This window comes from Actinoplanes utahensis (assembly GCF_016862455.1).
GTDB classification, from domain to species: domain Bacteria; phylum Actinomycetota; class Actinomycetes; order Mycobacteriales; family Micromonosporaceae; genus Actinoplanes; species Actinoplanes utahensis.
The window spans coordinates 1-57,671 of the sequence record NZ_BOMZ01000075.1; the positions used below are offsets into that span (position 1 = coordinate 1).

At 70.9% G+C, this 57,671-nt stretch carries 47 protein-coding genes; 24 read left to right on the forward strand and 23 right to left on the reverse strand.

Annotated elements, in window-relative coordinates; all coding sequences use genetic code 11:
• Positions 1 to 487: 487 nt before the first annotated feature.
• The 5 genes from Aut01nite_RS25400 to Aut01nite_RS25420 are packed head-to-tail and all read right to left on the reverse strand — an operon-like array spanning position 488 to position 4,667.
• Positions 488 to 1,327 (reverse strand): alpha/beta fold hydrolase, encoded by an 840-nt coding sequence (locus Aut01nite_RS25400; protein WP_043522462.1) that lies wholly within the window; start codon positions 1,325 to 1,327, stop codon positions 488 to 490.
• Positions 1,324 to 2,202 carry an SDR family NAD(P)-dependent oxidoreductase gene (locus Aut01nite_RS25405; RefSeq protein ID WP_043522463.1) on the reverse strand — a complete coding sequence of 293 codons (879 nt, stop codon included), beginning with the start codon at positions 2,200 to 2,202 and terminating at the stop codon, positions 1,324 to 1,326. The genes Aut01nite_RS25400 and Aut01nite_RS25405 overlap by 4 nt, the downstream gene beginning before the upstream one ends.
• Positions 2,199 to 3,665, reverse strand: a complete 1,467-nt coding sequence (locus Aut01nite_RS25410; protein ID WP_043522465.1) for a flavin-containing monooxygenase — start codon at positions 3,663 to 3,665, stop codon at positions 2,199 to 2,201. Before Aut01nite_RS25410 ends, Aut01nite_RS25405 begins: the two co-directional genes overlap by 4 nt.
• Entirely contained in the window at positions 3,655 to 3,975 is a 321-nt protein-coding gene (locus Aut01nite_RS25415; protein ID WP_043522467.1) for a DUF4873 domain-containing protein, read from the reverse strand. Before Aut01nite_RS25415 ends, Aut01nite_RS25410 begins: the two co-directional genes overlap by 11 nt.
• Complete coding sequence (locus Aut01nite_RS25420; RefSeq protein ID WP_043522468.1) at positions 3,972 to 4,667, reverse strand: TetR family transcriptional regulator; 696 nt, start codon at positions 4,665 to 4,667, stop codon at positions 3,972 to 3,974. Before Aut01nite_RS25420 ends, Aut01nite_RS25415 begins: the two co-directional genes overlap by 4 nt.
• 65 nt (positions 4,668 to 4,732) lie before the next feature.
• Between Aut01nite_RS25420 and Aut01nite_RS25425 the strand changes: the two genes are divergently transcribed.
• On the forward strand, positions 4,733 to 5,644 hold the full coding sequence (locus Aut01nite_RS25425; protein WP_043522469.1) for an AurF N-oxygenase family protein: 912 nt from the start codon (positions 4,733 to 4,735) through the stop codon (positions 5,642 to 5,644).
• A 147-nt stretch (positions 5,645 to 5,791) separates the two neighbouring features.
• Positions 5,792 to 6,853 carry a PIN domain-containing protein gene (locus Aut01nite_RS25430; protein ID WP_043522471.1) on the forward strand — a complete coding sequence of 354 codons (1,062 nt, stop codon included), beginning with the start codon at positions 5,792 to 5,794 and terminating at the stop codon, positions 6,851 to 6,853.
• Here Aut01nite_RS25430 and Aut01nite_RS25435 read toward each other — a convergent pair.
• Both Aut01nite_RS25435 and Aut01nite_RS25440 read right to left on the reverse strand, forming a co-directional pair.
• Complete coding sequence (locus Aut01nite_RS25435) at positions 6,850 to 8,226, reverse strand: DUF2079 domain-containing protein (RefSeq protein WP_083998483.1); 1,377 nt, start codon at positions 8,224 to 8,226, stop codon at positions 6,850 to 6,852. The two genes, Aut01nite_RS25430 and Aut01nite_RS25435, sit on opposite strands and share 4 nt — an antisense overlap.
• Positions 8,227 to 8,274: 48 nt before the next feature.
• The gene (locus Aut01nite_RS25440) at positions 8,275 to 9,114 is read right to left on the reverse strand and encodes a DUF4253 domain-containing protein (protein WP_043522472.1); all 840 of its coding nucleotides are present in this window, start codon (positions 9,112 to 9,114) and stop codon (positions 8,275 to 8,277) included.
• A 248-nt stretch (positions 9,115 to 9,362) separates the two neighbouring features.
• On the opposite strand from Aut01nite_RS25440, the gene Aut01nite_RS25445 reads away from it, so the two are divergent.
• The 9 genes from Aut01nite_RS25445 to Aut01nite_RS25485 all read left to right on the forward strand — a co-directional run bounded on the left by Aut01nite_RS25445 (position 9,363) and on the right by Aut01nite_RS25485 (position 19,685).
• Positions 9,363 to 9,581 (forward strand): hypothetical protein, encoded by a 219-nt coding sequence (locus Aut01nite_RS25445; protein ID WP_043522474.1) that lies wholly within the window; start codon positions 9,363 to 9,365, stop codon positions 9,579 to 9,581.
• A gap of 132 nt (positions 9,582 to 9,713) precedes the next feature.
• Complete coding sequence (locus tag Aut01nite_RS25450; protein WP_201775426.1) at positions 9,714 to 10,811, forward strand: uroporphyrinogen-III synthase; 1,098 nt, start codon at positions 9,714 to 9,716, stop codon at positions 10,809 to 10,811.
• A gap of 279 nt (positions 10,812 to 11,090) precedes the next feature.
• Positions 11,091 to 11,759 carry a sirohydrochlorin chelatase gene (locus tag Aut01nite_RS25455; protein ID WP_043522476.1) on the forward strand — a complete coding sequence of 223 codons (669 nt, stop codon included), beginning with the start codon at positions 11,091 to 11,093 and terminating at the stop codon, positions 11,757 to 11,759.
• 216 nt (positions 11,760 to 11,975) lie between these two features.
• Positions 11,976 to 14,111, forward strand: a complete 2,136-nt coding sequence (locus Aut01nite_RS25460; protein WP_043522478.1) for a molybdopterin oxidoreductase family protein — start codon at positions 11,976 to 11,978, stop codon at positions 14,109 to 14,111.
• The gene (gene nirB / locus Aut01nite_RS25465; protein WP_043522479.1) at positions 14,111 to 16,573 is read left to right on the forward strand and encodes a nitrite reductase large subunit NirB; all 2,463 of its coding nucleotides are present in this window, start codon (positions 14,111 to 14,113) and stop codon (positions 16,571 to 16,573) included. Before Aut01nite_RS25460 ends, nirB begins: the two co-directional genes overlap by 1 nt.
• Positions 16,570 to 16,884 carry a Rieske (2Fe-2S) protein gene (locus Aut01nite_RS25470; RefSeq protein ID WP_043522481.1) on the forward strand — a complete coding sequence of 105 codons (315 nt, stop codon included), beginning with the start codon at positions 16,570 to 16,572 and terminating at the stop codon, positions 16,882 to 16,884. The genes nirB and Aut01nite_RS25470 overlap by 4 nt, the downstream gene beginning before the upstream one ends.
• 2 nt (positions 16,885 to 16,886) lie before the next feature.
• Positions 16,887 to 18,242: a nitrate/nitrite transporter gene (locus Aut01nite_RS25475; RefSeq protein WP_043522482.1), complete on the forward strand. Its 1,356-nt coding sequence runs from the start codon at positions 16,887 to 16,889 to the stop codon at positions 18,240 to 18,242.
• 176 nt (positions 18,243 to 18,418) lie between these two features.
• Positions 18,419 to 18,877 carry a hypothetical protein gene (locus Aut01nite_RS25480; RefSeq protein WP_043522484.1) on the forward strand — a complete coding sequence of 153 codons (459 nt, stop codon included), beginning with the start codon at positions 18,419 to 18,421 and terminating at the stop codon, positions 18,875 to 18,877.
• A 316-nt stretch (positions 18,878 to 19,193) separates the two neighbouring features.
• Positions 19,194 to 19,685, forward strand: a complete 492-nt coding sequence (locus tag Aut01nite_RS25485; protein WP_043522486.1) for a hypothetical protein — start codon at positions 19,194 to 19,196, stop codon at positions 19,683 to 19,685.
• Between the two features lie 44 nt (positions 19,686 to 19,729).
• On the opposite strand, the gene Aut01nite_RS25490 is transcribed toward Aut01nite_RS25485, so the two are convergent.
• A complete protein-coding gene (locus Aut01nite_RS25490) occupies positions 19,730 to 21,589 on the reverse strand; it encodes a hypothetical protein (protein ID WP_043522487.1) in 1,860 nt (619 codons plus the stop codon).
• A complete protein-coding gene (locus tag Aut01nite_RS25495; RefSeq protein ID WP_043522488.1) occupies positions 21,586 to 22,344 on the reverse strand; it encodes an ABC transporter ATP-binding protein in 759 nt (252 codons plus the stop codon). The genes Aut01nite_RS25490 and Aut01nite_RS25495 overlap by 4 nt, the downstream gene beginning before the upstream one ends.
• A 96-nt stretch (positions 22,345 to 22,440) precedes the next feature.
• On the opposite strand from Aut01nite_RS25495, the gene Aut01nite_RS25500 reads away from it, so the two are divergent.
• Positions 22,441 to 24,321: a zinc metalloprotease gene (locus Aut01nite_RS25500; RefSeq protein WP_052163197.1), complete on the forward strand. Its 1,881-nt coding sequence runs from the start codon at positions 22,441 to 22,443 to the stop codon at positions 24,319 to 24,321.
• 37 nt (positions 24,322 to 24,358) lie between these two features.
• Here Aut01nite_RS25500 and Aut01nite_RS25505 read toward each other — a convergent pair whose 3' ends face one another.
• Positions 24,359 to 24,727 (reverse strand): MerR family DNA-binding transcriptional regulator, encoded by a 369-nt coding sequence (locus Aut01nite_RS25505; RefSeq protein ID WP_043522489.1) that lies wholly within the window; start codon positions 24,725 to 24,727, stop codon positions 24,359 to 24,361.
• Positions 24,728 to 24,789: 62 nt separating this feature from the next.
• Between Aut01nite_RS25505 and Aut01nite_RS25510 the strand changes: the two genes are divergently transcribed.
• Together Aut01nite_RS25510 and Aut01nite_RS25515 are read left to right on the forward strand one after the other, a co-directional pair.
• The gene (locus Aut01nite_RS25510; RefSeq protein ID WP_083998484.1) at positions 24,790 to 25,413 is read left to right on the forward strand and encodes an NADPH-dependent FMN reductase; all 624 of its coding nucleotides are present in this window, start codon (positions 24,790 to 24,792) and stop codon (positions 25,411 to 25,413) included.
• Complete coding sequence (locus Aut01nite_RS25515) at positions 25,362 to 26,948, forward strand: MFS transporter (RefSeq protein ID WP_152628481.1); 1,587 nt, start codon at positions 25,362 to 25,364, stop codon at positions 26,946 to 26,948. Before Aut01nite_RS25510 ends, Aut01nite_RS25515 begins: the two co-directional genes overlap by 52 nt.
• A 52-nt stretch (positions 26,949 to 27,000) precedes the next feature.
• Here Aut01nite_RS25515 and Aut01nite_RS25520 read toward each other — a convergent pair whose 3' ends face one another.
• The 4 genes from Aut01nite_RS25520 to Aut01nite_RS25535 all read right to left on the reverse strand — a co-directional run bounded on the left by Aut01nite_RS25520 (position 27,001) and on the right by Aut01nite_RS25535 (position 32,128).
• Complete coding sequence (locus Aut01nite_RS25520; protein ID WP_043522490.1) at positions 27,001 to 27,915, reverse strand: carbohydrate ABC transporter permease; 915 nt, start codon at positions 27,913 to 27,915, stop codon at positions 27,001 to 27,003.
• Complete coding sequence (locus tag Aut01nite_RS25525; RefSeq protein WP_052163210.1) at positions 27,915 to 28,850, reverse strand: carbohydrate ABC transporter permease; 936 nt, start codon at positions 28,848 to 28,850, stop codon at positions 27,915 to 27,917. Before Aut01nite_RS25525 ends, Aut01nite_RS25520 begins: the two co-directional genes overlap by 1 nt.
• A 156-nt stretch (positions 28,851 to 29,006) precedes the next feature.
• Complete coding sequence (locus Aut01nite_RS25530) at positions 29,007 to 30,374, reverse strand: ABC transporter substrate-binding protein (RefSeq protein ID WP_043522492.1); 1,368 nt, start codon at positions 30,372 to 30,374, stop codon at positions 29,007 to 29,009.
• A gap of 389 nt (positions 30,375 to 30,763) precedes the next feature.
• Positions 30,764 to 32,128: a UDP-glucose dehydrogenase family protein gene (locus Aut01nite_RS25535; protein WP_043522493.1), complete on the reverse strand. Its 1,365-nt coding sequence runs from the start codon at positions 32,126 to 32,128 to the stop codon at positions 30,764 to 30,766.
• A 338-nt stretch (positions 32,129 to 32,466) separates the two neighbouring features.
• Between Aut01nite_RS25535 and Aut01nite_RS25540 the strand changes: the two genes are divergently transcribed.
• From Aut01nite_RS25540 to Aut01nite_RS25560, 5 genes are all read left to right on the forward strand, one after another.
• Positions 32,467 to 35,115 carry a cellulose binding domain-containing protein gene (locus Aut01nite_RS25540; RefSeq protein WP_083998486.1) on the forward strand — a complete coding sequence of 883 codons (2,649 nt, stop codon included), beginning with the start codon at positions 32,467 to 32,469 and terminating at the stop codon, positions 35,113 to 35,115.
• A 69-nt stretch (positions 35,116 to 35,184) separates the two neighbouring features.
• A complete protein-coding gene (locus tag Aut01nite_RS25545; RefSeq protein WP_236642513.1) occupies positions 35,185 to 38,103 on the forward strand; it encodes a glycoside hydrolase family 48 protein in 2,919 nt (972 codons plus the stop codon).
• A gap of 22 nt (positions 38,104 to 38,125) precedes the next feature.
• On the forward strand, positions 38,126 to 39,181 hold the full coding sequence (locus Aut01nite_RS25550) for a lytic polysaccharide monooxygenase auxiliary activity family 9 protein (RefSeq protein WP_043522496.1): 1,056 nt from the start codon (positions 38,126 to 38,128) through the stop codon (positions 39,179 to 39,181).
• A gap of 140 nt (positions 39,182 to 39,321) precedes the next feature.
• Positions 39,322 to 40,641, forward strand: coding sequence for an SGNH/GDSL hydrolase family protein (locus Aut01nite_RS25555; RefSeq protein ID WP_152628482.1), 1,320 nt, complete (start codon positions 39,322 to 39,324; stop codon positions 40,639 to 40,641).
• Positions 40,642 to 40,836: 195 nt separating this feature from the next.
• Complete coding sequence (locus tag Aut01nite_RS25560; RefSeq protein ID WP_204037678.1) at positions 40,837 to 43,593, forward strand: AfsR/SARP family transcriptional regulator; 2,757 nt, start codon at positions 40,837 to 40,839, stop codon at positions 43,591 to 43,593.
• Here the strand turns inward: Aut01nite_RS25560 and Aut01nite_RS25565 are convergent.
• From Aut01nite_RS25565 to Aut01nite_RS25580, 4 genes are all read right to left on the reverse strand, one after another.
• Entirely contained in the window at positions 43,574 to 44,206 is a 633-nt protein-coding gene (locus Aut01nite_RS25565) for an L-threonylcarbamoyladenylate synthase (protein WP_043522497.1), read from the reverse strand. The two genes, Aut01nite_RS25560 and Aut01nite_RS25565, sit on opposite strands and share 20 nt — an antisense overlap.
• A gap of 59 nt (positions 44,207 to 44,265) precedes the next feature.
• Positions 44,266 to 44,703, reverse strand: a complete 438-nt coding sequence (locus tag Aut01nite_RS25570) for a chemotaxis protein CheW (protein ID WP_043522498.1) — start codon at positions 44,701 to 44,703, stop codon at positions 44,266 to 44,268.
• 82 nt (positions 44,704 to 44,785) lie between these two features.
• On the reverse strand, positions 44,786 to 46,243 hold the full coding sequence (locus Aut01nite_RS25575; RefSeq protein WP_043522500.1) for an alpha-amylase family glycosyl hydrolase: 1,458 nt from the start codon (positions 46,241 to 46,243) through the stop codon (positions 44,786 to 44,788).
• Positions 46,244 to 46,254: 11 nt separating this feature from the next.
• Positions 46,255 to 46,419, reverse strand: coding sequence for a hypothetical protein (locus Aut01nite_RS25580; protein WP_173476635.1), 165 nt, complete (start codon positions 46,417 to 46,419; stop codon positions 46,255 to 46,257).
• A 79-nt stretch (positions 46,420 to 46,498) separates the two neighbouring features.
• On the opposite strand from Aut01nite_RS25580, the gene Aut01nite_RS25585 reads away from it, so the two are divergent.
• The 5 genes from Aut01nite_RS25585 (at position 46,499) to Aut01nite_RS25605 (ending at position 52,498) form a co-directional block, all read left to right on the forward strand.
• A complete protein-coding gene (locus tag Aut01nite_RS25585; RefSeq protein ID WP_043522502.1) occupies positions 46,499 to 47,926 on the forward strand; it encodes an NAD-dependent succinate-semialdehyde dehydrogenase in 1,428 nt (475 codons plus the stop codon).
• 75 nt (positions 47,927 to 48,001) lie between these two features.
• Complete coding sequence (locus Aut01nite_RS25590) at positions 48,002 to 49,366, forward strand: ABC transporter substrate-binding protein (protein WP_043522503.1); 1,365 nt, start codon at positions 48,002 to 48,004, stop codon at positions 49,364 to 49,366.
• A 3-nt stretch (positions 49,367 to 49,369) separates the two neighbouring features.
• Entirely contained in the window at positions 49,370 to 50,323 is a 954-nt protein-coding gene (locus Aut01nite_RS25595) for a carbohydrate ABC transporter permease (RefSeq protein ID WP_043522505.1), read from the forward strand.
• Positions 50,323 to 51,192, forward strand: a complete 870-nt coding sequence (locus Aut01nite_RS25600; protein ID WP_043522506.1) for a carbohydrate ABC transporter permease — start codon at positions 50,323 to 50,325, stop codon at positions 51,190 to 51,192. Before Aut01nite_RS25595 ends, Aut01nite_RS25600 begins: the two co-directional genes overlap by 1 nt.
• 178 nt (positions 51,193 to 51,370) lie before the next feature.
• Positions 51,371 to 52,498, forward strand: coding sequence for a sugar ABC transporter substrate-binding protein (locus tag Aut01nite_RS25605; protein WP_043522508.1), 1,128 nt, complete (start codon positions 51,371 to 51,373; stop codon positions 52,496 to 52,498).
• A 46-nt stretch (positions 52,499 to 52,544) separates the two neighbouring features.
• Here the strand turns inward: Aut01nite_RS25605 and helR are convergent, their stop codons facing one another.
• The 5 genes from helR to Aut01nite_RS25630 form a co-directional block, all read right to left on the reverse strand.
• Complete coding sequence (helR, locus tag Aut01nite_RS25610; RefSeq protein ID WP_043522510.1) at positions 52,545 to 54,659, reverse strand: RNA polymerase recycling motor ATPase HelR; 2,115 nt, start codon at positions 54,657 to 54,659, stop codon at positions 52,545 to 52,547.
• A gap of 119 nt (positions 54,660 to 54,778) precedes the next feature.
• Complete coding sequence (locus Aut01nite_RS25615; protein ID WP_043522511.1) at positions 54,779 to 55,786, reverse strand: LLM class flavin-dependent oxidoreductase; 1,008 nt, start codon at positions 55,784 to 55,786, stop codon at positions 54,779 to 54,781.
• Between the two features lie 9 nt (positions 55,787 to 55,795).
• A complete protein-coding gene (smpB, locus tag Aut01nite_RS25620) occupies positions 55,796 to 56,284 on the reverse strand; it encodes an SsrA-binding protein SmpB (RefSeq protein WP_043522513.1) in 489 nt (162 codons plus the stop codon).
• A complete protein-coding gene (locus tag Aut01nite_RS25625) occupies positions 56,277 to 56,585 on the reverse strand; it encodes a hypothetical protein (protein WP_052163200.1) in 309 nt (102 codons plus the stop codon). The genes smpB and Aut01nite_RS25625 overlap by 8 nt, the downstream gene beginning before the upstream one ends.
• A gap of 345 nt (positions 56,586 to 56,930) precedes the next feature.
• The gene (locus Aut01nite_RS25630; protein WP_043522514.1) at positions 56,931 to 57,362 is read right to left on the reverse strand and encodes a DUF1801 domain-containing protein; all 432 of its coding nucleotides are present in this window, start codon (positions 57,360 to 57,362) and stop codon (positions 56,931 to 56,933) included.
• Positions 57,363 to 57,671: the final 309 nt, after the last annotated feature.

The following is a 57,671-nucleotide window of genomic DNA, read 5'->3' on the forward strand; positions in this document are numbered from 1 at the left end:
GGAACGCGGCGGCTGGAACGCGGTGGCCGGAAGACCGCGGCCGGAAGACGGTGGCTGGAACGCGGTGGCCGGAAGGCGGTGGTCGGAGGACCGCGGCCGGAAGACGGTGGCTGGAAGGCGGTGGCCGGAAGGCGGCGTGCGGAAGGCGATGGGATGCCGGCCGGGTGGGATCGGGGCGGTCCGGGCGGCAGCCCCTTGACGCCGCCCGGACCGTGCCCCCGCATCCACACGCTGGTTGTCACTGCCGGCCGATTCGCCGCCCGCGCTTGTCGATCGTGGAGATCGCGCTGTCCGCGCCACCACGCGCTCACCGGATCCGACCCAGCGGACCAAAGCCCGCCCGCCCGCGACGGATTCACCCCTTCCGCGCGAGATCTAGTGAGTTTCGGGCGAACCGATTCATCACAACCTCACAAGATCGACGACCGGCGGGCACGCAATCGGCCGGCAGGGTCAGCAGTGACAGCCAGCATGTGAAACGCGGTCCCTAGACGGACACCGTGGCGAGCATCGGGCGGACCAGGCCCGCGAACTCCTCCGGCCGTTCGATCTGCGGCATGTGGCCGGTGTGGGCGAACAGGTGCGACTGCGCGTGCGGGAACGCGGCCCGGGCCGCCGCCAGATGCTTGCTGGGCAGGATCAGGTCCCGGTCACCCCAGACCAGCATCGTCGGTTTCTCGTGGGCCCGGAGGCGGCCGAGCAGCTCGGTGCGCCAGGCGGCGGCCACCCCACGGAGACCGCCGAGCGCCTTCGCGACCTCCAGATAGACCGCCGCGAAGTCGGGCTGCCGCGCGATCCTGATGGCCATCTCGATCCGCTCGGGGGTGACGTGCGCACGGTCGGCGAACACCATGCGCTCCATCCGGGGCGCGGTCAGCCGGTCGACGCGGCGCAGCATCTGCCGGCCGAGCACGGGAACGGCCAGCAGGCGCAGCGCGACGGTCACCTCCTTACCGAACCCGGCACTGTTGACGAGCGTCAGCGTCGACACCCGCTCCGGGGTGCCGGCCAGCATCGTCATCGCCACGGCGCCGCCCAGCGAGTTGCCCATCAGGTGTACGGGCCGGGTCTCGCCGAGCGTGTCGAGGGTCGCCCACACCCCGTCGGCGAGCCCGGCGAGCGTGGTCGGCGCGGCCAGCCGCTGTGACAGCCCGAAGCCGGGCATGTCGATGCTGATCACCCGGTAGTCGCCGTCGAGCAGCGGATGCTGCAGCGACCAGTCCTCCAGGCTGCGCCCGATACCGTGCAGCAGCACCACCGGCGGGGCGGCCGGATCACCGGTCTCGTGGACCCGGACGCGCGTACCCCGTACGTCGAGGAATCTCATCTGCGCACCACCGAACCCGCCGGGCGCGCGCCGCGGGACGCCGTGGCGACGGTGAACGCGCGCACGATCCGGGCGTGCCCGACCGGCAGGAGCCGGGCGAGGAGGTCCGGCGCCTTGGCGCTGGCCGCGATGAGCAGCCGGGCCTTCCGCTTCGCGACGGCCCGCAGGATCTGCTCCGCGGCCTTGTCCGGGGGATAGCTGAGCAGCGCGGCGAAGAGTTTCTTGTTGGGTTCGACCTCCTCCTCCGGTACGAGTGACCCGACCAGTGCCGACTCCGCGATCCGTGTCGCGATCCCGCCCGGATGCACGGTCGTCACCCCGACACCGTTGTCGATCAGCTCGCTGCGCAGTGACTCGCTGAGCCCGCGCAGCGCGAACTTGCTCGCCGCGTACGCGCTCTGTCCCGGCGGCGCGATCAGCCCGAACAGGCTGGACAGGTTGACGAGATGCCCGCCCGGTGTGGCGGTGAGCGCCGGCAGCAGCGCATGGGTGAGCAGCATCGGCGCCCGGAAGTTGACGTTCATGACCTGCTCGAACTGCTCCACCGACACCTGGTCGAAGCGGCCGCCCAGCGCGATCCCGGCATTGTTGATCAGCAGCCCGATCGCCGGATGCTCGTCGAGGATCCGGGTGGCGAGCGCCTCGACCGCGGCCCGGTCGGCCAGATCGACGGTGGCCGTCTGCACGGTGACGGCCGGGTGGGCGGCCCGGATCCGGTCGGCGACCGTCTTGAGCCGGCCCTCGTCGATGTCGGCGAGGACCAGGTCGCTGCCGCGGAACGCCAGGCCGTAGGCGAGATGCTCGCCGATGCCACTGGCCGCGCCGGTCAGCACTGCGGTACGCCCGGCGAACCGGTACTCGGGAAGTCGCGTCATCGAACCACCTCTGTCGAACGGACGGGAGCGGGCTTGCGGCTGAACCGCATGTCACGGGTGACGTCGGCGCGGGGCGTGGTGACGACGTCGCGCAGGTAGTTCTGCCGGACCAGCCAGGGATCGTGCCGGCCCTGGCGGGGGAACTTGTCGAGGGCGCGCTGCACGTACCCGGAGGAGAGGTCGAGCAGTGGCCGCCCGGTGCTGGCGGGAGTGGCCGGGGTGGCCGCCGCGTACCCGTGCCGCTCCATGTGGTCGAGCAGTTTCAGCAGGTAGCGGTGGGACAGATCGGCGCGCAGCGTCCAGGACGCGTTGACGTAGCCGATGCAGTAGGCGAAGTTCGGCACCCCGCTGAGCATCAGCCCGCGGTAGGCGGCGGTCTTCCCGACGTCGACCGGTTCGCCGTCGACGAACAGGCGGATCCCGCCGATCGGCAGCAGCGACAGGCCGGTCGCCGAGACCACCACGTCGGCGTCGAGCACCGCGCCGGACTTCAGCCGGATGCCCTCGGGGACGAACGTGTCGATGTGGTCGGTGACGACCGAGGCCCGGCCGTCGGCGATCGACCTGTAGAGATCGCCGGACGGGATCACGCAGAGCCGCTGATCCCAGGGGTCGTAGCGGGGCTTGAAGTGCTCGTCCACGTACCCCGGATCCTGCAGGAAGTGGATGGCGACCCGCCGCAGCGCGCCGCGCACCAGTGCGGGCCGGCTGCGGGCGAGGTGGTAGAAGCCCTGCGTGAGCAGGAGATTCTTGGCGCGGGCCACCCGGTTGGCCGCCTTCGGCGGCAGGAGACGCCGGGCGGTGTCGGCGATCAGGTCGCGGTTCGGGAGAGGGGTGACGTACGTGGGGGAGCGTTGCAGCATCGTCACGTGTGCCGCGTCCGCGGCCATCGCCGGGACCAGGGTGACCGCGGTCGCACCGCTGCCGATCACCACCACGCGCTTGCCGCGGTGGTCCAGGTCGGCCGGCCAGAACTGCGGGTGCACGAGCCGCCCGCGGAAGTCGTCCAGCCCGGGAAAGTCCGGCTGGTAGCCCTCGGCGTAGTCGTAGTAGCCGGCGCACCCGTAGAGGAAGGCGCACGACAGGACGTCACCTGTCGACGTGTGCACCGTCCAGCGGGCCTGCTCGCTGGACCATTCGGCGCGCACGACCCGCGTGCCGAACCGGATCCGGCGCGTGATGCCCGCCTCGTCCGCGGTCTCCTCGATGTACCGGCGGATCTTCTCGCCGGAGGCCAGCGACTCCGGCTCGCGCCATGGCCGGAACGAGTAGCTGAGGGTGAACATGTCGGAGTCGGAACGCACGCCGGGGTAGCGGAACAGGTCCCAGGTGCCGCCGATCGCGTCGCGCGCCTCCAGGATGGCGTAGGTGTCGCCGGGCCGCTGCCGCTGGAGCCGCCAGGCGGCGCCGATCCCGGACAGCCCGGCCCCGATGATCAGTACGTCGAAGTGCTCACCCGGCATGTCCGGCGCCCTCCTCCGCTGACCCGAACCACGGCGGTGTGCCGGTGCCGGAGATGCGGATGCCGCCCCACGGGTCCGGGTCGCTCAGCTTGACCGCGGTCTCCGGCGAGCCCGGCACCACGATCGTCGCCTTGCGCAGGCCGCCGCCGACGCGTTCGCGCAGCACGTCGTGCGGACCGGTGCGCCCGGCCCAGCGGAACCGGCCCTCGATCGGCTCGAACCGGGCGGACATCCGGATCTCCACCGGGACCGGGCCGTCGTCCAGCTGTAACGTCGCCGGCCCCCGGTACTCCTCTTCGTCGGTGCTCACAGATCCCTCGCCCACCCTTCGGTCGCGGCAAGTCCACCGGGGACGTCGGCGGCGCGGCGCATGCCGGCGATGCCGCCCCAGAGGAACGTGGTCAGGTAGTCGCCGAGCGCCTCGCGGCTGATCGGCTGTTGCTGGCGCAGCCACCAGTCACCGACGGACTGGACGTAACCGACGACGCCGTACGCCCATGGCAGCGCCGCCCCGGAGTCGAGGCCGCGGGCCCGCAGCCGGTCGCCGAAGATCCGGGCCAGGCCGCTGGCCACGGTGTCCATCACGTCGGCGACCACGTCGCGGCGCCGGGCGATGTCGGGCTGGTGCACGACGAACCGGTACAGGTTCAGGTCGGACTCGATCCGGGCCAGGTAGATGTCGATGGCGGCGGCGACGATGTCGCGTTCCTCGCGGACCGCGGAGATCGCCGGGATCATGTCCTCCAGGACCATCGCGCCGGCCGCCTGGCCGACGGCCAGCCACAGTTCGGACTTGTCGGCGAAGTACCGGTAGAGCACCGGCTTGCTGACTCCGGCGTGGGCGGCGATGGCCTCCATGCCGACGTCCGGGCCGTGCGTGCGGATCGCCTCGATCGCCGCGTTGGTCAGCTCCGCCCGGCGCTGCTCACGATGGCCGTCCCAGCGGCCGCGGCGGCCGTCGCCGGATCGACGGGGATTGACGGGTGGGGTGACCGAGTTCATAGTACGAGTAGTAACTGTTACCGCCGGTAACGTCAAGCATCTTCCTCGTTTCCGTGGAGGCCCCGATGACCACCACCCCGACCGACCGCACCGATCGAGACCGCACCGCCACCCGGTTGCTTCGTTCCTCGGCCGAGCACTCGTACGACCCCGAGGTGGAGATCGACTGGGAGGCCCCGTTCGTGCCCGGCAAGTATTTCGTGCCGCCGCACCGCTCCAGCCTCTACGGCACCGCCCTGTGGGACCGGATGTCCGAGGAACAGCGGATCGAGCTGACCAGACACGAGGTCGCCAGCATCGCCGGCCTCGGCGTCTGGTTCGAGACGATCCTCATGCAGCTGCTCATCCGGGAGTACTTCAAACAGGACCCGACCGCCCCGCACGCCCAGTACGCGCTCACCGAGATCGGCGACGAGTGCCGCCACTCGGTGATGTTCGGCCGCATGATCGCCCGCCTGGACGCCCCGCTCTACCAGCCCACCGGCGTCAACCAGTGGCTCGGCAAGTGGATCGCGCACACCGGCGTCGGCCCGCGGATGTACGCCGCCATCCTGATCGCCGAGGAGATCCTGGACACCCTGCAGCGCGAAGCCATGAACGACGAGAACGTGCAGCCCCTGGTCCGGATGGTGTCCCGCATCCACGTCGTCGAGGAGGCTCGGCACGTCCGGTACGCCCGGGAGGAGCTGGCCCGCCAGATCCGCGCCGCCGGCAAGGGCCGGCTCGCCTTCGACAAGCTGGTGATCGGCCGGGCCGCGTACCTCACCGGCACCCGCCTGATCGACCCGCGCGTCTACCAGGCCGTCGGCCTCGACCCGGAGGAGGGCCGGCGCGCCGCCCGCGCCAACCCCCACCACCGCGAGACCATGCGCTGGGCCGGCGACCGGATCGTCACCTTCCTCAAGGACCTGGACCTGATCGGCGGCCCGGGCACCGCCCTCTGGCACGCCTCCGGCCTCCTCCCGCGCACGGCCTGACCGGCGGCTGGCGGGTCGTCTCCGCCGGCCCGGAGCCGGCCCGGAGGCGACCCGGAGCCGCTCGGGGCCGACGGTGTCGCCGTCTCGGGTGATCCATGCCGGACATGATGCCGAGGGGGTACGACAGGAACGCGTACCGTGGCGGTTGTGGATCTGGAAGAACGCATCGCCCTGTTCCTGGACTACGAGAACCTGGCGATCGGCGCCCGTGAGCATCTCGGCGGTATGGCCTTCGACCTGCGGCCGGTGGTGGACGCGCTGGCCGAGCGGGGCCGGGTGGTGGTCCGCCGGGCGTACGCCGACTGGTCGTACTTCGACGACGACCGGCGCATGCTCACCCGCTCGCACGTCGAGCTGATCGACATCCCGCAGCGAATGGGCGCGTCCCGCAAGAACGCCGCCGACATCAAGATGGCGGTGGACGCGCTGGTGCTCGCCTTCGAGCGGGACTACGTGACGACGTTCGTGCTCTGCACCGGCGACAGCGACTTCACCCCGCTCGTGCACAAGCTGCGCGAGCTGAACAAACGCGTCATCGGTGTGGGGGTGGAGAAGTCGACGTCGGCGCTGCTGCCGCCGGCGTGCGACGAGTTCCTCTTCTACGACCGTCTGGAGGGGGTGGAGATCCCGGCCCCGCGCGGCCGTCGCGCCCGGCCGAGCGTGTCCGAGCCGGTAACGCCCGAGCCGGTCGCCGCGGAGCCCGAGGCCGAGCCGGAGGCGGGTGACCTGGATTCGCTGGCGGTGCTGGTCGCCCAGACGGTCGCGGGTCTGCAGGCGAGTTCGTCCGGGCCGGTCAACGCCTCCACGCTCAAGCGGACGCTGCTGCGCAAGGATCCGACCTTCAACGAGGCCGAGTTCGGCTTCCGTGCCTTCGGTGAGCTGCTGCGTCACCTCGCCGGCAAGTCGGTGGTCGAGCTGTCGGAACGGTCCGCCAAGGGCGATCCGGAGATCACGCTGCCGGAGCGGGGCGACCGGGAGATCGCGTTCGACCTGCTCCGCTCCACGGTCCGGGACCTCGCCGAACGCGACGGGCCGGTGGCGCTGTCCGGGCTGAAGAACCAGGTGCGCAAGGCGGCGCCGGACTTCAGCGAGAAGAAGCTCGGTTACCGCAGCTTCCTGCAGTTCTGCAAGGCGGCGGCGGCCGGCGGCGCGGTCGTCCTGGAGTGGAACGCCCCGGCCGACGACTACCTGTTGACCCTGCCGTCCTAGACGCGCCGGCGCAGGACGGTGGTCCCGCCGGCCTGCGCCGCCGTCTCGTAGTCGCCGCGCAGTCGTGCCAGCGCGGCGTCGACGGTCTCCTCGGTGGCCATGCTCAGGTGGTACGGCTCGGTGTAGACGACCCAGTCCGGGCGGATGTCCCCGTCCGGCCGGCCGGGGAAGAGATAGACGGTGCAGCGGGCCGTCAGCTGCGGGGCGAGGCGGTTGTCCGCGGCGACCGTCGCGCCGTCCGGGATCATCGCCAGCAGCCGGTTCGACGCGTGCACGGCCGGGTCGGCGCGCCAGTTCGCGGGCCGGGCCAGGCCGCTGAGCGGCAGGGGCGCGAGGAAGGTCGCGGCGACGGCGATCCCGGCCATCGCCGCGGGGAGGAGCCGGGACAGCCGGGGCATCCGGGACAGCCGGGGGAGGGCGTCGAGGGCGGCCACGAAGACGATCGGCATCAGCACGGCGCTGTAGTGGAATCCGGTGCCCCAGTAGAACCCGTTGGGGGACCAGAACCGCCACAGCAGGGTCGGAAGAGCGATCAGGAGCAGCGGCGAGCGTACGGCCACCAGGCACGTCGGCGCGAGCAGCAGCAGGACGGTCCGCCACTTCTCCGCCGGGGCGAACAGCCGGTGGAACGGATCGCGGCCGCCGGCCGTGGTGCCGGTCGTGTAGGCGTACGTCTCCGCGGGGTTGAACGCCGGAATGACGACGGTGACGATCAGGACGCCGGCCACGATCGCGGCCGCCGCCAGAGCGAGGCCCGCCCGGCGCCGGCCGCGCAGGACCAGCACCAGGCCGATCGCGGCGACCGTGGCCGGCAGGTCCTCCTTCACCAGCAGCAGCGGGATCGCCCAGCAGACCGCGGCACGCCAGCGCTGTTCGGCCAGCGCGACCAGGCTGAACGCGAGCAGCGGCACCGCGAACGCCACCTCGTGGAAGTCGAAGTCGGCGGCGGCCTGCAACCCCCAGGACAATCCGTACGCGGCGCCGATCGCGACCCCGCCCGCCGGCCCGGTGACGCGGATCGCCAGCCGGGTCACCGGGACCGCGGAGACGGCGATCAGCGCGGCCTGCGCGACCAGCAGCGTGACCGGCCCCGGGAAGAGGCGGTAGACCGGGGCGAGGGCGGCCAGGATCGGATGGAAGTGGTCGCCGAGCAGGTTGAACCCGGGCGCCTTCAGGTCGGCGACGGGACGGCCGAACCCGGCGTACCCCCGCACGGCCTGCTCGAAGATGCCCAGGTCGAAGCCGGTCGTCTCGTGCCGTCGGTGCAACGACACCGACCAGGCCGTGTACAGCGTGAACAGCACGATCCCGGTGAGCCACGACAGTCTTCGCGGAACAGGCGCGGGGGTACGGGTCACATCGGCCGGGGACACCGCGCCACGGTAGCCAGGCGGTTCACGGTCCCGCGGGCCGGGTCGCGGTCAGGGCCGGCTGTGCAGGAACCAGGTGTCGCCGCGGGTGACCGCGACGGCGATCTCCCACAGGTCCATCTCCAGGTTCGTGGCGAGGTGCTTGATCTGGACGGCCAGGTCCCACGCGGCCTCGGCGGAGGCGGGCCGGCGGCCGACGGTGAACTGCAGCATCGTGTCCCAGCAGGCGACCGGTTCGGCGGCCCACCGCTGATGCCACTGCCACAGGATCGCGGCGAGCCGGTCGGGGCGGGCCAGCGTCCCCCAGAAGTCGGTGCGGCCGGCGACCAGATGCGGCTCGGTGAACGGCAGAAGGACCAGCCGGACCGCGTCCGGCTCGTACCAGCCGCCGGTGAGACGGTCGTCGCCGGGCACCGCGGCGAGCAGATCCGGGTCGGTGCGGACCCGGTCGAAGAGGAACCGGTTGAGCTTCCGGACGGTGATCGGAGCGGTCCGGCCGGCGGCCCACTCCTCGGCCTCGGTCAGCAGGTCGGCGCCGGGAACCTCCCGCACGTACAGGCACACCTCCTCCTCGGGGACGACGATCTCCCACCACGCCGTCCCGGGCGGCGGCCACGGGTCGGCCGTCCGGGCCTGCCGGTCCAGGAGCGCGTCCTCCGCGTCGCTCCGCGCGGCCGGGAAACCGTCGAGCACGTGCGGTTCGGCGCTGAGGAAGACCGGGCGCCGCCGGGTCCGCGGCAGGACGGCGCGGGCTGCTTGCCACGCGGGCCGGACCTGCGCCGGGTCCACGCCGCCGACCTCGAGGCAGTCGCCGGGGAGCCGGCCGAGCGGCAGATCCCGGAGCATCGTCGGCTGGAGAGCCCGTCGGGTGTCGTCGATGTCGGCCGCCATCGGGCGAGTATCCATCGGGGCGGCGTGATGTATCTCGCAGGGGTGCGGAACGGTTTCGGCGAGGTTGCCGGTGTTCCTCCGCCGGCGGGCGGGAACCCGGATCCGGACGGCCCGGCGGGATCGAGACCAACGGAGGGTGGGGTGCGGCCGCACGGTGTGCGAGATTGTCGCGACGTTCCGCGCCGGAGCCGCGCACCGGGCGTGGCGGGGCGGGCGGAAGCGCGGCGACGCCGGGGGAGAGAAGACAGATGGACGACGCTCTGGTGGCCTACAACGCGGGCCGGGTGGACGGGGCGGCCGGATACCGGGACCCGCAGATCGCTGAGGACGCCGAGGTCGGTGCCGATTACCGGATCGGGCTGCTGGACGGCCGGATCGCGGCGTTCCATCTGATCATGGAGGTGCGGCGGATCCTCGGTGTGGAGGGTTCGTTGTTCGAGCGCCCGGACGATGTCACCGGCTCATGATCGACTGATCACAAGGGCGGCCTACAGCCAAGTGACCGGCCGTTATTCTGGCGGAAACATTCACTTGCCGGTCCCGAAACCAGGCCCTTGGACTCTTGCACCGGACGGGCGGCACAGGATGGGGACCGGATGATCGAGGGCGCACTGGCCGGCTTCACCGTGGCGGTGACCGCGGAACGACGCCGGAGTGAGATGGCGGCTCTGCTGGAGCGACGTGGGGCGAGAGTGATCAGCGCATCCGCGATCACGATCATCCCGCTGATCGACGACGAGGCACTGCACGCGGCGACGGCGGCCTGTATCGGCCTGGAACCGCACCTGGTGGTCGCCACCACCGGGTTCGGGTTCCGTGGCTGGCTGGAGGCGGCCGAGGGCTGGGGGCTGGGCGAGACGCTGCGCGAGTCGCTGCGGAGCGCGAAGATCATCGCCCGGGGCCCCAAACCGTGCGGGGCGATCCGCGCGGCCGGGCTGATCGAGGACTGGGCGGCGAAGACCGAGGCCTCCGAGGAGGTGCTCGAGCGGCTGCTCAGCGAGGGCGTGGCCGGCAAGCGGATCGTCGTGCAGGAGCACGGGGAGCCGCAGACCGAGTTCGTGCGGGCGCTGCGCACGGCGGGCGCGGCGGTCGTCGAGGTGCCGGTCTACCGGTGGGCGATGCCGGCCGACACCGCGCCGGTGCGGCGGCTGGCCGAGCAGGTCGCGGGCGGGCAGATCGACGCGGTGACGTTCACCAGCGCGCCGGCGGTCAAGGCGTTCCTGCAGGTTGCCGAGGAGGCCGGGGCGGACGTCGCGACGGCGTTCAACGGTGGCACCCTCGCGGCGTGCGTCGGCCCGGTCACGGCGGCGCCGATGATCGAGCGCGGCATCGAGGTGGTGATGCCGGATCGGTACCGGCTCGGCGCGCTGATCAAGACGGTCACCGACGAGTTGCCTCGGCGGGCGGTCCGGCTTCAGGTCGCCGGCACCACCCTGGAGGTACGCGGCCACGCCGTCCTTATCGACTCGGTGCCGCACGCGCTCGCCCCGGCGGCGATGGCGATCCTCTCCGCGCTGGCCCGCAAGCCCGGCGCGGTCGTCTCCAAGGACCAGCTGGCGGCGTCGTTGCCCCGGGGCAACGACGGGCACGCGGTCGACGTGGCGGTGGCCCGGCTGCGGGCGGCGCTCGGCTCCGGCAAGCACATCGAGACCGTGATCAAACGCGGGTACCGGCTCCGCGTCGACGAAGCCGCCTGACCGCAACACCGGCAACATCCGCCGGAAACGCAAGACCGGCACCATGAGTAGTGCAGGAACGCTTCGACGCCAGCCCGTGACGAGCCGGGCAGTCACAGCGGTCAGGCCGGCGACGAGGCCGGTGCTCCGAGAAGCCCGATGTCCATGCCGGGCCACTGGAGGAGAAGACGAACGGCCGGGGCCGTCACCGAAGGGAAGCCGGTGGCGGGTCCGGCCGTACGAGAAGAGCCTGTTGTGAAGCCGGGCCGATCCGCACCGCGCGACCCGAGGAGATACCCCGTGAGTGAGAACACCACCCTGATCGCTGTCGCCCACGGCACCCGGTCCCCGGCCGGGCGGCGCCAGATCGAGCGGCTCGCCGCCGCCGCGGCCCGCCGCCGGCCCGGCCTGGACGTCCGGCTCTGCTACGTCGACGTGCAGGAACCCAAGGTCGCCGACATCGTGGCCGGTGTCGTCGCGGAGGGCCGGCCGGCGGTCGTCGTCCCGCTGCTGCTGTCCTGCGGCTATCACGTGCGGGTGGACATCGCCGAGGCGGTGGCCGGCACCGGTTTCCCGGTCAGCGCCCCGCTGGGGCCGGACCCGGTGTTCACCGGGAGTCTGCGCCGCAACCTTCCGGCCGGGGCCGACGCCGTGGTGCTCGCCTCGGCCGGCTCGTCGGATCCGCTGTGGGTCGCCGGGATCCGCGAGGTCGCCGCGGAACTGCCCGGCCGGGTCGAGCTCGGTTACACCTCGGGCAGCGGCCCGCGGGTCGCCGACGTGGTCGCGCGGCTGCGGGCGGAGGGCGCCCGGACCGTGGCGGTGGCGTCGTACCTGCTCGCCGAGGGCCTCTTCTACCGCACCCTGCACGCGGCCGGCGCGGACGCGGTGACCCCGCCGCTCTGTGCCGACCCGGCGGTCGCCGACCTGGTGCTGCGGAGGTTCGACGCCATGCGGCTCCTCCCGGTCTGAGTCCCCCCGATGCGACGAGAAGCGCCGTCCCGGCCGGGGCGGCGCTTCCTTGTGTCCGGGAGCCACGCCCCGGAGTCGGTTCCATGGCGCAAACCTCACAACCGTCCGTAGCGGTTTGTGGTCACAAGCGTGGCGAGCCGGTTGTAGGGATTCTTGTACAACAGCGTCACCGCGAGGCGTCGTAAGGGTTAACGGCGGCCGTAGAACATCAATGGCGTGACGGCGACCCAGACGCATTGCCCGTACTGCGCCCTGCAGTGCGGAATGACGCTGACGCCCGAGATCCCGCTTCGACCGGGGATGCCGGGTGTTCGGCTCGAACCGGCCGAGTTCCCGGTGAACCGGGGCGGCCTGTGCGCCAAGGGCTTCACCGCGGCGGACCTGCTGGACCACACGGACCGGCTGCTGACGCCGCTGGTGCGTAAAGAGCCCGGCAACCGGGACTCTCCCTTGCGGGAGGCGTCCTGGGAGGAGGCGTACGAGCGGATCGTGACCGCGATCCGCACCAGCCAGCAGGAGTACGGCCCGGACAGCGTCGGATGTTTCGGCGGCGGCGGCCTGACCAACGAGAAGGCGTACACGCTCGGCAAGTTCGTGCGGGTGGCGCTGCGCTCGTCGGCGATCGACTACAACGGCCGGTTCTGCATGTCGAGCGCGGCGACCGCGGCCAACCGGGCGCTGGGCATCGACCGTGGCCTGCCGTTCCCGCTCGCCGACGTGGCCGAGGCGCGGACGGTGCTGCTGGTCGGCGCGAACCCGGCCGACGCGATGCCGCCGTCGATGCAGTACCTGGACACCGGCCGGGCCAACGGCGCCAAGCACATCGTCGTCGACCCGCGCCGCACGAACACCGCCAACGGCGCCCACCTGCACCTGCAGCCGCTGCCGGGCACCGACCTGGCCCTCGCCAACGGGCTGCTGCACATCGCGATCCGCGAGGGCTGGGTCGACGAGGCGTTCATCGCGGCGCGGACCGAGGGCTTCGCCGCCGTCAAGGCGGCGACGAACGCGTACTGGCCGGAGCGGGTCGAGCGGATGACCGGCGTCCCGGAGACGCAACTGCGCGAGACGGTGCGGCTGCTCGCCACCGAGGGCCCGAGCATGATTCTCACGGCGCGCGGCGCGGAGCAGCACAGCAACGGCACGAACACCGCGCAGGCGTGGCTGAACCTGGCGCTCGCCCTGGGCCTGGTGGGAAAGCCCTTCTCCGGGTACGGCACGATCACCGGCCAGGGCAACGGGCAGGGTGGCCGCGAGCACGGTCAGAAGGCCGACCAGCTGCCCGGTTACCGCCGCCTCGACGACCCGGCCGCCCGGGCTCATGTCGCGTCGGTGTGGGGCATCGACCCTGCGGAGCTTCCGCAGCCGGGCCGTTCGGCGTACGAGATGATCGATGCTCTGGGCAGTGACGCCGGGGTGAAGACCCTCTGGATCCTGGCCAGCAACATCGTGGTGTCGGCGCCGCACAGCGGCAACGTGGTCGGCAAGCTCAGGCAGCTCGACTTCCTGGTCGTCTCGGACATCTTCCGGTCGGAGACCGCCGAGCTCGCCGACGTCGTCCTCCCGACCGCCCAGTGGGCGGAGGAGGAGGGCACCATGACCAACCTCGAGGGCCGGGTGATCCGGCGGAGGATGGCGCTGCCCCCGCCGCCGATGGTCAAGAGCGACCTGACGGTGCTGAACGAGCTGGCCGGCCTGCTGGGCCGCGGCGAGTTCTTCACCGACGAGCCGGAGGCGGTCTTCGAGGAGCTGCGCCGGGCCAGCGCCGGCGGGATCGCCGACTACGCCGGCATCAGTTACCAGCGCATCGACGAGGAGCAGGGCGTCTTCTGGCCGTGCCCCTCCGAGGAGCACCCGGGCACGCCGCGGCTGTTCGCCGACGGCTTTCCCACCGCCTCCGGCCGGGCGAGGTTCATCCGGGTCGATCACCGCGATCCGGCCGAGGTCCCGGACAAGACCTTCCCGTACGTGCTGACGACCGGCCGCAACATGCAGCAGTACCAGTCCGGCACGCAGACCCGGCGGGTACGGGCGCTCACCGTGGCGCTGCCCGAACCGCGCGCCGAGATCCACCCCGACCTGGCCCGCCGGCACGGCATCGCCGACGGCGACCTGGTCGAACTCCGAAGCCGCCGAGGCGCCGCGACGTTGCGCGCCCGGCTCAGTGACGGCATCCGCCCGGACACGGTGTTCGCGCCGTTCCACTGGCCCGGAGCCAACGCCTTGACCAACCCGGCACTGGATCCCCATTCCAAGATGCCTGCTTTCAAGGCGTGCGCGATCGCCATTTCGCGTGCGCCGGAAGGGATCCCTGTGTCCGCTGCAAGCCCTGAAGAGATGGTGGGAAACTGATGACTCAGCGACTGGTTGTCATCGGCAACGGTATGGCGGGCGCTCGCACGGTCGAGGAGATCCTCGCCCGCAACGGCGACTTCACCATCACGATGTTCGGTGACGAGCCGTACGGCAACTACAACCGGATCATGCTGTCCAACCTGCTCGCCGGGGTGGAGGACGAGGCCGGGATCTTCCTGAACGACCTCGGCTGGTACGCCGACAACGACATCACCCTCAACGCCGGGGTCAAGATCGAGAAGATCGACCGGGCGAAGAAGGAGGTGATCGCGGCCGACGGGACGCGTACCCCGTACGACAAGCTGATCATCGCCACCGGCTCCAGCTCCTGGACCCCGCCGATCAAGGGCATCAACAACCCGAAGCGCGGCTTCCACCAGGGCGTCTTCGCGTTCCGGACGCTCGACGACACCCGCGGCATGATCCGGTACGCCCGGGACCACGAGCGCGCGGTCGTCATCGGCGGTGGCCTGCTCGGCCTGGAGGCGGCGCGCGGCCTGCAGAACCACGTCAGCGAGGTGACCCTGCTGCACGCCATGGGCCACCTGATGGAGCGCCAGCTCGACGAGAAGGCCGGCCACATGCTCCAGGCCAGCGTCGAGAACAAGCTCGGCATCAAGGTCGTCACCAACGCGATGACCACCGAGATCCTCGGCAAGGACAGGGTCGAGGGCGTCAAGCTGGCCGACGGCACGGTGATCCCCTGCGACGTCGTGGTGATCGCCGCCGGCATCCGGCCGAACACCCAGATGGTCGCCGACAGCGGCCTGCCGGTCGAGCGTGGCATCGTCGTCGACGACCAGATGCTCGTCCAGGGCGAGCAGGACATCTACTCGGTCGGTGAGTGCGCCCAGCACCGCGGCAACCTGTACGGCCTGGTCGCGCCGCTGTGGGACCAGGCGAAGGTGCTCGCCGACCACATCACCGGCCGGGACACCGCGGCCGCGTACACCGGCTCGAAGCTCTCCACCAAGCTGAAGGTGGCCGGCATCGACGTCGCCTCGATGGGTCTCATCGCCCCGGAGACCGACGACGACGAGGTGATCATCTACAACGAGCCGAAGAAGGGCGTCTACAAGCAGCTGATCATCCGGGACGGCGTGCTGGCCGGCGCGATCCTGGTCGGCGACAACAGCAAGGCCGCCGGCCTGATCCAGGCGTTCGACCGGGCGCAGGCGCTCCCCGAGGAGCGGGCCGAGCTGCTGTTCGACATCGGCGGGCCGGCGGGCGAGGTCAAGCCCGAGGACATGGCCGACGACGCGCAGGTCTGCAACTGCAACGGCGTCAGCAAGGGCGCCATCTGCGGCGTCGTCGACGCCGGCTGCAAGACCGTCAGCGGCGTGATGGACAAGACCCGCGCCGGCAAGGGCTGCGGCACCTGCAAGCCGCTGGTCCAGCGGATCGTCGAGTGGGCCGCCGGCGGCGAGGCCGAGGAGGACCCGGCCGCGTCCTGGTACGTGCCGGGCGTCCCGATGCCCAAGCCCGAACTGATGGCCGCGATCCGCAAGTACGAGCTGAAGAGCGTCTCGTCGGTCTTCGAGAAGCTGGTCCCCGGCGGCGAGCACGACGCCAAGAGCAAGATGGGCCTGGCCTCGCTGCTCAAGATGATGTGGGCCGACCAGTACGTCGACGAGCGCGACGCCCGGTTCATCAACGACCGGGTGCACGGCAACATCCAGAAGGACGGCACCTTCTCGGTGGTCCCGCAGATGAAGGGCGGCGTCACCACCCCGGCCGAGCTCAAGCGGATCGCCGAGGTCGCCGAGAAGTACCAGGTGCCGATGGTGAAGCTCACCGGCGGCCAGCGCATCGACCTGCTCGGGATCCCGAAGGAGCAGCTGCCGGCGATCTGGGCGGACCTCGACATCCCCTCCGGGTACGCCTACGGCAAGAGCTTCCGCACGGTGAAGACCTGTGTCGGCTCCGACTTCTGCCGGTTCGGTGTCGGCGACTCCACGGCGCTGGGCATCGCGATCGAGGAGCGGTACCAGGGGCTCGAGGGCCCGGGCAAGATGAAGCTCGCGGTCACCGGATGCCCGCGCAACTGCGCTGAGGCGTACGTCAAGGACCTGGGAGTCGTCGCCATCGACGGCGGTAGGTGGGAGATCTACGTCGGCGGTGCGGCCGGCGCCCACATCCGCAAGGGTGACCTGCTCACCACGGTCGACACGGCCGAAGAGGTGATCCGCCTGACCGGCCGGTTCCTGCAGTACTACCGCGAGAACGCGAACTGGCTGGAGCGCACGTACGCGTGGGTTCCGCGAGTCGGCATCGAGAAGATCCGGGCGGTCGTCGTCGACGACGCCGAGGGCATCGCCGAAGCTCTGGACGCCGCGGTCGAAGAGGCCGTGCAGGCCTACAAGGACCCCTGGAAGGAGCGGGCCGTCCCGGCCACGCCCGGCCAGTTCCGTACCTCCCTTCCCCTGACCGTTCTCCCCCAGGTTCCGGTGCGCTCATGACCATCGCCATTGACAAGACAGTTCTCGGCCCCGTCGACGAGATCCCGTTCGGTGAGGGACGCACCTACGCCGTCGGGACCGACATGATCGCCGTCTTCCGCCTCCGCGACGGCTCCCTTCGCGCGGTGTCGGCGGTCTGCCCTCACAAGGGCGGCCCGCTCGCGGACGGACAGATCGACAACAAGGTTGTCGTCTGCCCGTTGCACCTGTACTCATGGGACCTCTCCACCGGGTGTTCCCAGTCCGGCCAGCCCCCGATCAACGTCTACCCGGTCCGGGTCGATGACGGTCACATCATCCTGGGAGACTGAAGATGACTGCGACACTTCCGCCCGCTTCCGTCGACGCGGCCAGACCCGGCGCCGCGACGCTGAAGGGTCACTGGATCGACGACTGGCGGCCCGAGGACCAGGCCTTCTGGGACAACGGTGGCAAGCGGATCGCCAAGCGTAACCTGATCTTCTCGATCTTCTCCGAGCACATCGGCTTCTCGGTGTGGTCGCTGTGGTCCGTGATGGTGCTCTTCCTCGGCCCGGCCTACGGCTTCGACGCGGCACAGAAGTTCCTGCTCACGGCGGTGCCGACGCTTGTCGGCGCGAGCCTGCGGATCCCCTACACGTTCGCCGTGGCGAAGTTCGGCGGCCGGAACTGGACGATCGTCAGCGCCTCGCTGCTGCTCATCCCGTCGATCCTGATGTCCTTCATGATCAAGCCGGGGGTCGACTACAACACCCTGCTGATCCTGGCGGCGCTCGCAGGCGTCGGTGGTGGCAACTTCGCCTCCTCGATGGCCAACATCAACGCCTTCTACCCGGACCGGCTCAAGGGCTGGGCGCTCGGCATCAACGCCGGCGGCGGCAACATCGGAGTCCCTGCCGTCCAGTTGGTCGGACTGTTCGTCCTCGCGGTCTTCGGTGCCGGCAGCCCCGGCATCGTGGCGGGCATCTACATCCCGCTGATCGTGGTCGCGGCGGCCGGCTCGGCGATCTACATGGACAACTTGTCGCAGGCCCGCAACGAGAAGAAGGGCATGCGCGACGCGGCCAGGGAGAGCCACACCTGGGTCATGTCGGTGCTCTACATCGGCACCTTCGGGTCGTTCATCGGCTTCGGGTTCGCGTTCGGCCAGGTGCTCCAGGTGCAGTTCGCCGACACGTTCAACACCCCGGTCAAGGCCGCGTACCTGACCTTCATCGGCCCGCTGCTGGGCTCGCTGATCCGCCCGTTCGGCGGGGCGCTCGCCGACCGGTTCGGTGGCGCGAGGGTCACCTTCATCAACTTCCTGGCGATGGCGGTCGGCGCGTCGATCGTGCTGGTCGCGGCGCAGCAGCGGTCGCTGCCGCTCTACCTGGTCGGCTTCATCAGCCTGTTCGTCCTCAGCGGGCTCGGCAACGGCTCGACCTACAAGATGATCCCGGCCATCTTCAAGCAGAAGTACGCCGGTGACGAGGCCAACGCCCGCCGGATCTCCGGCGCGGTCATCGGCATCGCCGGCGCGATCGGCGCGGTCGGCGGCGTGCTGGTCAACCTGGCCTTCCGCCAGTCGTTCCTGACCTACAAGGACGCGGACGCCGCGTACATGGCGTTCATCGGGTTCTACGTGATCTGTGTGCTGATCACCTGGGCGGTCTACCTCCGCCCGGCGGCCCGTACCAAGATCGCCGTCTGACCGATCCCGGATCCTCTCCACAGGGGATCCGGGCATGGGCTGAAAGTATGAACTCCCGCAGCTGAGCTGCGGGAGTTCACTCTTTCGGGGTGCGTGTTTCCAAGGTCAACACCCCCGGTCGATCATACGATCCATCTTGTCCAGAAATTACCCTTTCTTGAGGAAATGGTGATCGCATGAACAAGGTGACACGCGCCTTCGTGATGACCGGCGTCGCTGCCGCCGCCGGTCTGGCCATGGGCGCCGGGCCTGCCGCCGCCGCGCCGGCGACGACCTCGGCCCCGTCGGTGACGGCCGCCGGGACCGCCGCCGGCCAGGAACAGGACGTCCGGCGCCGGGACCGGATCTACGGCTTCTACAACAACCCGGGCACCTGCCACCGGATCGGCAAGATCGGCCAGTACAAGCGCCAGTGGCAGCGCTACAGCTGTTTCAAGGTCTACCGCGGCTTCCACAGTGGCGACTGGGCGCTCAAGGTCTACTACGGCTGGAACTACAACCACGGCAACAAGCACTGGAACAACGGGCCGGACATGCACCACTGGAACAACGGCCCGCAGGGTGGCCACAGTGACTACGGCCAGCCCGCCTACGGTCAGCCCGCCTACGGTCAGCCCGGGCCGTACCAGAACTGAACATCAGCGCGATCGGCCGAGGGCCGCACTCCGTCCGGGAGTGCGGCCCTCGGCCGTGATCCGCCCGCACACCGCACCGAGCGCGCCGCTGCCGCGCATCGGTTCACCCCGGACCCCCGGCAGCGGTCCGGTCGCACGGTCGCGTCGACCGACCTGACCGGCCCCGGTGTGCCGATCCGCACCGCCCGTTTCGCCGCGGCATAGCCGCTCGTCACCCTTCCGCAACCCGCCGGTCCGGTGCGGGATCCCGCGGCGTTGCGCCCGATCGGTAAGCTGCGCCGTCCGGCATCTCCGCCAGATCGGGAAGGCTCCTCACGTGCGCGACGACACCACCACCAGCATCGAGACGCTGCCGCGGACCGTGCCGCCCGGCGCCTTCGACCAGCCCGGCCACGACCAGCCCGGCCACGACCAGCCCGGCCACGACCAGGGCGACGACGACCACGACGAGGCCGACACGCTGCCCACCCCCGACGAGATCATCAACGAGCTCGCCGCCCTGCTTCGGGACATCCTCCCGACCGGGGCGGACGAGATCGTGCTCGACGGCGAGGTGGACGACGAGTGGTCCAGTCACGCCTACACGATGTGGCGCCCGGACGGCACGTCGTTCACGTTCGACAGTGACCCCGAGGAGGCCGACGACGTCGCCGCGCTGCTCGGTGACCTGTGGGACGCCACCCAGGAGAACGGCGACGACCCGTGGAGCGGCGTCACCCTGACCGTGCGGCAGGACGACACGTACGAGCTGACCTTCTGGGACGACGCGGCGGAGGACGACGCCGTGGGAGCCGCCGGAAAGGTCTGAGCGTCGCGCGCGGGCCGCCCGGGGCACCGGGCGGCCCGCGGCGTTCAGGGGGCGGGTCGGGGGCGGCGTCCCCATAGGACGAGGCCGGTCAGCAGCATCGCGCCGCCGAGGGCGACCATGGCGACCGCCGTGCCGGTGCGCGCCGGACCGGTCAGGTGGGATGCCACGATCCAGCCGCCCGAGATGTCGAGGACCAGCACCATCAGCCCCTGCGGGACGACCGGCACCCAGCCCACGGTCAGCAGGATCAGCGCCCACGCCGTGGCCCGGTTCTCCCGGTACCACGCTGCGTCGATCCGCATCGGGATCACCGTCTCCGGCGGCCTGGTCCGCTGCCCGGCGGCGGTGAGCACCTCGGCACCCCGGTTGGCCAGCCGGTCGTCGGCCAGCCACGCGCCACCGAACCAGGCGGCCACGCCGGCCGCGATGCCGAGCAGAGCGGCCACCCCGCCCGTCCCGTCCGGTCCCCAGATCAGCCACGCCATCGGAACGGCCGCGGCGACCAGCCCGCCACCGCTGGCGACCAGCGCGCTGACGATGTCGGTGGGGTTGTCCGCGGAGGTGGGATGCCGCACGTCGGGCACCGGCCGGACCCGCAGCAGCGACACCCACACCGGCAGGGTCGCGCCCGCCCCGAGCACGGCCGGCAGCACCGCGAGGGCGGGCAACGGGTCGACGTCCGGCGCGAGGAGGACTCCGGCGACCGTGAGCAGCAGCGCGATCGGCGTCACCAGCAGCAGCCAGGCCAGCGCCCGCCCGCGGACCTCGGCCCGCTCACCGCCCGGCATGGTCAGCGGCATCCACAGCGCGGTGCCGTCCAGGCCGATCAGCCCGGCCGACATGGCCGCGGCCCACAGCGCGGTGAGCACGCCGGCCCACGGCACGAGCACCTCGGTGCCGGCGAGCATCGGGAGCCCGGCCAGCAGCGCCCCGTACACCACCGCGAACGTCAGGTACTGCAGTCGCAGCGGGTGCCGCGCCCACGTCCGCGACTCCCGGCCGGCGACCGCCCACACCGGTCCGGGACCCCACCGGCCGCCGGGGATCCCGCGGGGGCCGGCGGTGGTCACGGCGGGTTTCGCGGCGTGCGGGAGGCGAGGGCGCCAGGACGACCTCGCCACGAGGGTACGGCGTACCAACGCAAAATATCCGCCGGCGGCCACGGCGACCACCGCCAGCAGCGCGAGGAACGGCCCGGCCGCCCCGCCGGCCGCGGACAGCGGCCAGCTTCCCGGGAAGTACACCAGCCACCGGGCGATGTGCTCGGGCGTGCCGGCCAGCAGTTCGGTGATCCACGGCGCGACCGCCCACACCGATCCGAACAGGCCCATCACCGTGCCGGTGAACGTGCCGGTGAGGACGGCGCCGGCCGGCCCGCCGGCGTGCCCGATCGCCTCCAGCGCGAGCGCCGATCCGATCAGCCCGGTGAGCCACAGCAGCAGCGCACCGAGCCCGGCGGTGAGGACCGCGCCCGGGCTGCCGGAGGAGGCGGCCGCGTGCACCGGCAGCGCGGCGAGCGCCACGAGCGACACCAGCGGGCCGATCCCGACCGCCGACGCGATCAGCAGGCCGGCTGCGGCGGGCAGGCTGCCGACCGGTTCCAGGCGCAGATGCGACGGCCGGACCCGGCCGCGCCCGCCGCCGAGCATCAGCGGCAGCACGATCCAGCCGAGCACCCAGGTGCCGGCCAGGATGGACAGGGTGTCCCCTTCCCCGTGCACCGCGTAGCGGATCAGCCAGGCGGCCGCGAGCAGGCCGGTCAGCGCGGCCACCGCCGGTCCGGGGTTCTCCCGCAGCGAGCGCCGCAGCATGACCGCCCGCATCCGCGCGGGCGTGCCGATCGCGCCGGCCGCGCTGACCGGTCCGGTGCCGACCAGTGCGGTGCCGGCTGTTCCGGCGCTCACCGGACCAGCCAGGACAGGCCGTCGGTGCCGGTGGTCTCGGCGCCGACCAGCTCCACGAAGCGGTCCTCCAGGGGCAGGCCACCGGCCACCTCGGCGACCGTGCCGGCCGCCACCACGGTGCCCTGGTGGATGACGGTGACCTCGTCGCACATCTGCTCGACGAGCATCATCGAGTGGGTGGAGAGCACGCAGGTGCCGCCGCTGTCGACGAAGCGGCGCAGGACCCGCCGGATGCTCGCCGCGGACACCGGGTCGACGGCTTCGAACGGCTCGTCGAGCACCAGCAGCCGGGGCGCGTGCAGCAGGGCCTGGGCGAGCCCGACCTTCTTGCGGTTGCCGGTGGAGCAGTCGGCGAGCGGTGTGGCGGCCGCCTTGGCGAGGCCGAGGACCTCGATCAGTTCGGTGACCCGCTCGGCGGCCGCGGCCCGGGACAGCCCGCGCAGCCCGGCGCTGTACCGCAGCAGTTCCGCGCCGGTGAGCCGTTCCGGCAGGTCCAGGCCGTCGGGCAGCACGCCGGTCAGGGCCCGCGCGGCGGCCCGGTCGCGCAGCGCGTCGTGGCCGAGCACGGTGATCTCGCCGGCGTCCGGAACTATCAGCCCGACCGCCATGCCGATGGTGGTGGACTTGCCGGCGCCGTTGGGGCCGACGATCCCGTGGAACGTGCCCTGGCGAACGGTCAGGTCGATCCCGTCGACCGCCCGGAAGGTTCCGAAAGTTTTGCGAAGTTGACGTATCTCTAACGCGGGGGGCGGCATGGCCGTCAGCGTAATCAATGCGAGACATGCGGGGGTTCCCCTGGGCATTCGTAGATGGAAATGTGTCCCCCCATGGGATGGAGAAGGTCTTTCACCGTGACGGTCGTCGCGGTCCTGTTGGGAGCGACGGCGGGACCCGCCGCCTCCGCGGGGGCCGCACCGTCGCTCGGCTATCTGCAGCCGGGCGGCCAGCCGCGCCTCGTCGAGAAGGTTCCGGTCAACGTGGTGTTCGTCGGCTACGAGCCGGAGCAGGTCGCCAAGAGCGCCTTCACCGCCGAGCTGGCGAGCGGGTACGAGCCGGTGGTCCGGTCCCGCCTCTGGTACGGCGTGACCGAGAAGCTCGGCATCACCTACAAGTACGACTACAAGCTCACGTACACCGGTAAGTCGTACGAGGACCGGTTCTTCAAGCAGCTCGGCAAGCTGGCGAAGCCGGCCCCGCTGACGGCGTACCAGCAGGCCTACAACGACCAGGCGAAGAACGTCCTGGACATCACGAACAACCACACGATCGACGCGCCGAGCGTGGAGAAGTGGCTGGCCTTCAACCCGCCGGCGGGTGTCGACACCCGCCGCAACACCGTCTTCTTCGTCAACTGGCACGGCCGGTCCGACTTCAAGCACCACGTCTACACCAAGACCGGTGAGCCGGACCCGGACACCGGCTACGACTTCGGCGTCCAGCGCGAGAGCCGCAAGATGATCGCGTGGGGCGGCACCACCGCCGACGACGAGGAGACCGGTCTCGGCGCCACCCGGCGGGTCTGGTTCCACGACCTGTCGGCCGGCCCCGAGTCGTGGACGATGAACTACGACATCACCAACGCCGACGTCGACGGTGACGGGGTGCCCGACTACCGGATGCCGCCGATCTGGGAGTACGCCGCCAACGGCTACCGTGCCCCCGCCGCGCTGGCCGGCGACCTCGGCAAGATCACCCGGTACGTGGCGCTGAACCTGCTCTTCACCACCTCGCCGCTGTACCCGGTCGAGCTGCCGACGTCCGGGCCGCCGAAGACCCTCGACCTGGACAACAACACCTACGAGGGCTGGCCGGGCGTCGACGCGTCGTCGCAGTACATCACTCCGGAGCTGCTGGTCGACGAGCTGTCCGAGCTGCGCTGGCGCAACCGGTTCTCGCACGACCTCCAGGACCTGCCGTACGACGCGAAGGCCGAGGAGTGCTACGTCGGCTACCTCGCCGGTGAGCAGTGCTACCCGGACAGCGACCTGCCGGCGAGCGCCAACCTGTTCCTCTACAACCAGGCGAACCTGGACCGGGCCCTGGACGACGAGGGCCGTGTCGACTACGAGATCCCGATGTTCAACTACGCCGTCGGGGCGGGCGTCGGCACGCCGGGCCTCGGGTTCGCCGACGACAACTGGGTCGACGGCACCCAGTCGTACGTGTTCTCGTTCATCTCCCCGGAGGTCGTCGAGCGCGGGTACGGCCTGACCACCACCCAGATCCACGAGGTCGGCCACCACCTGGGCCTGAGCCACCCGCACGACGGTTACGACAGCGCGACCGGCGTCGACTACGGCCCGGGCGGGGAGTTCTTCTTCGTCAACGCCGGCGACGAGAACAACTCGATGATGAGCTACATCGACGTGAACTGGGACTTCAGCCAGTTCGACCGGGACAACAACGACCGGTTCCTGACCGCCGCCTACTGGGAGGCCGCGAACAAGCTCGCCGCGACCGTCCCGGCCGGCAAGGGCAAGCTCGCGCTGAAGGCCGCCGACGCTCTGCTCGGCGGCGCCACCAAGGCGTTCGCCGCGCACGACTACCGGGCCGCCTACGCTCTCGCCGAGAAGGCGTACTACACGGTCGGCGCCATCCCCGGCGTCGACAAGGCGGGTGTCGCGGCCACGCTCAAGGCCGAGGCGAACGCCGCCCGTACCAGCAGCAAGGTGCACGAACCGCACGAGTTCATCGACACCCTGGCGCCGGAGAGCCCGCGCAGCCAGCCGTGACGATCGGCCGGCCCCGGGGGAGACCCGGGGCCGGCCCTCACATCTCGCAGAGTCTGCCGCCGGACCGCATCTGCTCGAGGTGCGCGCGGAGCGCCGCCATCCGTTCCTCGGCCTCCCGCACCAGGGTGTCGGCGATCCGGCCCCAGTCGCCGGGCTCCGGGTCCTCGGGCAGGTCGGCGAAGACGTCGGCGATCTCCCGGACGGTCAGGCCGACCCGTTGCGCGACCTTCGCCACCCGGATCCGGCACGCCGCGTCCGCACTGAATCTGCGCTGGTCGCCGGAGGTGCGCACGGCCTGGATGACACCGTGCTGCTCGTAGAAGCGCACCGCCGACGGAGCCGCGCCACTGGCGGCGGCGACCTCGCCGACGGTGAGGGTGTACGTGGTCGTGCCCGGTATGGTCATGTCCCCATCCTGCTCCGGCCCGCCCTTGACTTCAACAATGGTTGAACGACGAGCCTGGCGTCATGAGTGAGACATCCTTCGCCGCATCGCCCACCGTCCCCGACACCGGCGACGGCTCGCCGGACCGGCCGCTGCGGATCGCGGTGATCGCCGGCAGCGTCCGTGACCAGCGGATGGGCCGCACCGTCGCGGAATGGGCGGCGTTCCGGGCCGCCGCCGGCGGAACCGTCGAGGTGGACCTGATCGACTGCGCCGAGTGCGCGCTGCCGGACGACGCCGAACTGCGCCCCGGCGGCAGCTCCGGCTCACCGGTGTCGGGCCGGATCGCCGCCGCCGACGCGTACGTGTTCGTCACGCCCGAGTACAACCACAGCTACCCGGCCGGTCTCAAACGGCTGATCGACTGGCACTACCGGGAGTGGATGTTCAAACCGGCCACCGTGGTGTCCTACGGCGTGCAGGGCGGGCTGCTGGCCACCGAGCACCTGCGGGCCGTCTTCGCCGAGCTGCACATGGTCACCACCCGGCGGGTCGCCGCACTGGCACGACCGTGGGACCACCTGACCCCGGCCGGCTACCAGCCGCCGGAGGAGGTGGCCGGAATGCTCGACGGCGCACTGCACGAGCTCGGCTGGTGGGCGGGCGTGCTGCGGACGGCCCGGCGCGAGCAGCCGTACGCCCGCTGATGGCCGGGCTGCGCATCGGCCGGCCGGCAACGCCCACCGGGCGGCGGACGGATGCCGGCCGGCGGTCCGGCGGGCTCGACCGGCGGACCCGGGCGATCGGGCTGAGCCTCGCCCTCGGCGGCCTGATGGTGGTCGTCGACACGACGGTGACCGCGGTGGCCGTCCCGGCGATCGTCGCCGGACTCGACGTGCCGCTGCCGGCCGCCCAGTGGGCGACGATCGCGTACCTGCTCGGGCTGGTCTCGGTGATCCCGCTCGCCGCCCGGTCGATGGACCGCTTCGGCGCGCGCCGGGTCTATCTCGTGGCGCTGCTGGTCTTCACCGTCTTCTCGGCCCTGGTGGGCGTCGCGTGGGACATGGTGTCGCTGGCGGTGTTCCGGTTCCTGCAGGGCCTCGGCGGGGGCCTGCTCAACCCGGTCGCCATGGCGATCGCGCTGCGGGCCGCCCCTCGCGACGCGCGTGGCCGGCTGATGAGCCTGCTGGTGTTGCCGCTGGTGATCGGCCCGGTGCTCGGGCCGCTGCTGGCCGGGTGGCTGATCGACGTCGCCTCGTGGCGCTGGATCTTCCTGATCAACGTTCCGGTCGGTGTGCTCGCCCTCGCGGTGTGCGCCCGCGTCCTGCCCACCGTTTCCGCTCCGCCGCCGTCCGCGGTGGAGTCCGCGCCGGGCGGCGCGGCCCGCCGCCCGGTGGACTGGGCCGGGCTGGTGCTGCTCTCCGGTGGGGCGGTGCTGGCGGTGCTCGGCGGGACCCTGCTCGAACAGCCGCTCGGCACGATGTTCGTGGCCGGGCTCGGGCTCCTGGCGGCCGGGGCGGGCATGCTGGCGGTCTTCGTGCGCCGCGCCCGCGGCCAGGCCGATCCCCTGATCGACCTGCGCCTGACCCGGCACCGGCCGGTCCGGACCGGTCTCGGGGTGCTGAACACCTTCGGTCCCGCCTACTTCGGCTCGATGACCGTGCTGCCGCTGTTCGTGGTGGGTGTCCGGGGTGACCCGGCGGCGCTGATCGGGCTGCTGACCCTGCCGTCGGCGCTCACGGTCGGGCTGGTGGCGCAGGTGGCGACCCGCCTGGTGGACCGGATCCCGGGCCGGTGGATCATCCGGACCGGGACGGCGCTCGGCGCGGCGGGCGGGGCGGGTCTGCTCACGGCGTGTGTCACCGACGCCGGGTATCCGTGGATCGTGGCGGCGTCGGTGCTGCTCAGTGCGGGTTCCGGGGCGACGCTGATGCCGGCCATGACGCTCTCGTTGCGGGACCTGGATCATGCCGAGACGCCCCAGGGAACCACCCTGTTCGCGCTGGTTCAGCAGTTGTCGTCGGCGGCGGGCGGGGCCGTCGTGGCGATCACGCTCAGCATGGCGGTCTCGGCCCGGTTGCCGGACGGGGTGGCGGGGATGCTGGCGCTCGGTCCGGAGGCGCGTGCGGCACTGCGGCCGGAACTCGCGACGGCCGTCGGTACGGCGTACCTGATCCCGATGATCCTGTTGGTTCTCAGCTGCCTGATCGCGTTCCGCAGGCCGCGGGCGGTCCCGTCATGAGGAAGGGCCGCACCGGATTCCCGGTGCGGCCCTCATCTTCTGTCCCCGGGGGTCAGCCCTTGACGCTGCCCGCGAGCAGGCCGCGGACGAAGTAGCGCTGGAGCAGGAGGAACACCGTGACCGGGACGACCATCGAGACGAACGCGCCGGCCGACAGCAGGTACCACGCGGTGCCGCGGGTGCCGGTCATGTTCGACAGCTGCACCGTGATCGGGGAGATCTGCGGGCCGGTGAAGGTCAGCGCGACCAGCAGGTCGTTCCACACCCAGAGGAACTGGAAGATGCCGAACGCCGCCAGCGCCGGGGTCAGCAGCGGCAGCAGCACCCGGAAGAAGATCGACACGTGGCCCGCGCCGTCGATCCGGGCCGCCTCGATGAGGCTGGACGGCACTTCCTTGATGAAGTTGTGCAGCAGGTAGATCGCCAGCGGCAGCGCGAACGTCGAGTGCGCCAGCCAGACCGTCCAGAACGTGCCGGCCAGGCCGGCGTCGACGAAGAAGGTCAGCAGCGGGATCAGCGTGACCTGCAGCGGAACGATCTGCAACGCGAAGATCACGATGAACAGGAGGTTCTTGCCGGGGAAGTTCATCCAGGCGAACGCGTACGCCGCGAGCGATGCCAGGAACAGCGGGATGATCACCGAGGGGATGGTGATGATCAGCGAGTTCAGGAAGTAGTCGGCCAGGTTGACGCCTTCCTCGGCGCCGAAGACGGCCTCGTAGTTCTCGAACGTCACCAGCGGGTTGGAGAAGAACGTCCACCAGCCCGTCTTCTTGATGTCCGCCTCGGGCCGGAACGACGTGACCAGCAGCCCGAACGTGGGCACGGTCCAGAGGACGGCGATCACGATCGCGGCCAGCGACGCCCACGGCGACGACAGCTTCTTCTTCGCGGCGGCGGCCGGGGTGGTGACCTTCTTGACGGCCCCGCCGACCGGCGCGGTGGTGAGGGGTGCTTCGGTGGTCATCACGCCTCCGAACGGCGAAGCTGGCGGATGTTGTACACGACGATCGGGATCACGAGGACGAACAGCACCACCGCGAGCGCCGCGCCGAAGCCCCGGTCGCCGGTGCGGATGGCCTGGCTGTAGAACTCGTTGGCGATCACGCTCGTGTCGAACCGGCCACCGGTCATGGTCTGCACGATGTCGAAGACCTTGAGGGTGCCGATCGCGATCGTGGTCAGGACGACCACGAGGGCCGGCCGGATGGCCGGCACCGTGACGAACCGGAACATGCCCCACGGGGTGACGCCGTCGAGACGGGCCGCCTCCACGATGTCGTCCGGGATCGCCTTGATGGCCGCCGACAGCACCGTCATCGCGAAACCGGCCTGGATCCAGATCATGATGGCGATGAGCAGGAACGTGTTGAGCGGCGAATCGATCAGCAGCTGCTGCGGCTTGCCGCCGAACAGCACGATGATCTGGTTGATCACGCCGATCTGCTTGATGTTGCTCTGGTCGGGCCGGTACTCGTACATGAACTTCCAGATGACCGTCGCCGCCACGCCGGAGATCGACATCGGCAGGAAGATCAGCGCCTTGGCGAACGCCTCACCCCTGGCCTTGTCGACCAGGATCGCGTAGAGCAGGCCGATGCCGGTGGCCGCGAACGGCGTGACCAGCACCCAGAAGAACGTGTTGCGGAGTACGAGTCGCTGCTCGGGATCCTCGATGATCCGCTGATAGTTGTCGAACCCGACGAAGTTCTGCAGCGAGGCGTCGAGGAACGACTGGTAGACGGTCCGCAGACCGGGGTAGAGCAGCCCGACGCTCAGCATGACGACGACGGGGGCGAGATAGAGCGCGGCGACCGCCCGGTCGCTCTTGCCGGTGAACCGGCTGGCGATGAACAGGATCAGGCCGATGATGGCGGCGAACAACAAGATCGCTGCGACCATCTGCAGCAACTTGTCGCTGGTGGTGGAGGCGGTGGTGAACACGCGGCCCGTTCCTCCCTGGCGAGTTTCCGGTAAGGGGATCAGTGAAGAACAAAAGTGATCGGACTGCCAGGGGCCGGTCGGGTATGTCCCGACCGGCCCCTGTGTGCTAACCGATTACTTCGGCCACGATGCTTCGATCTTGTCGAGCGTGGTCTTGGTGTCCTGGCCGGTGAGCCAGGCGGTGGTCTGCTTCCAGAAGGTGTTCTGGCCGACCGCGGCGGGCATCAGGTCGGACGCGTCGAAGCGGAAGGTCGCCTTCGGGTTGAGCAGGATCTCGGCGGACAGCTTGTCGACCGGGTTCTGCAGGTTCGCCGGGTCGAGGCCCTTGTTGGCGGTCACCCAGCCGGCCGAGACCTTCGCCTTGACGTTGGCCCAGGTGTCGCTGGACAGGTAGGTCTGGAACGCCTTGACCTCGGGACGGTCCGCGAACGCGGCGACGAACTCGCCACCACCCAGAACCGGCGCGCTGTCGGCGGTCTCACCCGGCAGGTAGAAGGCGAAGACGTCGCCGTCCGGGCCCACCTTCGCGGTCTTCGGGAAGTTGGCCGCGTAGAAGGACGCCTGGCGGTGCAGCGAGCACTGGCCCTCGAGGATCGGCAGGCCGCCGTCCTGGAAGGTGGTGCTGGCGATGCTCTTGACGTCGCCGTAGCCGCCGTTGACGTACTTGTCGTTCTTGAGGTACTCACCGACGGCGTCGAGGGCCTTGGTGGCCTCGGGGCCGTTGAACGGGATCTCGTGCTTCAGCCACTTGTCGTAGGTCTCCGGGCCGGAGAGCCGGAGCATGAAGTCTTCCATCCAGTCGGTGAGCGGCCAGCCGGTCGCCTCGCCGGAGTTGATGCCCGCGCACCACGGCTTCTTGCCGTCGGCCACCATCTTGTCGGTGAGGGCCTTCAGGTCGGCCAGGGTCTTCGGCTCGGCGTAACCGCTGTCCTTGAACTCCTTGGGGGAGAACCACACCAGGGACTTCACGCTGGCGCCCAGCGGGGCGGCGTAGAACTTGCCGCCGACGGAGCCGTACTCCTTCCAGTCGGCGCCCCAGAACTTGTCGACGTTCGCGGCGACCTCGGCCGGAGCCTCCTTGACCTTGCCGGTCTGGACGAGGCGCTGGAGCAGACCGGGCTGCGGCACGAAGGCGACGTCGGGCGCGTTGTTGGCCTCGGCGCGGACCAGGATCTGCGTCTCGAAGGCCTTGTCGCCCTCGTACTTGACCGTGACGCCGGTGCACTGCTCGAAGGGCTTGTAGGACTCCTTGTGCGGGGTGTCCTCCGGAGTCACGATGCCCGTGTAGATCGAGACCTCTTTGCCGGTCAGGTCGCCGAACGCCTTGTAAGGGGTGCAGTCGATGGCTGCGAGCGAGGTCGCGCCGGTGCCGGGCTCCTCGTCCTTGCTGTCACCGCACGCACTGAGACCGAAGACCAGGCCCATGCTGAGGGCACCGGCGATCGCGACCCGCGAACGCGAACTCCCACGTTGAACGAACATACCGCTCCCTATGTCATAGCGCCTCCGGCGTCTTGCGACGCCGCCGTCCGAAGCGCTTCTTGACCAACAGTCAAGAGGTAACCAGCAAGTTGCGCAATGATTTCCGCGCGATCGAGTCGGTAACGATATCGCTGCGACCCTTCGGCACCTTAACCGGTTAAGAAGATTGGCGGAAGAGCCTACCGACACCCGAGTCTCTTCGCGCCGCTATACCCATATTTGTCCGGACTAAACGGTTATCCCGTATGGTGTGAGTCGGTTTTGTTGGGGCCTCGCGGAACCTATGCGCTTATCCGTCACCAGAGCCCCCAAAAAGGAACCGCCGCGGCAGCCCGGAGGCCGCCACGGCGGTGGGGTCGCGTACGGCACACGTACGCCGGCGTAACGGTCTAGCCGGCCACCGCCACGTAACGGTAGCCGAGCCGGCGCATCCGGTCCGGGTCGAGCACGTGCCGGCCGTCCAGCAGGATCGGCGTCCGCATCAGGCCGACGAACTTCGACCAGTCCAGCTCCAGGTACTGGGCCCATTCGGTCACCAGCACCACGGCGTCGCAGTCGGCGAACACGTCGTCGATCGTCGGGCTCAGGTACGCCGCCAGCTCGGGCTGCTCGGCGCGGAACCGCTCGGCCGCCACCGGGTCGTGCAGCTTGACCCGGGCGCCCCGGGCGATCAGCGAGTTCGCGATGTCCAGGGCGGGCGCGTCGCGCAGGTCGTCGGTGTTCGGCTTGAACGCCAGCCCCAGCAGGCCGATCTTGCGGCCCTTCAGGATGCGCAGCTCGTCCTGGAGCCGCTCCACGGCGATCGCGCGCTGCCGGCTGTTGACCTCACGCGCCGCCTTCACGATCGGCATCTCGAGGTTGTACTCGGCGGCGGTGGCGATCAGCGCCTTGGTGTCCTTGCCGAAGCAGGAGCCGCCCCAGCCGACGCCGGGCTGCAGGAACCGCGAGCCGATCCGCTGGTCCAGGCCCATGCCACGGGCGACCTCGGTGATGTCGGCGCCGACCTTGGCGGCGAGCTGGCCGATCTCGTTCGCGTAGCTGATCTTCAGGGCCAGGAACGCGTTGGCCGCGTACTTGATCAGCTCGGCGGAGGCCAGGTCGGTGGAGACCAGCGGGACCGCGTTGGCGTCCTCGGGGCGCGGCAGGAAGGTCGGCGGGGTGAAGGTCTGGTTGATGATCGGCCGGTAGAGGCGGTTGAGCACCTCGAGGCTGCGCGGGTTGTCCGAGCCGATGACGATCCGGTCCGGGTAGAGGGTGTCGGCGATCGCGTTGCCCTCACGCAGGAACTCCGGGTTCGACGCGACGGCGAACTCGGCGCCGGCCGGGCGGTCCTCTCGGGTGGCGAAGGAGTCGCGCAGGATGGCGTCGACCCAGTTGCCGCTGCCGATCGGCACGGTGGACTTGTTGACGACGACGGTGAAGTCGTGGTCGAGGGCCTGTGCCACGCTCTCCGCGGCACTGCGCAGGTAACGGAGGTCGGGGCTGCCGTCCGCGGCCGACGGCGTCTGCACCGCCACGAAGACCACGTCGGCGCCGGGCACGCCCTCCTCGTAGGAGGTGGTGAACGTCAGGTTCGGCGCCGCCTCCGCGAGCAGGTCCTCCATCCCGGGCTCGTAGATGGGGCACCGGCCGCCGCGCAACATGTCGACCTTGGCCTGGTCGAGGTCCACACAGGTGACCTCGTGACCGAGGAAGGCCAGGCTGACGCCAGTGGTCAGGCCGACATAGCCGGTACCGACAACGCAAACCTTCATGCAATCTCCTCCACCGCTATGCCGGACCGCGGTTACGCCACGTGTTCGGATCGTGGCCTAACCGGCCTCTTCCGGGCCGGCCGGCCGGCTCCTCGGTTGGTGCCGGCCTGCGTGTTCCGGCCGAATGATACACACGCGATTCGCCTCTTCTTTGTCACTGAATGTCGTCTTCATTCCCTGGGTCACCCGCGATCAATCCGGTCGCCGTGCCTCATCGCCCGACTGTCACCGGGAAGTTTCCGGCTCTTGACAGGGCGATGACAACGGAAGACGCTTCTGGGAGCGCTCCCACTCATTGTCGTCTATACGCATGCTCTTCTATGAAAGGGACGTCCCCGATGCGTACCCCCGCACGCAGATTCGGCGGCGTGTTCCTCGCCGCCGTGGTGACCGCGGCCACCGTGGTCGCCGTCGCCTCCGGCCCCCACGTGGCGGCCGCCGCCCCCGCGGAGCCCTACTCCTGGAAGAACGTCCGGATCGACGGCGGGGGCTTCATCCCCGGCATCGTCTTCAACCACGGCGAGAAGGACCTCGTCTACGCCCGGACCGACATCGGCGGCGCCTACCGCTGGGATCGGTCCGCGCAGAGCTGGACCCCGCTGCTCGACTGGGTGGGCCAGGACGACTGGGGCCACAACGGCGTGCTCAGCATCGCCGCCGACCCGGTCGACACCGGCCGGGTCTACGCCGCCGTCGGCATGTACACCAACTCCTGGGACCCCAACAACGGCGCCGTCCTGCGCTCGGCCGACAAGGGCGCCACCTGGCAGCGGACCATGCTGCCGTTCAAGGTCGGCGGCAACATGCCCGGCCGCGGCATGGGGGAGCGGCTGGCGGTCGACCCGCACGACAACCGGAAGGTCTATTTCGCCGCCGAGGGTGGGAACGGACTGTGGCGCAGCACCGACTACGGCGCCACCTGGGCGAAGGTGGCCGGCTTCCCGAACGCCGGGAACTACGTGGCCGACCCGTCCGACCCCAGCGGCTACCAGAGCCAGAACCAGGGCCTGACCTGGGTCACCTTCGACCCGGAGTCGCCGGCCGTCTACGTCGGCGTGGCGGACAAGGAGAACCCGGTCTACCGGTCGCTCGACTCCGGGGCCACCTGGGAGCGGATCCCCGGCCAGCCGACCGGCTACCTCGCGCACAAGGGCGTGGTGGACGGTAGGTACCTGTACATCGCCACCAGCGACACCGGCGGGCCGTACGACGGGGCCGCCGGTCAGGTCGCCCGGCTGGACACCACGACCGGCGTGTGGACCGACATCTCGCCGGTCCCGGCCGCCGACCGCTACCACGGGTACTCCGGCCTGACCGTGGACCGGCAGAAGCCGGGCACCCTGATGGTCGCCACCCAGATCTCCTGGTGGCCGGACGCCATCTTCTTCCGGAGCACCGACTACGGCGCCACCTGGACCCGGATCTGGGACTGGAACGGCTACCCGAACCAGACGAAGCGTTACACCATGGACATCTCGGCCAACCCGTGGCTGGACTTCAACGGCAACCCCACCCCGCCGGAGACCGCCCCGAAGCTGGGCTGGATGAACGAGAGCCTGGAGATCGACCCGTTCGACTCCGACCGGCTGCTCTACGGCACCGGCGCCACCCTGTACGGCACCACCGAGCTGACCAACTGGGACCGCGACACCACGTTCACCATCAAGCCGTTCGCCAAGGGCATCGAGGAGACCGCGGTCCTGGACCTGGCCAGCCCGCCCACCGGCGCGCCCCTGGTCAGCGCCCTCGGCGACGTCGGCGGCTTCCACCACGCCGACCTCGACACGGTGCAGCCGAGCTTCCACGACAGCCCGACGCTGGGCAGCAACACCGGCCTCGACTTCGCCGAGCTCGACCCGGCGTTCTTCGTCCGGGTCGGCAACGCCGAGGCGGCCCCGCACATCGGCATCTCCACCGACGGCGGCAAGAACTGGTACCCGGGCCAGGAGCCGTCCGGCGTCACCGGCGGCGGCACGGTCGCGGTCGGCGCCGACGCCGGCGCGGTGGTCTGGTCGCCCGCCGGCGCCGGGGTCCACTACTCCACCACCCGGGGCAGCACCTGGACCGCCTCCACCGGCATCCCCGCGGGCGCCGAGGTCGAGAGCGACAGGGCGAACCCCAAGACCTTCTACGGGTACGCCGCCGGCAAGCTCTACACCTCCACCGACGGCGGCGCCACCTTCACCGCGTCCAGCGCCGCCATGCCGGGCGAGGGCCGGGTGAACCTCAAGGCCGTGCCGGGCGCCGCCGGTGAGGTGTGGGTGGCCGGGAATACCGGGCTGCTGCGCTCCACCGACGCCGGCAAGACGTTCACACCGGTCGGCGGTGGCGTCACCGAGGGCGTCAACGTGGCCTTCGGCAAGGCCGCCCCCGGCGCCACCCGTCCCGCGGTGTTCCTGGTCGGCACGGTCGACGGCGTCGACGGGGTGTTCCGCTCCGACAACAGCGGCGCGGCCTGGGTACGGATCAACGACGACCAGCATCAGTACGGCAACGCCGGTGACGCCCTGGCCGGCGACCCGCGCATCTACGGCCGGGTGTACCTGGGCACCAACGGCAGGGGCATCCTCTACGCCGACCGGCAGGGCGGGCCGTCCGGCCCGACGCCGTCGATCTCCGCCTCGGTCTCCCCGTCGGTGTCCGTCTCGCCCTCGGTGTCGGTCTCGGCCGGCACCCCGGGTGGCTGCACCGCCACCTACCGGGTGACCGGGCAGTGGGCCGGCGGCTTCCAGGGCGAGGTCACCGTCAAGAACACCGGCGCCTCCGCCACCACCGGCTGGAGAGTCGGCTGGACCTACACGAGCGGGCAGACCGTCACGCAGAGCTGGGGCGGCACCGCCACCCAGTCCGGCACGGCCGTCTCCGTCGTCAACGCCGGATACAACGGCACCCTCGCGTCCGGGGCGTCCACCACGGTCGGATTCCTCGGCGGCACCACCGGCTCCAACCCCGTCCCGTCCCCGATCACCTGTTCCACCACCCCGTAGGCCGGGCCCCGGCGGCGCCCGCGGTCCGACTGGGCGCCGCCCGTACCCCGGCGGAGAGGAACAACCCCCGTGAGTCCCTTCAGACAACGCCTGCGACGCAGGCTCGCCGCCTCCGGCGTCGCCGTTCTCGGCGCCGGCGCGGTCCTGGCAGCCGGCGCCCCGGCCTATGCCGCGGCCGGCTGCACCGTGGTCTACAAGGTGCAGAGCCAGTGGCCGGGCGGCTTCACCGGCGACATCCAGATCAAGAACACCGGTGACCCGCTCAGCACCTGGAAACTCGAGTTCGACTTCCCGGACGCCGGGCAGAAGGCGGTGCAGGGCTGGAGCGGCGTCTACAGCCAGACCGGCCGGCACGTCACCGTGAACAACGCCGCCTGGAACGGGTCGCTGCCCACCAACGGGACCATCAGCAGCGGTTTCAACGGCACCTTCACCTCGGCCAACCCGGTGCCGGCCGCGTTCACCCTCAACGGCACGGCCTGCAACCAGGCGGCGAACGCGCCGACCGTGGCGATCGACAGCCCGGCCGCGAACACCCGCTTCACCGCGCCCGCGTCCATCCCGATCGCGGCCACCGCGACCGCCGGGAGCGGGCAGACCATCAGCCGGGTCGAGTTCTACCACGACGGGCTGCTGCTCGGCACGGACACCACGGCGCCGTACTCGTACTCCTGGGACGGGGTGCCGGCGCAGAGCGCCGCCTACCGGGTGCAGGCGGTCGCCTACGACAACGCGGGCACGAAGAGCAACACCGCCGACGTGCCGGTCTTCGTCGACGCGGCCACCACCCCGGCCATCGTCGCCGACGCCACCTCCCTGGCTCTCGCCCCCGGCAAGAGCGGCACGTACAAGATCGCGCTGAGCAAGGCCCCGGCGGCGAACGTCACCGTGGCCGTCGCGCGCAGCGCCGGATCCACCGCGGTCACCGCCACCCCGGCGACGCTCACCTTCACCCCGTCGAACTGGAGCACCGGCCAGTCCGTCACGGTCGCGGCCGCCACGACCGCGGCGATCGGCGCCACGGCGACGATCTCGGCCACCTCGTCCGGCCACACCGCGGCCCAGCTCGGCGTCACGGTGGTCGAGGAGGGCGCCGTCGACGCCCGGTTCACGCAGCTCTACAACGACCTGAAGAACCCGGCCAACGGGTACTTCAGCCCGGAGGGCGTGCCGTACCACTCGATCGAGACGCTGATCGACGAGGCGCCCGACCACGGCCACGAGACCACCAGCGAGGCGTTCAGCTACTGGCTGTGGCTGGAGGCCGAGCACGGGCAGGTCAGCGGTGACTGGGCGCCGTTCAACGCCGCCTGGGCGACGATGGAGAAGTACATCATCCCGTCGCACGCCGACCAGCCGACCAACGACAAGTACGACCCGTCCAAGCCGGCGACGTACGCGGCCGAGCACCCGCTGCCCTCCCAGTACCCGTCGCAGCTCGACCCCGGCGTCTCGGTCGGGCAGGACCCGCTGGCCAACGAGCTGAAGAGCACGTACGGCACCTCCGACATCTACGGCATGCACTGGCTGCTGGACGTCGACAACACGTACGGCTTCGGGCACTGCGGCGACGGGACCACCCGCGTCGCGTACATCAACACCTTCCAACGCGGCCCGCAGGAGTCGACCTTCGAGACCGTGCCGCAGCCCTCCTGCGACACGTTCGCGCACGGCGGCCCGAACGGCTACCTCGACCTGTTCACCAAGGACTCGTCGTACGCCAAGCAGTGGAAGTACACCAACGCCCCGGACGCCGACGCCCGCGTGGTGCAGGTCGCCTACTGGGCGCTCCAGTGGGCCACCGCCCAGGGCAAGCAGTCGCAGTTGACCACGGCGGTCGCCAACGCCGCCAAGATGGGTGACTACCTGCGGTACTCGTTCTACGACAAGTACTTCAAGACGCCCGGCTGCGCGTCCACGTCCTGCCCCGCCGGCACCGGCAAGAACAGCTCCAGCAACCTGATGTCGTGGTACTACGCCTGGGGCGGGGCCTACGACACCAACGCCGGCTGGGCGTGGCGGATCGGGTCCAGCACCAGCCACTTCGGCTACCAGAACCCGATGGCCGCCTACATCCTGTCCAACGTCAGCGCCTTCAACCCGAAGTCGCCGACCGCGAAGGCCGACTGGCAGGCCAGCATGGACCGGCAGCTCGAGTTCTACCAGTGGCTGCAGTCGTCCGAGGGCGCCATCGCCGGTGGCGCGACCAACAGCTGGAACGGCAACTACTCGGCCCGGCCCGCGAACGTCCCGACGTTCTACGGCCTGGCGTACGTCGAGGCCCCGGTCTACGCCGACCCGCCGTCCAACCGTTGGTTCGGCATGCAGACCTGGTCCCTGGAGCGGCTCGCCGAGCTGTACTACGTGACCGGCAACGCCAAGGCCAAGGCGGTGCTCGACAAGTGGGTGCCGTGGGCGCTGGCCAACAGCACCATCAGCGCGGACACCTTCTCCATCCCGTCCGACCTGGCCTGGACCGGTGCGCCGGCCACCTGGAACCCGGCCGGCCCGGCCGCCAACACCAACCTGCACGTCGAGGTCACCAGCCACGGCCAGGACCTCGGTGTGGCCGGCTCGTTCGCGAAGGTCCTGACCTACTACGCCGCCAAGTCCGGCAACGCCGAGGCCAAGGCGGCGGCCAAGGGCCTGCTCGACGCGATCTGGACGTTCAAGGACGACAAGGGCGTGTCGGTCACCGAGACCCGCGCCGACTACAACCGGATGGACGACGTCTACGACCCGGCCACCGGTCAGGGCATCTACATCCCGCCGGGCTGGACCGGCGAGATGCCCAACGGCGACGTCATCAAGCCGGGCGTCTCGTTCCTCGACATCCGCAGCTTCTACCGCAGCGACCCCGATTTCGGGAAGGTCGACGCCTATCTGAAGGGCGGCCCCGCGCCCACCTTCAACTACCACCGGTTCTGGGCGCAGGTCGACGTGGCCACCGGCTACGCCGACTACGCCCGCCTCTTCCCCCAAGGGTGACGATGTGAAGAAAGCACTGAGAATGGCCGCGGTGGTCCTGTTCACCGCCGCGGCCGGGATCCTGGCCGTACAGGCCGCACCGGCACAGGCGCACGGGGCCATCCAGGTCCCCGGCAGCCGCACCTGGTTCTGCTATCAGGACGGCCGCAACCCGCAGACCGGAGCGATCGAGCCGAAGAACCCGGCCTGCGCCGCGGCGGTCGCCCAGAGCGGGGTGACCTCGCTCTACAACTGGTTCGCCGTGCTCCGCTCCGACGGGGCCGGGCGGGTCGACGGGTTCATTCCCGACGGCCAGCTCTGCAGCGGCGGGACCGGCGGGCCGTACAACTTCAGCGGGTTCAACCTGGCCCGCAACGACTGGCCCACCACCCACCTGACGGCCGGCGCGAACGTCCAGTTCAAGTACAACAACTGGGCCAAGCACCCCGGCACGTTCTCCCTCTACATCACCAAGGACGGGTACGACCCGACCAAGCCGCTGGCCTGGAGCGACCTCGAGCCGACCCCGTTCGACCAGGTGACCAACCCGCCCGCGAACGGCGGGCCGGGCACCGACGACGGGCACTACTACTGGAACGGGAAGCTGCCGGCCGGCAAGACCGGCAAGCACCTGATCTACTCGGTGTGGTCGCGCTCGGACAGCCAGGAGACCTTCTACGGCTGTTCCGACGTGGTCTTCGACGGTGGCAACGGCGAGGTCACCGGCATCGGCGGCGGGGGCACCACCAGCCCGTCGCCGAGCACCTCCACCTCGACCCCGCCGGACCCGACCGAGCCCGGCGCCTGCACGGCGATGTACCGCATCGCCTCGGCCTGGACCGGCGGATTCCAGGGCGAGATCATGGTGCACGCCGGCGCGACGCCGGTGAACGGCTGGAACATCTCCTGGACGTGGCCCGGCGGGCAGCAACTCGCCCAGGTGTGGAGTGGCAAGTCCACCAGCAGCGGATCCCTGGTCTCGGTCGGCAACGAGAACTGGAACGCGAGCGTGCCGGCCAACGGGTCGGTGACGTTCGGATTCCTCGCCTCGGGCGCCACCGCCCCACAGGTGCAGAACTTGACGTGCACCACAGGCTGACGCCCTTGTGACGGCTTCTCCGGCAGTGTGTACCTTCCTCATGCTGCCGGGGGAAGCCATACACGGGGGAGAGCTTGACGCGTCTTCGCGACTATACGTATTTTACCCGTATAGGTGATAAAAGGTCTTTTACTGGAATTGTGAACCGCGTCCGACGGCTCGGCGCCTTCGCCGGGGCGCCGCGCTGGTCGCCATCGGGCGGGTCGCCGTTGCATCGCGCGGTGACCCGCCGTGGTCTGCTGCTGGGCAGCACCTCCGCGGCCGTCGTGCTGGCCACGCCCAGCGAGGCGGCCTTCCCGGATCCGGTCCGGGTCGGCACCTGGACGTGCGTGCCGACCGCTGTGCCGCCCGCCTCGGTGCTCACCCTGGAGGGCGGCCACACCGTGCGCCAGGTGATCCACGTCAGCGTGGGCGGCGATCTGCCCCGCGTCACCCTGACGAACGAATACGGCGCCGAACCGGTACGAATCGGCGCGGCCCGCCTCGCCCTGCGCGCCGGAGTCGGTGATTCCTGCGACACCGTTCCGGGAACCGACCGCCCGCTCACCTTCGGCGGCGCCGCCGAGACCGTCCTCCGACCGGGCGAGGCACTCACCAGCGATGCCGTGCGGATGGCCGTCAAGCCCGGCGAGGACCTCGTGCTCAGCCTGTATCTGCCGGAGCGCACCGTCACCGGCACGGTCAGCCCGCGCGCCCGGCAGACGAACATGATCCTGCCCGGCGACGAGACCACCACGACCGTGGTCCGGCTCCTCGGCGCCCGGCGGGTCAACGAATACCTGTGGGTTCGCGGCGTCAGCGTCCGCACCGCCCACGGGGTGTCCGCCATCGCCGCCTTCGGCGACTCGATCACCTCCGGCATCGCGACCACCGAGAACGCCAACGTCCGCTGGCCGGACCTGCTCGCGGCTCGGCTGCGGGCGGCCGGCCGGTCGCGCGGGGTCCTGAACGCCGGGCTCAGCGGCAACCGGCTGTTCTACGGTTACGAGGACCCGACCGGGCGGGCGGCGCCGCACGCGTACATCGGTGCGCCCGGCGTGCGCCGGTTCGACCGGGACGTGCTCACCCAGCCCGGTGTACGCGACGTGGTGACCCTGATCGGCGTGAACGACCTCGCCCACGACCCGAACATCCCGGTCGCGCGGCTGATCGCCGGCCACCGCGACCTCATCCGCCGGGCCACCGCCGCCGGGATCCGGATCACCGGCGGCACGCTGCTGCCGTTCGGTTCCTACCAGCCCATCGCCACCCGGAGCAACCTGGCGAAGCGGGAGGAGCTCAACGCCTGGATCCGGACGTCGGGGGAGTACCCCGCGGTGATCGACTTCGACGCGGCGGTGCGCGATCCGGCCGATCCGCAGCGCCTGCTACCGGACTTCGACGCCGGCGACGGACTGCATCCCAACGACGCGGGAACGGCGGCGCTGGCCGAAGCCGTACCCCTGGAGATCCTCGCCTGAGGGAGTGCCGGAGGCGGCATGACCGCCTCCGGCGTCGCCCCCCATGGACGTCAGGACGTCCACGACCCCCCGTGGTCGTCGTGGACGCGGGCACCATGGTGACGGCTCCCGTTTGCAAATCGCTTGCACATCGGCAATGGTTTCAACCCCGCACTCGATCGCGGCAGGTACAGGAAACAACGGGGGATCGACGCGATGCGCTGGCGTCTGCTGGGGCCGGTAGGGCTGTCCGACGGGCCGGAGGGCGTGGATCTCGGCACCGGGAAACAACGCTGCCTGCTCGCCGCCCTGCTGCTCACCCCCGGCCAGGTGGTGCCGGCCGGCACCCTGATCGACCGGATCTGGGGTGATTCCCCACCCCGGTCGGCCACCCCGCTCGCCCCGTACGCCACCCGGCTGCGCCGCGTCCTCGACCCCGTTCCCGGCGCCGGCGCCATCCGGTTCACCGCCGGCGGATACCTGATCGACTGCCCCGCCGACATGGTCGACCTGCACCGGGCCCGGCGGCTCGTCTTCACCGCGCGCGCCGCCGAGGAGGCCGGCGACGACGCCCGCGCCGCCTGGCTGCTGCTGGACGCCCTGGACGGGTGGGACGACGAGAGCCTGGCCGGGGTGCCCGGCGGCTGGGCGGCCCGGATGCGCGACGCGCTCGGACGGGAACGGCTCGACGTCCTCACCCGGCTCGGCCGGTGCGCGCTGCGGCTGGGCCGCGCCGAGGAGGTCGCCGAACGGCTCGCCCCGTTCGCCGCCGAGTACCCCACCGTCGAAGCCCTGGTCGCGGTCTTCATGGACGCCCTGGTCGCGGCCGGGCGGCCGGCGCAGGCCCTGGAGGCGTTCGCGCGTACCCGGGAAGCCATCGCCGACCGGCTGGGCAGCGAACCCGGACCGGAACTGACCGGCCTGCACACCCGCATCCTGCGCGGCGCGGCCGGGCCCGCGGCGGCCGGCCGGCTCCGCCCCGGCGCGCCCGCCCAGCTCCCCGCCGACGCCCTCGCGTTCACCGGCCGCCGCGCCGAACTGGCCGAGCTCGACCGGGTGCTCACCGGCAGCCCGCGCCTGGCCGCCGTCACCGGCCCGCCCGGCGTCGGCAAGTCCGCGCTCGCCGTGCACTGGGGACACCGGGCCCGGCACCGGTTCCCGGACGGGCAGCTCTACCTCAACCTGCGCGGTTTCGACCGCGGCGAGGACGTGATGTCGCCCGAGGAGGCGGCCCGCAACCTGCTCGTCGCGCTCGCCCCCGGCCACCCCGTCCCGGCCGGGCTGGACGCCCGCACCGGCCTGCTGCGCAGCCTGCTCGCCGGGCGGCGCCTGCTGATCGTGCTCGACAACGTCCGCGACGCCGCCCACGTCCGGCCGCTGCTGCCCGGCGCCGGCGACTGCGTGACCGTGGTGACCAGCCGGGACCGGCTCACCGGGCTGGTCGCCTCACACGGCGCGCTGCCGGTCCCGCTGGACGCCCTCGACCCCGGCGAAGCCGGCGAACTGCTCGCCGGGCGGCTCGGCGCGGGCCGGCTCGCCGCCGAGCCGTGCACGGTCGCCGCCCTGGTCGCCGCCACCGCCGGGCTGCCCCTCGCGCTGGTCACGGTCGCGGCGCGGGCGGCGATGCGGGCCGGGCAGACCCTCGGCGAACTCGCCGCCGAGATCGCCGAGTCCCGCCTGACCGGCCTCGGGGATCCGGAGCTGCTCGGCGACGAGACCGACCCGCGGACCGTGTTCTCCTGGTCCTACCGCGCGCTCAGCCCCGCCGGGCAGCGGATGTTCCGGCTGCTCGGCGTCAACCCGGGACCGGACCTCTCGGTGGCCGCGGCGACCTCGCTGGCCGGCTGTTCCACCCCGGCCGGCGGCGGGCTCGGCGACGCGGTGACGGTCGCGGCGCTCGACGAGCTGGTGGCGGCCAGCCTGATCACGCGACACCGGCCGGGCCGGTACGTGATGCACGATCTGCTCCGGGCGTACGCCGCCGATCTCCTGACCGCGACCGAACGCGAACCCGCGGCCCGCCGCCTGCTGGACCACCACCTGCACACCGGCCACGTGGCCGCGCTCCACCTGGACCCGCAGCGGGAACCGTTGCGCCTGGCCGCGCCCGCGGAGGGCGTGCGGCCCGAGTCGATCCGCGGCGAGGCCGCCGCCCTGGAGTGGTTCGCCGCCGAGCACGCCGGCCTGATGGCGCTGATCCGGCACGCCGACGGCGACCACGGCTGGCAGCTGCCGTGGGTGGTGATCGACTTCCTGGACCGGCAGGGCCACTGGGACGACTGGGTCACCGTGGAGCGGATCGCCGTCGCCGCCGCCCGGCAGCGCGGCGAGGTCCGCGCCGAAGCCCTCGCCCAGCGGGTCCTGGCCCGCGGTTACGTGCAGCTCGGCCGGTACGACGAGGCCGAACCGCACTACGCCGAGGCGGAGCGTCTCTACGAACGGGCCGGCGACCTGGTCGGCCGGGCGCACACCCTGTTCAGTCTCACCTGGCTCCGCGAGCAGCAGGGCCGGGAACAGGACTGCCTCGACCTCACCACCCGCGCCCTCGATCTCTACCGCCGGGCCGGGCACCGCTGCGGGGAGGCACGGGCGCTCAACGCGCTCGGCTGGTACCTCGGCCGGGCCGGGCACCCCGAGCTCACCCTGCGGCACTGCGAGGAGGCGCTGCGGTTGCAGCGCGAGCTCGGCGACCGGTACGGCGAGGCGGCCGCCTGCGACAGCATCGGCTGGGCCCATCACCACCTGGGCGACCACGACCGGGCCGTGGCGGCCTACCAGCGGGCCCTCGACCTGTACCGGGCGGCCGGCGACCTGCTCAACGAGGCCGAGATCCAGCAGCATCTCGGGGACGCGTACGCGCACGTCGGCGACCCGTCCTCGGCGACCGCCCACTGGCGGCAGGCGCTCGCGCTGCTGGAGAAACTCGACCACCCGGGCGCGGCCGGCCTGCGGCTCAAGCTGCGCTCGGACTGAACCGGGCCGGGTCGCCCGCACCCACCCGCAGGATCTCCGGGGCGCCCTCGGACAGGTCGACGACGGTGGTCGGCTCGGTGCCGCACTCGCCGGAGTCGATCACCGCGTCGATCACGTGGTCCAGGGCCTCCTTGATCTCCCAGCCCTGGGTCATCGGCTCGTCCTCGCCCGGCAGCAGCAGGGTGCTGGAGACCATCGGCTCACCGAGCTCGGCCAGGATCGCCTGGGCGGTGGTGTGCGCGGTGATCCGTACCCCCACGGTCTTCTTCTTGGGGTGCAGCAGCCGGCGCGGCACCTCCTTCGTCGCCGGGAGGATGAACGTGTACGGCCCCGGAGTCGCGGCCTTCACCGCCCGGAACAGCGCGTTGTTGATCGTCACGAACTGCCCGAGCTGGGCGAAGTCATGACACAGCAGGGTGAAGTGGTGCCGGTCGTCCAGATGCCGGATCGCCCGGATCCGGTCCAGGGCGTCCTTGCTGCCCATCCGGCAGCCCAGCGCGAAACACGAGTCGGTCGGATAGGCGATCAGCCCGTCTCCGCGGATCAGGTCGACGACCTGGGCGATGCTGCGGGGCTGCGGGTTGTCCGGGTGCACGTCGAAGTACTTGGCCACTCCGAACAGCCTAGGCGGCGATCATGTCCGCCGTTCACCGCCCGGCCGTCGTCGCCGGGTCAGGCCGGGACGCGGGCGGTGTTCACGCACTCGGCGACGTCCAGCACCAGCAGCAACCGGCCGTCGGTCTTGTACGCGCCGGTGACCAGCGCCCGGGACGGGCCGGTCAGGGTCGCCGGCGGCTCCTCGAACAGCTGCGCGTCCAGGTAGGCGACCTGCCCGATCCGGTCCACCAGCAGGCTCACCGGCTCACCGGCGTACCGCACGATCACGTTCATCACCAGGCCGGACATGTCCCGGCGAGGCAGACCGAACTGCACCCGCAGGTCGACCGCGGCGATCACCTGCCCGCGGAGGTTGAACAGGCCGCCGACCGCGCTCGGCGCCATCGGCACCGGCGTGTACTCGCTGTACGACAGGACCTCCTGCACGGCGTCCACGTCCACGCCGAAGAACTGGCCGGCGACCTCGAAAGTGACGAACTGGCGACTGGACACGCGTGACTCCCCGAGGACGATGACCGCCGAGGGGACTCGCCGCGACGGGTTACTTGAGTCATCGGACGATCAGGCCTCCTACCTAAGGATTTGCGGCGCCGATCCAGGCGGCGGTGTCCGGCGGGAGGGCGCCGCCGGGGGTGAGGGGGCCGCTGGCGAGCAGGAGCCGCCCGGGTGGCAGCGGGACCGGGGTGGCGCCCATGGCGACGGCCAGGGTGAGGGCGGGGCGGTGGGCCAGCAGCCGGTCGTCGTGGTCGACGGTGACGGTGACCGGGTCGTCGGGGGACAGGGCCAGGTCACGGCGCAGGGCGATCGCGGCCCGGGTCAGGGGCAGGGCCGGCGACGCCAGATGCTCGTCCCAGGAGTCCGGGACGGGGAGCCACGGTGGCGCTGAGCCGGGTGGGGAGAATCCGTCCGGCCAGGGCAGCGGGACCCGGCAGCCGTCGCGGGAGAAGCCGGAGCGCCGCCACGCCGGGTCCTGGCGGGCGTCGCCGGGCACGTCCGCCTCCGGCAGGCTGTACTCCTGACCCTGGTAGAGGTAGGCGGCGCCGGGCAGGCCGAGGATCGTCAGCAGGGCGGCCCGGGCGCGGGCCGGGTTGCCGTAACGGGTGGCCGTGCGGACCACGTCGTGGTTCTCGACGACCCAGGTCACCGGGGGATGGGCCAGCAGGCGGGTGATGGTGTCGCGCCACGCGGGCGCGTTCCACGGGGCGATCAGGAACTCGAAGGCGAACGACTGGTGCAGGCGGTCCGGGCCGACGTAGGCCGCGGCGCGGTGCGGGTCGAGGTTGACCTCGCCGATCAGGGCGCGCGGGGGGTCGTACGTCTCGGTGATCGCCCGCCAGCGGCGGTAGACCTCGATGGTCTCCGGCTGATCGCAGCACAGCGGGTTGCCGCGCAGCCGGCCGGGCTCGGGGACCGTGCCGGCCGGCAGCGACGGCAGGCCGTCGGCCTTGAACAGGCCGTGCGCGACGTCGATGCGCAGCCCGTCGGCGCCCCGGTCCAGCCAGAACCGGAGCACGTCGTCGAAGTACGGCGCGGTCCGCGGGTCACGCCAGTTCCAGTCGGGTTGCTCCGGCGCGTACAGGTGCAGGTACCACGAGCCGTCCGGGACCCGGGTCCAGGCCGGGCCGCCGAAGACGCTGGGCCAGTCGTTCGGGGTGTCGGCGAAGTGGAAGCGGGCGCGGGCCGACGGGTCACCCGCCAGCGCGGCCCGGAAGAGCGGATGCTGGTCGGAGCAGTGGTTCGGCACGATGTCGACGATCACCCGCAGGCCGAGGCCGTGGGCGCGGGCCACGAACGTGTCGAAGTCCGCCAGCGAGCCGAAGAGGGGATCGACGTCGGTGTAGTCGCTCACGTCGTACCCGTGGTCGGCCTGGGGCGACCGCTGGAACGGCGTCAGCCAGACGGCGTCGGCGCCCAGCCCGGCGATGTGATCGAGGCGGGCCGTCAGGCCCGCCAGATCACCGACGCCGTCCCCGGAGGCGTCCGCGAACGAACGCGGATAGACCTGATAGACGACTCCGTCGCGCCACCACATGACCGCCGGGGTCAGCGGCGGTGCCCACGGCCCTGCAGCCGGGCGAACAGGCTGCGGAGGCGCTGCTGGTTCTCCGGTTTGGCGAGCTGACGGCGGCCCTGGTCGGCCAGCCGGCGGCCGTTCGGGCCCTGCAGGAATGCTTGGATGCGCTGAGTGATCGTAGCCATGTACTTCATGTGCCCAGTCGAGGCGTAGCACAACCCTGCACGGGGGACGATGCTCTCCGGGGGGACCCCTTCGACGTGAGGAGCTGCCGTGGAGACCGAACTGTTCATCGCCGGGAAGTGGGTGCCCGCCTCCGCGGGCGGCCGGTTCGACGTGCACGACCCGGCGACCGGTGACGTGATCGCGTCGGTGGCCGACGGCGGTGAGGCGGACGCGATCGCCGCGGTGGACGCGGCGGCCGCGGCGGGCGCGGGCTGGGCGGCGACAGCCCCGAGGGTACGGTCGGAGGTGCTGCGCCGGGCGTTCGAGCTGATGACCGAGCGGGCCGCCGAACTGGCGCGACTGATCAGCCTGGAGAACGGCAAGGCGCTGACCGACGCCAAGGGCGAGGTGACGTACGCCGCCGAGTTCTTCCGCTGGTTCGCCGAGGAGGCGGTCCGGGCCGACGGCGCGATCGCAACCGCCCCGTCCGGCGCCAACCGGATCCTGGTGACCCGGCAGCCGGTGGGCGTCTGCGTGCTGGTCACGCCGTGGAACTTCCCGGCCGCGATGGCCACCCGCAAGATCGGTCCGGCGCTGGCGGCCGGCTGCACGGTGATCCTCAAACCGGCCAGTGACACCCCGCTGACCGCCCTGGCCATGGCGGCGATCCTGGCCGAGGCGGGCGTGCCCGAGGGCGTGGTGAACGTGCTGCCGTCGCGCAGCTCGGGCCGGGTCGTGTCGGCGATGCTGCGCGACCCGCGGGTGCGCAAGCTGTCCTTCACCGGCTCCACCGAGGTGGGCCGGATCCTGCTCGCGCAGGCCGCCGACAACGTCGTGAACACGTCGATGGAGCTGGGCGGGAACGCGCCGTTCGTGGTGTTCGCCGACGCCGACCTGGATGCCGCGGTGGACGGCGCGATGATCGCGAAGATGCGCAACGGCGGCGAGGCGTGCACCGCCGCGAACCGGTTCTTCGTCGAGGCGCCGGTCGCCGGGCAGTTCGCCCGCAAGCTGGCGCAGCGGATGTCCGCGCTCGTCGTCGGCCCGGGCACGGACGAGAAGACGCAGGTCGGCCCGCTGGTCAACGAGGACACCGTGGCGAAGGTGGACAGCCTGGTCAAGGGCGCTCTGGACGGTGGCGCGGAGGCGGTCACCGGCGGCAGCCGGCCGGACGGGCCGGGCTTCTACTACCCGCCGACGGTGCTGACCGGGGTGCCCGCGGACGCGCCGATCCTGCGCGAGGAGATCTTCGGGCCGGTCGCGCCGATCGTCGCGTTCACCGGCGAGGAGGAGGCCGTGCGGCTCGCCAACGACACCGAGTACGGCCTGGTGGCGTACGTCTACACGCAGGACCTGGCGCGCGGGCTGCGGGTCAGCGAGGCGATCGAGGCCGGCATGGTCGGCCTGAACCGGGGCCTGGTCAGCGACCCGGCGGCGCCGTTCGGCGGGGTGAAACAGAGCGGGATCGGCCGCGAGGGCGGGCACGAGGGGCTGCTCGAATACCTGGAGTCGAAGTACATCGCGGTGAACTGGTGAACGCTCGGCTCGCGTAACCCGCCCACCGGACTTACCGTCTTTGATGTAACCCATCCGTAACGGGGGTGCGTCTCGATGACGAGGTCCAGGTGGTCGGCTGCGGCAGCGGCCCTGATGCTCAGCGTGACAATCGCCGGGTGCGGCGACGACGGCGGCGGCGGTGAGGACGGCGGCACACTCACCGTCTGGAGCCTGGAGAACCTGACCGACCGGGTGCAGGCGACCCAGAAGATCGTCGACAAGTTCACCGCCGCCACCGGCATCCAGGTGAAACTCGTGGCGACCGACGAGAACCAGTTCAGCAACCTGATCACCAACGCGGCCGCGGCCGGGACCCTGCCGGACGTCGTCGGCGCGCTGCCGCTGGCGGCCGTGGCGCAGATGCACACCAACGAGCTGGTCGACACCGAAGCCGCCAAGGCCGTGGTCGACCAGCTCGGCGCGAGCGGGTTCTCCCCCCGGGCGCTGGAGCTGACCAGCCAGGACGGGGCGCAGTTGGCCGTACCGTCGGATGCCTGGGCACAGCTGCTCTTCTACCGCAAGGACCTCTTCGACGCCGCGGGCCTGCCGAAACCGGAGACGTACGACGCGATCCGCGCCGCCGCGCAGAAGCTGAACTCCAAGGACGTCGCCGGCATGGCCATCGCGACGGTCGGCAACGACGCCTTCACCCAGCAGACCTTCGAGAACCTGGCGCTCGGCAACGGCTGCCAGCTCGTCGACGAGGCCAAGAACGTGCAGCTGGAGTCGCCGCAGTGCGTGGCCACCTTCCAGCTCTACTCCGACCTGGTGAAGAACTGGTCGGTGCCGGGCGCCCAGGACGTCGACACCACCCGGGCCACGTACTTCTCCGGCAAGGCGGCCATGGTCGTCTGGTCGTCGTTCCTGCTCGACGAGCTGGCCGGTCTCCGCAACGACGCCCTGCCCACCTGCGCGCAGTGCAAGAGCGACCCGGCCTGGCTGGCGAAGAACACCGGGGTGGTCACCGGCATCGCCGGCCCGGGCGGGCAGCCCGCCCAGTTCGGCGAGATCACCAGCTGGGCGATCACCAGGGAGAGCCCGCGCAGCGAACAGGCGCGGAAGTTCGTCGCGTACATGATGAACGAGGGCTACGCGGACTGGCTCGCCATCGCCCCGGAGGGCAAGATCCCGGTACGCCAGGGCGCCGCGGACTGGAAGTCGCTGCCGGCCGGCGTGGACACCAAGAAACCGCTGGCCGAGATCTACCCGGCGGACGTGCTCGACACCCTCAGCAAGAGCCCGGACACGTTCCAGCGCTGGGGGTTCCCGCAGAAGCAGGGCGCCCTGGTCGGCGCCACCCTCGGTGAGCTGCCGGTGCCCAAGGCGATCAACGATCTCGCCGGCGGCCAGCTGGACGCGGCCGAAGCGGCGAAACAGGCCAGTGAGGACGTCAAAGTGATCCAGAAGTCCCTGGGCTGACAGGTGGGCAAGCCACTCACCGCCCGGCAGCGGGAGAGCCGCGCCGGGCTGGCCTATCTGTCCCCGACCCTCGTCGTCGTCCTGGTCGTGGTGGTGCTGCCGATCCTCTGGACGGTCATGCTGGCCTTCCAGCGGATCCGGCTGATCAACCTGCGCCGGGCCGGGGTCTTCGGCCAGTACACCCTGGCGAACCTGGAGACCGTGCTGAACTCGCCGGGCTTCTGGTCGTCGCTGTGGACCACCCTGGTCTACACGGTCGGCTCCACCTTCGGCTCGATCGTGCTCGGCCTGATCGCGGCGCTCACCCTGCGCAGCCGGTTCCGGGGCCGCACGCTGGTCCGCGGTTCGGTGCTGCTGCCGTACGTGGCGCCGGTCGTGTCCGTGGCCTTCGTCTGGAACGTCCTGCTCAGCCCGCAGTTCGGCCTGGTCAACGACTGGGGTGTGCGGTTCCTCGGCTGGGACCGCCCGATCGCGTTCCTCAGCCAGCGCGAGTACGCGCTCAACCTGCTCGGCTGGCACATCGACGTGCCGATGGCGCTGCTCACCGTGATCGCGTTCGAGACGTGGCGGTACTTCCCGTTCGCGTTCCTGTTCCTGCTGGCCCGGCTGCAGGCGGTGCCCGGCGACCTGGAGGAGGCGGCCCGGGTCGACGGCGCCGCGCCCACCCAGATGTTCCGGCACATCCTGCTGCCGCAGCTGGGCGCGGTGATCGCGCTGCTCAGCGTGCTGCGGTTCATCATGACGTTCAACAAGTTCGACGACGTCTATCTGCTGACCGGTGGTGGCGCCGGGACGGAGGTGGTGAGCGTCCGGGTGTACGAGTACCTCACCGCCCGCTTCGACATCGGCGCCGCCGCCGCCCAGGCGCTGGTGCTGGCCGGCGGCCTGCTCGTGCTGCTGGCGATCTACCTGCGCTTCTTCGCGCCCCGCATCGAGGCCGCCGAGGGGGAGGGCTGATGGCCGACCGTGCCGAGGTGGAGACCCGGATCCTGCGGGTGCTCCGGCCGATCGTGATCACGCTGCTGGCGCTGATCACCCTGTTCCCGTTCCTGTACATGCTCCTGCTGTCGATCCGCCCGATCGAGGACCTGCTGCGGGCCCCGGGCCAACTGTGGATCGAGCCGTCGGAGTGGACCGTCCGCACCTACCGCGAGGTGCTGACCTCGGTGGGGGAGGGCGGGCAGGGGTTCCTCAAGTTCCTGGCCAACTCGGCGATCGTGTCGGTGGCAGCGACCGCGCTGACCCTGCTGGTGTCGATCCCCGGGGCGTACGCGGTGGCCCGTCTGCGATTCGCCGGCCGCCGGCAGGTGCACTTCCTGTTCCTGTCGGTGTACCTGTTCCCGTCGATCCTGCTGGCGATTCCGCTGTTCGTGCTGTTCACCCGGCTCGGGCTGCGCGGGTCGCTGGGCGGGCTGACGCTGGTGTACATCGCGCAGACCGTGCCGGTCTCGATCTACATGCTGCGCAACTACCTCTCCACGATCCCGGCGAGCCTGGAGGAGGCGGCGGCGATCGACGGCTACAGCCGCCTGCAGACGCTGCGCAAGGTGATCCTGCCGCTGGCCGCGCCCGCCGTGATGGCGAACGCCCTCTACGTCTTCATGATCGCCTGGAACGAGTTCCTCTTCGCTCTGCTCTTCCTGGTGGAAGATCGAGCCGATTGGACCGTCTCGCTCGGCCTGGCGCAGCTGTCGGGTGGCATCGAGGTCAGCAAAACCGTCCTGATGGCCGGTTCTGTTGTGCTGACCCTGCCGATTGTGATCATATTCTTCGCGGCGGAGCGGCTTCTCACCGAAGGATTGACGGCCGGCGCCGACAAGGGTTGACACGGGGGACGTACCACGCGATCACAGCCAGTGATTGTTGGCAGGATCGCGACGAAAATGAATAATCTTGTTCCCCGGCCCCCACCCGATGTTGCGACCGTGACGCGCTGGCCGATACTTGGCGGACCGTTCAGCGTTCCACGCAGCTCGGGAACACCGTGAGAGGAAACACATCGCCATGCGCAAGTCTCTGGCCACCCTGGTCACCGCCGGCCTGCTGACTTCGGTCATGCTCACGGCATGTGACGACGGGGGCGAAGACGGGGCCGCCGGCAACGTGGCGACCACCAGTGGCGGCAGCGAGAAGGTCACCGGCAACGACGGCATCGCCGTGATCCTCCCGGACACCAAGACCTCGCAGCGGTGGAGCACCGACGACCCGAAGTACCTCGAGGCGGCGTTCAAGAAGGCGAACGTGCCGTACCAGATCTTCAACGCCGAGGGCGACAAGAACGAGTTCCAGCGCATCGCCGAGACCGCCCTGGACAAGGGCTTCAAGGTGCTGATGATCGTCAGCCTCGACTCGGTCAGCGGCAAGGCCGTCATTCAGAAGGCCCACGACCGCAAGGTGCCGGTGATCGACTACGACCGGCTCACCCTCAACGGCGGCGCCGACTACTACGTGAGCTTCGACAACCAGGAGGTCGGCCGTCTCCAGGCCAAGGAGCTGGAGAGCTGCCTGAAGGCCAAGGAGGTCGAGAAGCCGGTCATCGCCGAGCTGAACGGTTCGCCCACGGACAACAACGCCACCCTGTTCAAGGAGGGCTACGACGCCTACCTGAGCACGATGTTCAACAGTGGCCGGGCGGTCCAGGGACCCGACCAGTTCGTGCCGGAGTGGGACAACGACACCGGCCGCGAGATCTTCGCGCTGATGCTCAAGCAGTTCCCGAACATCAACGGCGTCCTCGCCGCCAACGACGGCCTCGGCAACGCGGCCATCGAGGTGCTCCGGGAGAAGGGCCTGGCCGGCAAGGTCCAGGTCACCGGCCAGGACGCGACGACCCAGGGCCTGCAGAACATCCTCGCCGGCGAGCAGTGCATGACGGTGTACAAGGACGTGAAATCGGAGGCGGACGCCGCCGCCGATCTGGCGATCAACCTGTACCAGAACAAGAAGCCGCAGCTCAAGGACAAGCTGAAGGACCCCGAGTCGGGCGCCTACATTCAGTTCCGGAAGCTGGCCCCCAAGGCCATCACGATCAAGAACGTGAAGTCCGTGGTCGAGGCCGGCTTCGTGGACCCCGCCGCGCTCTGCACCGCCAAGTACCGCAAGGCCTGCCGCACCGCCGGCATCATCAAGTGACCGGCCGGTCCCCGGCGCCGGACGACTCCGGCGCCGGGGACCGGGTTCAGGTACGCAGCACGACCAGGCGGCGGGTCGCCCGGGTCATCGCGACATAACGGTCGACGGCGCCCTCGATCCCGTCCCCGAACGTCTCCGGGTCGACCACCACGACGAGGTCGAACTCCAGGCCCTTGGACAGTTCGGGCGTGAGGACCCGTACCCCCGGGGCGGTGATCGGACCGGTGGCGATCACGCAGGCCGTGCCCTCGCGGTGATCCGCCAGGATCTCCTCCAGCTCGGTGACGCGACCGTGGTGGACCGGGATACCGCTGCTCCGGATCGAGGACGGCACGTTGGCGTCCGGCAGCGCGGCCCGGATCACCGGCTCCGCCTCGGCCATCACCTCCTCCGGCGTCCGGTAGTTGATGGTCAGCGACGCCATCGCGATCCGCTCCAGACCCACCCGTTCCAGGCGCTCGCGCCACGACTCGGTGAACCCGTGCCGCGCCTGCGCCCGGTCCCCGACGATGGTGAGACTGCGCGACGGGCAGCGCGACAGCAGCATCCGCCACTCCGCGTCGGTGAGCTCCTGCGCCTCGTCCACCACGATGTGCGCGAACGGACCGGCCAGCAGGTCCGGATCGGCGGCCGGCAGCGCGCCGCCGGAGTCGAGCACCTCGCGCAGATCCTGCTGGCGCAGCATGGACATCAGGCCCTCGCCGTCGTCGTACTCGTTCGACGCGATCAGATCGTCGACGACCCGGTCCATCGCCCGCCGGCCGGCCGCGACGGCGGCCCGCTCCCGGCGCCGCCGCTCGGACGCCTCCGGATCGCCGAGCCGCTGCCGGGCCGCGTCGAGCAGCGGCAGATCGGACACCGTCCACGCCCGCGGCTCGGCCCGCTGCAACGCGCGGACCTCCTCGGCGCTCAGCCAGGGAGCGCATCGGCGCAGGTAGGCCGGGACCGACCAGAGATCGGCGACCAGGTCCGCCGCCTGCAGGATCGGCCACGCCCGGTGCAGCGCGGTCCGCAGCTCCCGGCTGCGCGCCAGCTCCGCCTCACCGGCGCCGGAACGCTCGGCGAGGATCGCCAGCAACTCCTCCCAGATCTGGTCGCGCGCCTCGTTGTGCGGGGTGCCGGGATCCGGCGCCTCGAACGCCGCCGCCCAGTCGGCCCCGGTCACCCGGACGTCGCCGTCGTCGGTGCTGACGACCAGCGGCGCCATCGGCGGCTCCTGATAGAACCGGACCGCCGCGTCGATCGCGCCGACCAGATCCGCCGACGCCTTCAGCCGGGCCGCCGCCGGATCGGCCTCGGTTCCGGCGTGCGCGCCCTCGGCGACCAGGTCCCGGACCGTGCACGTCTGCACGTCGTCCTCACCCAGGTTCGGCAGGACGTCGGCGACGTACGCGAGATAGGGCTCGTGCGGCCCGACGAACAGCACGCCGCCCCGGCCCCGGCCCAGGCGTGGATCGCGATAGCGCAGGTAGGCGGTCCGGTGCAGGGCTACCACGGTCTTGCCGGTGCCCGGCCCGCCGTCGACCACCAGGGCGCCCGCCGACCCGGCCCGGATGATCGCGTCCTGGTCGGCCTGAATCGTGCCGAGCACGTCGCGCATCCGCGGCGACCGGCTGCCGCCCAGACTGGCGATGAACGCCGACTGGTCGTCCAGCGCCGCGTTGGCCGCCAGTTCGCCGGCGTCGAACACCTCGTCCCAGTAGTCGACGACCCGGCCGTCCGTCCACCGGTACCGGCGGCGGCTGACCAGGCCCATCGGGTCGGCGTGGGTGGCGCCGAAGAACGGCTCCGCGGCCGGCGACCGCCAGTCCACCAGCAGCCGGCCGCCCGCGCCGTCGGTCAGCCCGAGCCGCCCCACGTAGACCGTCGCGCCGTCCTCGAACACCATCCGGCCCAGGCACAGGTCCAGGCTGTACCGGCGCAGCGACCGCAGCCGCGCGTTCATCCGCCGGATCGCGTCGTCCCGGTCGACCGCCTGCCGCCCTTTCCCGGCGGGCGCCCGCCGTTCCGCGTCCAGCCGTTCCGACAATTCAGCGATCGACTGCCCGAGGCTTTCCGCCATCTCCGCGAAATGCTTGTCGTCGGCCGCGGTCATCGCCGGATCAGCCTTCGCGGCGAGCCGCTCAGGCAAGGCGAAAGCACTGGTGGTCGTACGGTTCACGGCATCCCCGATTCGGCAGACTGCGTTACGGTGTGCGATTCTCCGCCGTATCCGGGGTCTTGCCGCAAGCCCCACCCTGTGCTATAGCTTAGAAGTGGCGGGGGAGTGGTTGTTCCTCCTCAATCGCCATTCATCAATTCTCGCACCCGCGGAATCACCTGCTCGGCATAGAGCGTGATGCAGGACATCAGCTGATCGTGCGGCAGCGTCCCGTGGGAGTACTTCAGGTCGAAACGGTCGATGCCGAGCGCCCGGATCGTCGCCGCGATCTTCCGGGCGACCGTCTCCGGCGAGCCGACATGCCAGGCGCCCTCGGTGACGTCGGCCTCGAACCGGTCCCGGGTCATCGGCGGCCAGCCCCGCTCCCGGCCGATCCGGTCCAGGTTGCGGCGGGCGTGCGGCCACAGCACGTCCACCGCCTCCTGATCGGTGGCCGCCACGAAACCGGGACAGTGCACGGCGATCGGCTGCGGCTCCTGCTCCAACTCCGTCAAGGCGCGGTGGTACAGCTCGGTGTACGGGGCGAACCGTGCCGGAGCGCCACCGATGATCGCCAGGACCAGCGGCATGCCGTACCGGGCGGCACGGACCACCGACTCCGGGCTGCCGCCGACACCGATCCAGGTCCGGATCGCGCCCGACTCCGTCTTCGGGTACACCTGCTGGTCGCGCAGCGGCGGCCGGATCGAACCCGTCCAGCTCACCGGGCCCTCGGTGAGCAACTCCGACATCAGGTCCAGCTTCTCGGCGAACAGGCGCTCGTAGTCGCCCAGGTCGAAACCGAACAGCGGGAACGACTCGGTGAACGAACCACGGCCCAGGATGATCTCGGCGCGGCCGCGGGCGACGGCGTCCAGGGTGGCGAAGCGCTCGAACACCCGTACCGGATCATCGGAGCTCAGCACCGTGACCGCCGTGCCCAGCCGGATCCGCTCGGTCCGCGCCGCGATCGCCGCGAGAACGATCTCCGGCGCCGAGACCGCGTAATCGTCGCGATGGTGCTCGCCGACGCCGAAGAAGTCGAGCCCCAGACGGTCGGCGAGCACACCCTGCTCGACGACGTCCCGGATCACCTCCGGATAGGGCTTGCCGTTGACGTCACCGAAAGTATCCAGGCCGAATTCCACGGCAAGATCCTAACGGCGGCCCCGGACGCCCTTCAGGCGTCGGCCCATCTCCTTCGCGATCTCCTTCTTGGCGTCCCGCTCGGCCATGACCTGCCGTTTGTCGTACGACTTGAGCCCTCGCGCCAGACCCAGCTCGATCTTGGCCCAGCCGTCCTTGAAGTACAGCGACAGCGGCACCAGGGTGAGACCCGAACCGTCCTTGAGCTGGTTCAGGATCTTGATGATCTCGACCTTGTGCAACAGCAGCTTCCGGGTACGGCGCGGAGCATGATTCGTCCACGAACCGAACCCGTACTCCGCGATGTGCAGGCCGTAAAGCATGATCTCGCCCTCGTGCTCCTGCGCGAACGTGTCGACGAGCGACGCCCGGCCCAGGCGCAGCGACTTCACCTCGGTGCCCGCCAGCACCAGACCCGCCTCGAACGTCCTCAGAATGGCGTAGTCGTGCCGTGCCTTCTTGTTCGACGCGACGAGCTTGACACCGGTCTCCCTAGGCACGCTCGTCCACCGCGGAGGTCTGCATCGCCACCAGATCGGCGGGAATGGGGCGGCGCATCGAATACGTCACGCTGCTGAGCCGGTGCGGCTCACCGATCACATGAATCACCGAACGCTCGTACGCCTGCCAGCCGGCCGCGCCCGCCCGGTTCAGGTGCCGCAGGTCGTCGAACCGCTCGTCGGTGCCCCAGCGCAACACCCCACCCGGATGGTGGAACGTCGCGGTCCAGTCCATGAAACGGTCGGCGCCGAGCGTGCCCGCCGCGCGGTACTCGAGTCGCGCGTATTCCCAGTTGTCCACCGGATGATTATGCCGTCCGATTCAGCCCCTCGCCGTCCGGGAAACGACCTTCGTTCGACTTCCGCCAGCCGGCCCCGGGCGCCGGTGCGCGACCCCCGGCAGTGGGCTCTCGGGGTGCCGGTGGGCGGTGCCTGGCGGTGGGCTCTCGGGGTGCCGGTGGGCGGTGCCTGGCGGTGGGCTCTCGGGGTGCCGGTGGGCGGTGCCTGGCAGCGAGCTTCGGGGTGCCCGTGCGCGGCACCTGGCAGCGAGCTTCGGCGTGCCGGTGGCCGGCAGTGGGCCTCGGGGTGCCGGTGCGCGGCGCCTGGCAGCGAGCCCGGGGCGACGGTGCGCGCCGCGCTGGCCGGGTCAGCGCGGCTCGGTGGTCACGGTGCGGCCGGCGAGATGCCGGAAACCGCGGCCCACCAGGTCCGTCAAGACCGCGTGGTCCACGTCGGCGAGCCGTTTCAGATAGAGGCAGGACTTGCCGGTACGGTGCGGGCCGAGCCGGGCCAGCAGTTCGTCGTGGCCGTCGAAGCCGGTGGAGATGTAGAGGGTCAGCGCCTGCTTGCGCGGCGACAATCCGACCGGCGGCCAGTCGCCTTCGCGGCCGGACGCGTACCGGTAGTGGTAGGTCCCGAAACCGATGATCGAACCACCCCACATCGCCGGCTCCACCCCGGTCGCCTCGGTCATCAGCGCGACAGCCGCCTCCGCGTCGGCCCGGCGTGCCGGATCCGTGACCGCGGCGAGGAACGCCGCCACGCTCTGATCGTTCCGTGTCGTCTTCGCCTCAGCCATCCCGTCAGTCTGGACCGTCACGCCCGCTACCGGGATCGCCCGCACGGAGCAACCGCCGACGGTCGGCAACCCGCGTGGGGTCGGGCGCGGACGACGGCCTGATGCGGCTACGGCGGACCCTGGCGCGTATCGGTTCCGTGCCGGTTGCGGTTTGTCCGGCTGGTTGTGGCTGCTGACTCGGAAGTCGGCCATCACCGAAGCTCATGCCTTGATCGAAGACGTTATGTCAACCGCGCCCAGCGGCCGACTTTCCCGCACCGCACGGTCGTCGCAAGGACACGGATGGCTGTCTCAAGGCGCTCGAGACAG

What these genes read in the sequence shown, in the direction of transcription:
- Aut01nite_RS25495 (WP_043522488.1), bottom strand. Translation starts at nt 22,344, where the DNA reads ATGCCGCCCCCCGCGTTAGAGATACGTCAACTTCGCAAAACTTTCGGA.
- Aut01nite_RS25475 (WP_043522482.1), top strand. Translation starts at nt 16,887, where the DNA reads ATGACTGCGACACTTCCGCCCGCTTCCGTCGACGCGGCCAGACCCGGC.
- Aut01nite_RS25480 (WP_043522484.1), top strand. Translation starts at nt 18,419, where the DNA reads ATGAACAAGGTGACACGCGCCTTCGTGATGACCGGCGTCGCTGCCGCC.
- Aut01nite_RS25575 (WP_043522500.1), bottom strand. Translation starts at nt 46,243, where the DNA reads ATGTGGTGGCGCGACGGAGTCGTCTATCAGGTCTATCCGCGTTCGTTC.
- Aut01nite_RS25420 (WP_043522468.1), bottom strand. Translation starts at nt 4,667, where the DNA reads ATGAACTCGGTCACCCCACCCGTCAATCCCCGTCGATCCGGCGACGGC.
- Aut01nite_RS25405 (WP_043522463.1), bottom strand. Translation starts at nt 2,202, where the DNA reads ATGACGCGACTTCCCGAGTACCGGTTCGCCGGGCGTACCGCAGTGCTG.
- Aut01nite_RS25400 (WP_043522462.1), bottom strand. Translation starts at nt 1,327, where the DNA reads ATGAGATTCCTCGACGTACGGGGTACGCGCGTCCGGGTCCACGAGACC.
- Aut01nite_RS25425 (WP_043522469.1), top strand. Translation starts at nt 4,733, where the DNA reads ATGACCACCACCCCGACCGACCGCACCGATCGAGACCGCACCGCCACC.
- Aut01nite_RS25530 (WP_043522492.1), bottom strand. Translation starts at nt 30,374, where the DNA reads ATGTTCGTTCAACGTGGGAGTTCGCGTTCGCGGGTCGCGATCGCCGGT.
- Aut01nite_RS25535 (WP_043522493.1), bottom strand. Translation starts at nt 32,128, where the DNA reads ATGAAGGTTTGCGTTGTCGGTACCGGCTATGTCGGCCTGACCACTGGC.
- Aut01nite_RS25520 (WP_043522490.1), bottom strand. Translation starts at nt 27,915, where the DNA reads ATGACCACCGAAGCACCCCTCACCACCGCGCCGGTCGGCGGGGCCGTC.
- Aut01nite_RS25550 (WP_043522496.1), top strand. Translation starts at nt 38,126, where the DNA reads ATGGCCGCGGTGGTCCTGTTCACCGCCGCGGCCGGGATCCTGGCCGTA.
- Aut01nite_RS25505 (WP_043522489.1), bottom strand. Translation starts at nt 24,727, where the DNA reads ATGACCATACCGGGCACGACCACGTACACCCTCACCGTCGGCGAGGTC.
- Aut01nite_RS25580 (WP_173476635.1), bottom strand. Translation starts at nt 46,419, where the DNA reads ATGAAGTACATGGCTACGATCACTCAGCGCATCCAAGCATTCCTGCAG.
- Aut01nite_RS25525 (WP_052163210.1), bottom strand. Translation starts at nt 28,850, where the DNA reads ATGGTCGCAGCGATCTTGTTGTTCGCCGCCATCATCGGCCTGATCCTG.
- Aut01nite_RS25440 (WP_043522472.1), bottom strand. Translation starts at nt 9,114, where the DNA reads ATGGCGGCCGACATCGACGACACCCGACGGGCTCTCCAGCCGACGATG.
- Aut01nite_RS25630 (WP_043522514.1), bottom strand. Translation starts at nt 57,362, where the DNA reads ATGGCTGAGGCGAAGACGACACGGAACGATCAGAGCGTGGCGGCGTTC.
- Aut01nite_RS25445 (WP_043522474.1), top strand. Translation starts at nt 9,363, where the DNA reads ATGGACGACGCTCTGGTGGCCTACAACGCGGGCCGGGTGGACGGGGCG.
- Aut01nite_RS25470 (WP_043522481.1), top strand. Translation starts at nt 16,570, where the DNA reads ATGACCATCGCCATTGACAAGACAGTTCTCGGCCCCGTCGACGAGATC.
- Aut01nite_RS25590 (WP_043522503.1), top strand. Translation starts at nt 48,002, where the DNA reads ATGACGAGGTCCAGGTGGTCGGCTGCGGCAGCGGCCCTGATGCTCAGC.
- Aut01nite_RS25410 (WP_043522465.1), bottom strand. Translation starts at nt 3,665, where the DNA reads ATGCCGGGTGAGCACTTCGACGTACTGATCATCGGGGCCGGGCTGTCC.
- Aut01nite_RS25605 (WP_043522508.1), top strand. Translation starts at nt 51,371, where the DNA reads ATGCGCAAGTCTCTGGCCACCCTGGTCACCGCCGGCCTGCTGACTTCG.
- Aut01nite_RS25510 (WP_083998484.1), top strand. Translation starts at nt 24,790, where the DNA reads ATGAGTGAGACATCCTTCGCCGCATCGCCCACCGTCCCCGACACCGGC.
- nirB (WP_043522479.1), top strand. Translation starts at nt 14,111, where the DNA reads ATGACTCAGCGACTGGTTGTCATCGGCAACGGTATGGCGGGCGCTCGC.
- Aut01nite_RS25540 (WP_083998486.1), top strand. Translation starts at nt 32,467, where the DNA reads ATGCGTACCCCCGCACGCAGATTCGGCGGCGTGTTCCTCGCCGCCGTG.
- Aut01nite_RS25600 (WP_043522506.1), top strand. Translation starts at nt 50,323, where the DNA reads ATGGCCGACCGTGCCGAGGTGGAGACCCGGATCCTGCGGGTGCTCCGG.
- Aut01nite_RS25560 (WP_204037678.1), top strand. Translation starts at nt 40,837, where the DNA reads ATGCGCTGGCGTCTGCTGGGGCCGGTAGGGCTGTCCGACGGGCCGGAG.